Genomic DNA, 56830 nt, shown 5'->3' with positions numbered 1-56830 from the left:
TCGCCAAGCCCCAAAAGAGGATGCTCGGCTGCTCGGAAAGGTAGAGCCCGATAGCCGAAATCAGGCCGACGAGCAGGGGGACGGCGATAGCGCCGTGCAATACGGCATCGACGTGGAGGAGGAGCATTTCCCGGTCGAAGCCGGAAGGGGCGGAGGAGCCGGTCTGCAGGCGCTGGCGAGTCGCGCGCACCGCCTTCGAAACGGCCTTGTTTCGATGGTTTCGCGACTTGTCGACGATGATCTTATCAGTCGATGTGCTGACGGCGATGCTCATGCTTCGTGGGTCGGGGATTGCGTTTGGCTTTGAAGTCTAGGATGCAATCCTTAAGAAGTTGCTGCCCGCTGGAAGGATTCGACAACCATTGTGGCGCGATTGCGTTTTTGCCTGATGCCAGACAGAGAGGTCGCCGTTTGAAACCAGGGCACCGCAAATTCCGTATCGTCGGTGGCGGAAAGCCGGCGGCTCCCGGACGGCGCTTCGTTTTTGGGCGTCCGGGAAGCGTTGCGCAGCGGAGCAATCGCTCGGAGGGACGCGGCAGCCTGATCGGCGGCTGGGTGTTCCTGCTTCTGTTGAGTTTTGGCGCCTATGTTGCCTCTAGTCTGCCGCCGCCGGAAAAGGCCCTTACCGGGGAACTGCTCGGCGCCGCCGTCGCGAGCGACGGAGACAGCCTGCGGCTCGCCGGCCGTCGCGTCAGGATCGAGGGCATCGATGCTGCCGAGATCGACCAGACGTGCCGGCGTGGCACGACGAGCTGGGACTGCGGTGCGGAAGCAAGGCGGCGCCTGGCCGAACTCGTCGAAGGGAGGACGACGCGCTGTCGCCTGCATGGCCGCGACCGGTACGGCCGCGAGCTCGGCCTCTGCGAAGCCGGCGGGCGCGACATCGGCCGCGAGATGGTTCTCTCCGGTCTTGCGGTCAGCTATGGGCTCTATCGTGACGAGGAGGAACAGGCGCGAAATCGCCGTGCCGGCCTGTGGGCGGGGGCGTTCGCCCGGCCGCAGGAATGGCGCCGATCCCAAGGCGAGGCCGAGGAGGCGCCGCACCAGGCCGGCGACTGGCTCGAACTTATCCTGCAGTGGCTCGAAGACCAGGTTTGGAGGTTCGCGAGGGAGATCGTCGGTGCCTAATGCCGAGGAACGGCTGGTGGATCTGCGTGCCGCGATCGCGGCCTGCCGCCTCTGTCGCGACGATCCGGCGCGCGGCGAGGGCCATCGGCTGCCGCATGAGCCGCGGCCCGTGGCAGTCCTCTCCGCCAATGCCCGGATCCTGATCGCCGGCCAGGCACCGGGCTTGCGGGTGCATGAGAGCGGGCTTCCCTTCAACGATGCTTCGGGTGACCGGCTGCGGCAGTGGCTGGCGGTCGATCGGGAAACCTTTTACGACCCGTCCAACTTTGCAATTGTGCCGATGGGATTCTGCTTCCCCGGCTACGACAGACATGGCAGCGACCTGCCGCCGAGGGCCGAATGCGCGCCGCGTTGGCGGCACAGGGTGATGAATGCCATGCCGCAGATCGAGCTGGTTTTGGCGGTCGGCCACTATGCGCAGCGCTGGCATCTCGGCGCGGATTGTCCGAAATCCATGACCGAGACCGTGCGCGACTGGCGCCGCTATGCGGCGCGCAATTCCGGCACCGCTGTATTGCCCATGCCCCATCCCAGCTGGCGCAACACCGGCTGGTTGCGGAAGAACCCGTGGTTCGAGGCGGAACTGCTTCCGTTCCTGCGCGGCCGCGTCGAGGCTTTGATCCGCTGAAACAATTTTCTTTATCTTCATGAATTCCGCGCTATAGAGGGAAAAATATTCGAGAGGATTTGCTATGGACCGTCTGGACCGCAAGATCCTGCGCCTCTTGCAGGAAGACTCGACTTTGGCCGTTGCCGACCTCGCCAAGAAGGTCGGGCTTTCGACGACCCCTTGCTGGCGGCGCATCCAGAAGATGGAAGAGGACGGCGTCATCCGTCGCCGCGTCGCGCTTCTCGATCCCGTCAAGGTCAATACCAAGGTGACGGTGTTCGTCTCGGTTCGCACCAACGCCCACTCGATGGAATGGCTGCGCCGCTTCTCCGAAGTGGTCGCCGATTTTCCGGAGGTGGTCGAGTTCTACCGCATGAGCGGCGACGTGGATTATCTGCTGCGCGTCGTCGTGCCGGATATTGCCGCCTATGACGCCTTCTACAAACGGCTGATCGCCAAGATCGAAATCCGCGACGTTTCCTCGGCCTTCGCCATGGAGCAGATCAAATATACGACGCAATTGCCGCTCGATTACATGGTCATCGATCAGGCGAAATCGAACGACGACTAGGTCCGTTCGCAGTTGAGGCAAAAGTGAAACTTTTGCTTCTATCCGTCTGACTTTCCTACCGACAACCGTTCTCCGCTCGTGAGGCCGAGCCTGCCTCGCACGTTTGCGCCGGTCAATTCTCGAACGGCGTCCTTGCCCGTCCATCGCGCCGCGCGATTGCCGCTGGCGGCAAGCTTTTCCGCAAGCGCCAGGGAAGGTCCGTGGCAGGCGGCGTTGCGCTTGCCTATCTGTCTCAGGGCCCAGTTTACCGCCTTCTTCACAAAGTTGCGTTCGTCTTCGGCGTGGACCTCGATCAGAGGCAGCCAGGCGAGCAGCGCCGCATCAGGCTCCCGCTTCAGATGCACGGCGCAGGTGGCGATCATTGCGAAGGCGAGGCGGCGGACGAATTCGCGGTTGTCGCGGGCGAATTCCGGGATCAGCACCTGCTCGAAGCGCGCGGCGACGAACAGGTCGGCTACCGTGTCGACAATTTCCCAGGAGTTGCAGTCGGCCGCCCAAAGCCGTGCCTCGTCGAGCGTCAATACCTTGGGATCGGCGGTATAGGCCGCCAGGATGCGCGCCTCACGGATGCCGGAGCGCCACAGCGCCAGCGCGCGGAATTGATTGGTCTTCGCCAGCCGGGCGACACGGCGAAGCTCGACATTGGAAATGCCGAGCGCCGTTTCGGTTGCAATGCCGAAGCGCGCCATGCCTGCACGGTTCTCCGCCGAAGCATGGCCACGCAGATGATCGATGAGCTCTTCCGCCGATGAGGCCGGCGCAGGCGTCATTTCTCCAGCCGGGCGAGCAGGGAGGACGTGTCCCAGCGGCTACCGCCAAGGGCCTGGACCTCGGCATAGAACTGGTCGACCAACGCGGTGACGGGCAGCTTGGCGCCGTTCCGCCGTGCTTCGGCGAGGACGATGTCGAGGTCCTTGCGCATCCAGTCGACGGCAAAGCCGAAGTCGTATTTTCCGGCATTCATCGTCTTGTGGCGGTTTTCCATCTGCCAGGAGCCAGCCGCGCCCTTGGAGATGACCTCGATCACCTTCTCGATGTCGAGTCCCGCCTTCTTGCCGAAATGGATGCCTTCGGCGAGGCCCTGAACGAGGCCGGCAATGCAGATCTGGTTGATCATCTTGGTAAGCTGGCCGGCTCCCGCCGGCCCCATCAGCCCGACCATGCGCGCATAGGCGTCGATGACGGGCTTGGCCCGATCGAAGACCTCGGCATCGCCGCCGCACATCACCGTCAGGACACCGTTTTCGGCACCCGCCTGGCCGCCGGAGACCGGAGCGTCGATGAAATGCGCCCCCTTTTCGCGGGCGGCGGCATATAGCTCCCGGGCCACCGCGGCGGAGGCGGTCGTGTTGTCGATGAAGACTGCGCCGGAGCCGATGGCCTCGAAAGCTCCGTCCTCTCCGGTGGTGACGGAACGCAGGTCGTCGTCATTGCCGACGCAGGCAAAAACGAAATCCTGGCCCCTTGCCGCCTCTGCCGGCGTTGCCGCCGCGCGCCCGCCAAACTCGGCTGCCCAACGCTCCGCCTTGGCGGCGGTGCGGTTGTAGACGGTCACCTCATGCCCACCGCGAACCTTGAGGTGGCCGGCCATAGGATAACCCATGACGCCGAGACCGATGAATGCGACTTTGGCCATTGCGAATGCTCCCGTTTCGATTTGGCCGAAGATTTAGCGGAATTGAGCGGAAGGCGGAAGGCCGAGTGTCGTCTCTTGCCGACCGACCGGGTCAGAGAAAGCGGGCGATCACCAATTGCCCGGCAATGGGCTGACCTTCTTCCATGCGTACGGTGATGTCGGTCACCTCGACGATCTCGAATCCGGTCGCGGTGAGCCGGTCGCGCAGATAGGCTTCGGAATGGGCGAAGCGCTGATGCGGGCCGACCATGAAGGGACTGCCGGCGAATGTCTGATCGGGAAGGGTTTCGCTGGAGAAGATCAGCAGGCCGCCCGGTACGAGATTGTCGACGGCGCCGAAGAAGAGGGCCTCCAGTGCGCCCACATAGGGCAGCACATCCGTGGCGACGATCAGGTCGAACGGCGCCTCTTCGTTGTCGTCGAGGAAATCGACCGCTTCGGCGACATAGAGCGTCTCGTAGAGGTCCTTCTCATGGGCGATCTCGACCATGTTCTCGGCGAGATCGATGCCGGTGATGTCCTCCGCCAGGTCGCGCAACGCGCCGCCGGTCAGCCCCGTGCCGCAGCCGAGATCGAGCACCCGCTTGAACGGCCCGAGTTCCAGGGCCTGGACGCGCTGGCGGACGAGGAGCGGCACGCAATAGCCGAGTTGCTCGACAAGCACGTTGTCAAAGACGTCCGCATGCTGGTCGAATAGGGTCGCGACATAGGCATCCGGAGCCTTGAGCGGCGTCTCGCCCCGTCCCATGGACGCAAGCCTGACCGAAGCTCCGCCGTGATCTTCGGGATCGAGCTCCAGCACTTCGCGGTAGGCGGCCGCGGCGGCGTCGAAATTGCCGGACTTTTCAAGGGCAAGCGCGCGGTTATAGGCCTCCGCCAGCGCTTCCTCGTCGATCTTTTTGCTCTTCTGGGTCATGGCCGCTTCTTACGACTGCCGGAGAGCTTTGGCAATCGCCCGCCATCGCCCCTTGCTCGACATCCCGTTCATCCATGCGGGCCCCGTTTAGCATCTGCTCAAGAATTCGCCGGCGCGCCGCCTGGCGGGTTTATCCCGAAAGCGATTGGAGTCATGATCATGAAAAGCATGAGAAATCGGGAGGATGCTGATGTCCGCCGAACTGAGCCCGCTGACATTGGAAACGGAGATGCCGGAGAGGCAGGGTCCACCTCTGCCGCAGTCATCGCAGGAGACGATCAACACGATCGTGCATTATTATCGCGGGGAAATGGGGCGCATGGCCGGCTGGCGGGATCGCATCGACCGGACATCGAACTGGGCAATCACCGTCGTGGCGGCAATGCTTTCCGTGTCGCTGTCGACGCCGTCGTCGCATCATGGCGTGCTGCTCTTTGCGATGCTGCTGATTACCTTGCTGTTGCTGATCGAAGCGAGGCGCTACCGATTCTTCGATGTGTATCGCGCGCGTGTGCGGCAGCTCGAACGCGGCTATTTCGCGCAGATCCTTGCCCCGGAAGGCACGCAGAGTTTCAAATGGTCGGCGGCAATTGCCAAGAGCCTGCGCAGGCCGGCCTTCCTAATGACCTACAAGGAAGCGGTTTGCCGCCGGCTGCAACGCAATTACTGCTGGATGTACCTGATCCTGCTGCTTGCCTGGGCGCTGAAGATATCCTCGCCGAAGATCTCCTCGACCGGCGAACCCTTCGGCCATGTGCGGTCATGGACCGACTTTACGGAGAATGCTGCGCTCGGTCTCTTGCCGGGCTGGAGCGTCATGGTCGGCGTTTCGCTCTTCTACGCCGTGGTGGCCTACGGCTCGCTCCGCAAGGAGGAACACGAGGGCGAACTTGCCCATGGCGAGGTGCACGTCTGACCGCCGCGACGGCGGGCAAGATTATCAGTGCAGGATGAGCTCGCCCTTGAGTGCCCGCCATTCCGTCGCCGATATCAGCTTGCGATGAACATAGCGGACCGAATGCAGCGGCCCATCCAGCTTCTCCTGCCAGAACTTGAGAAAGCCGCGCATTTCCGGAAAGTCCGGGGCGATATCGTAATGCTGCCAGATATAGGCCTGCAACAGGGCGGGGTGGTCGGGCATCCGGTAGAGGATCTGGGCCGTCGTCAGGCCATAACCCTTCAGCTGCAGTTCCATGTCGTTTGTCATCAAGGACCTCGCTTCTGACAAAGGTTGGTCACTATGATGAAGCGCTTAGTTTGTTAATCAATACCTAATATCGGCGTAGTGGCGCAATTAACATCGAAAAAACAAAGGCTTGTCAGCAAAGATAAACGAGTGCTGCCAAGCCGGTTTGCTACGCACCGCTGGGACTCAACGCTTCAGATGGCGCGTCAAGCGAGCTTCGAGCCAGCCCCAGATATTGCGCAGAACCTCCACGATCAGGAGATACAGCGCTGCCGCCCACACATACATCTGGTAGTCGAATGTACGGGAAAAGGCGCGCCGGGTCTCTCCCATCAGGTCGAAGACCGTGACGATCGCGACGATCGCCGAACCCTTGATCATCAGGATGATCTCATTGCCGTAGGGGCGCAACGCCACGATCATCGCCTGCGGCAGGATGACCTTGAAGAAGGCGACGCGCTGCGGCAGGCCAAGGGCGGCGGCACCTTCATGCTGGCCGCGCGGGACGCTTTCGATGGCACCGCGAAGGATCTCGGCCTGGTAGGCGGCGGTATTCAGCGTGAAGGTGAAGAGTGCGCAATTCCAGGCGTCGCGGAAGAACCACCACAGGCCGATCGCGTCGAGTTGCGGGCGGAAGCTGCCGAGCCCGTAATAGACGAGGAAGAGCTGCGTGATCAGCGGCGTGCCGCGGAAGAAATAGACATAGGCATAGGCGAGCCAGGACCAGAGCCTGTGCTTCGACATCCGCCCGAGCGCCACCGGCAGCGACAGGAGGGCGCCCATCAGGATCGACGAGGTGACGAGCATCAGCGTCACCCCGAGGCCGGACAGGAAGCTAGATCCGTAGCGCGAGAATTTGTCCGGGTCCCAACCCTCGACGACGGAGAAGAAGATGCCGACAGCGAGGGCCAGCCAGATACCAAGCGTCACGCTGCCGACGAAGCGCGACAGGGTGTAGGCTTTCGGCGGAGCCGGGGGCGGGGCCTGAGGTGGAATCAGGGTTTCGGCAATGCTCATCGTTGCATCTCCGCGCGTTTGGTCCGCCGCTCGAGCGCCGCGAAGGCGATGGAAGAGACCATTGCCAAAATGAGGAACAGGATGCAGGCGATGCCGTAGAACTGGAATGCTTCCTTGGTGACGCGCGCGGCAATGCCAGTTTGGCGGAGAATATCGGGGAGGCCGACGACCGAAACGAGCGCAGTGTCCTTGAGCAGTACCATCCAGAGATTGCCGAGACCCGGAAGGGCGATACGCACGAGTTGCGGCAGAATGATCAACAGCATCGTCTTGCCACGGTGAAAACCGAGCGCATCGCCCGCTTCGTACTGACCCTGCGGAATGGCCTTGAAGGCGGAAAGCAACACCTCCGAGCAGTAGGCGGAGAAAACGACGCCAAGCGCGACCATGCCGGCGGCAAAGGCGTTGATTTGAACGGGCTCGTCATAACCCAGCGTCGCCAGGAATTGCTGGACGAGAATCTGGAGGCCGTAATAGATAATGAAGAGCGTCAGGAGTTCCGGAAGGCCCCGGAAGATCGTGGTGTAGATATTGGCCGAAAGCCGCAGGGTCCGTTCATTCGATTGCTTTGCGAGGGCGATGAAGAAGCCCATCACCAGCCCGAGGGGCAGGGTGGCCATTGCGAGGCTCACGGTCACGAGGAATCCATAGGCGATCTCGTCGCCCCAGCCGGTATCGCCGCACGCCAGGAGTGTGCCGGAACCGAACCAACGAAAGACCCCGGCCGGCCCGCAGAATGGGTCGATCATCGACACGACCCAGGCAAGGCCGGAGAACAAGGCGGCAAACAATCCGCTCATGCCTCTATATTCCCCTTATCCGTTCTTATTGGCGCTGAGGCGCATATTTTTCGATTTGTTGTCAAACAAAAACGGTGGAAGGGCAAGCCCATCCACCGGTGCATTTTTTCATCAACCGAGACTTAGCCGACATCACTGCCGGATCTTCTCAGAATGCGCGGCGATCAGCTGCCGTAAACGTCGAACGGGAAGTACTTTTCGTTGATTTCCTTGTACTTGCCGTTGGCCCGGATGGCTTCGATAGCCTTGTTGAACTTCTCGCGGAGCGCGTCGTCGCCCTTGCGGACCGCAATGCCGGCGCCTTCGCCGTTGATGGCCGGGTCGACCGGCAGCGTGCCGAGCAGCTTGCAGCAGGCGCCGTCTTCGGTCTTCAGCCATTCGGAGATCACGACGACATCATCGATGGCGGCATCGATGCGGCCGTTGATCAGGTCAAGCTTGTATTCGTCCGCAGTCGGGTAGAGCTTGATATCCGCACCCTTCATATGCGCTTCGGCATAGTTTGAATGGGTGGTCGAGCCCTGCGCTCCGAGCGCCTTGCCTTCGAGCGCTGCCCCGGTGGCCTCGGTAATCGGCGAATCCTTCGGCACGACGATGGCCGGCGGCGTGTTGTAGTATTTGTGGGTGAAGTCGACCTTTTGCTTGCGTTCCTCGGTAATCGACATGGAGGCGATGATCGCGTCGAACTTCTTGGCGATCAGCGCCGGGATGATCCCCTCCCAATCCTGGGTCACAAAGGTGCATTCGGCCTTCATTTCTTCGCAAAGGGCCTTGGCGATGTCGATATCGAAGCCCGTCAGCGAGCCGTCCGCCTCGAGATTGTTGAAGGGCGGGTAAGCGCCTTCGGTGCCGATCACGACCTTTTCGCCTTCCGCCATGGCGGAGCTCGCCATGAGCACGAAAACGGCAGCCGATGCGGCAGCTACCATCCGTCTGGAAATACGCATGATTATCCTCTCTGTTGGCCGGCATCCGGTCTGTTCTTGTGCGCGGATGCCAAATAGCGCCGGCAGGAGCTGCCCGCCGGTTGCGGCGATATTCGTACGCTTTTCCTGTAAAAATCAACAGGAAAGCGGCGTCGCCCACCGCGGAGATGTCCCCTTCTTGCGGTCGCTGAGGTTGAGGAGGCGGAAGATCGAACCGTTCATGAACGGTTAATGTCGGCTTCGATAGCCCTGGGGGCGGAACCGATCCGTGGCTGAGGAGTTCGACTACGGATTTTTTGACCGACACAAAAATGTCGGAACCGCGGGTCATGGCCCTATGCCGATGCGATGCGGCTTGAACTGTGGCGCGGCGGGCGAGGCCGCCGAGCCACAAGAGGAAGGAAGACAATGTCCATTCGATCCAAACTTTTCGCAACGGTCGCCTTGCCCGTATTTGCGGCTTCTCTTGCGGTCCAGCCCGCGCTTGCCGACAGCCTGATGGCACCGTTCGAAGTTGCGCAGGAAGGTGCCGAACAGCCGTCACCGGAGGATTTGCTGCTGCTGAAGAAGCGCAAGCAGCGCGCCGCTGAGGAGGAGTCCCAGGGGCAGGCGGAAGAACAGCAGCCGCAGGCGGAAGAACAGGAAACGCCAAGGCGCAAGAAGCGCCAGCAACAGGCCGAAGAGCAGCAGCCCGCCGCTGAGGAGGCCGCTCCGCAGCAGGCCGAGGAGCAGGAAACGCCAAGGCGCAAGAAGCGCCAGCAGCAGGCCGAAGAGCAGCAGCCCGCCGCTGAGGAGGCCGCTCCGCAGCAGGCCGAGGAGCAGGAAACGCCAAGGCGCAAGAAGCGCCAGCAACAGGCCGAAGAGCAGCAGCCCGCGGCCGGGGAGGCTGCCCCGCAGCAGGCCGAGGAGCAGGAAACGCCAAGGCGCAAGAAGCGCCAGCAGCAGGCCGAAGAGCAGCAGCCCGCGGCCGGGGAGGCCGCTCCGCAGCAGGCCGAGGAGCAGGAAACGCCGAGGCGCAAGAAGCGCCAGCAGCAGGCCGAAGAGCAGCAGCCCGCCGCTGAGGAGGCCGCTCCGCAGCAGGCCGAGGAGCAGGAAACGCCAAGTGGCAAGAAGCGCCAGCAGCAGGCTGAAGAGCAGCAGCCAGCCGCAGAGGAGGGTGCTCCGCAACAGGCCGAAGAACAGGCGCCCACCCGCAAGAAGCGCCAGCAGCAGGCTGAAGAGCAGCGTCAAACGGAGGAGCAAAAAGCCGCCGAGCAGCCGATTGTCGTGCCTGACGGTGGAACGACCGCCGAGCAGCCGGCGACCGAGGCTCCGGCCCAACAGACGGGCGAAGGCGAGCAGCAGCCCGTCCCCGGTACGGAACAACCCGCAACGGCAGAGCAGCTTCAGGGCGAGCAGCCCCAGGGTCAGCCTGCTCCCGAGGTGGTCGATGAGCGCACCGTGGAAGAGAAGCAGAAGATCGCCGAGGATCCGGCGGCTTCCGACGATACGGTCGTGCTTCCAGTGGAAAAGGGCGCTGCCGTTCTCGATAGCGATAAGGACGCTGACACTTCCGGCGGCAACCAGTCGCGCGAAGCCCGGCGCAAGCAGCGCGAGGAACTGCGCGCGAAGCAGGAAAGCATAGCTCCTCCAACCGACGATGCTTCCGCGCAGGCGCAGGCGGCGATCCCAGTGGAGTCTAAGGAGGAACTTTCGCAACGGATCGAGGCTGTGCTGAAGGAGGAAGGCGAGCGGGTCGAAGAAGCCCCGGCCTTTGCCGTTCCGGAGACGACAAACATCGTCAACAATACCGTCGTCAATAACACGGTCATCAACAATACCACCGTCAACAACACGACCGAAAACAACGTGACGGAAGTGCAGGTGGTCGAACAGGTGGACGACCGCGTGATCCTCGGCGTCGGAGATCGCATCTTCGTGCGCGGCGACGACCGGCCGCGTCTGCGGCAGAACTCGGAGGAGTCCTACTACGACAATCTGTCGGGTGGCCGTGTCCGAGAAACGATCGTTCGTCCCGGCGGCTACCAGATCGTCACCGTCTATAATCGCTACGGCGATATCCTGACGCGCACGCGCGTCGATCGAGACGGCAATGAATATGTGATGATGTATACGCCGGAGTATGAAGAGGATCGGCCGGCGATCGTCGATGTCGGCTACGAACTGCCGCCGATGCGGCTCAGTATTCCGGTCGACGAGTACATCGTCGATGTGGCCGAGGATCCGGACCGGGATTACTACGAGTTCCTGTCCGAGCCGCCGGTCGAGCAGGTCGAGCGCGTCTACACGATCGATGAGGTCCGCAACTCCGCCCGCCTGCGCGACAAGGTGCGTCGTATCGATCTCGACACGATCCATTTCGCAACTGGAAGTGCCGAAGTGTCGATGACGCAGGCAAAGACGCTGCGAGGTGTCGCGGATGCAATGAACAAGGTCCTCGAGAAGGATCCGGGTGAAACCTTCTTCATCGAGGGTCACACGGATGCCGTCGGATCCGACCGGTCGAACCTGGTGCTCTCCGACGAGCGTGCCGAGTCGGTCGCGGTGCTGTTGACCGAGGTCTACGGCGTCCCGGCGGAAAACCTGGTGACACAGGGCTATGGCGAGCGGTTCCTCAAGATCCGTACCCCGGAGGCCGAGCAGGAGAACCGCCGCGTCACGATCCGCCGCGTCACTCCGCTGGTGCGGCCGGTCGCGCAGCGTTAACAGCGCGGACGAATGCCATGTTTTTAATCGGGGCCGGTTTGCCGGCCCCGTTTTGTTGGTGGCGCATCAGAGAATCAATTTTCAACTCCCGGGGGATTGCCGCAAGACATCTGAGCCGCAGCAATTTGAGGTGCGCCGTGAAGTTTCAACGAGCCTCGGGGTGGCAGAACTCGGCTGTCGACCCGTTGCTGTCGTCGAGGGTGCGTACGTTTGAAGCCGCTGCGTACACGCCCCAGAGCGAACCTTGGTCAGCCGCTCGATGCGGCGGTGAAAACCGCCAACTGGGCGTCGAAAGCACGCTTGTATGCGGGCCACGCTTCGCCGCGGGCGACATAAACGGAGAGGTTCGTGCATTCCTCAAATAGTCCCGATCCCTTCAACCTCTGGCCGAGAGCCTTCTGGATAAAGCGGAACTGCTCGCGCAGGGCCGCTTCGGTGTCTTCGCCGCGTCGAACAGAGTGCTCGATCAGAATCGGGTGGAAGAACGGCGTGAACGCGGTGTTGACCGCACACGCCGTTTCAGCGGGATCTTCGACCTCGAACTCGTCCGCCTCTTTGCCTTCGCGGACGATCGCCTCCAGGATCGTCATCATCCGCTCCTCATGCGCCTTGATGACCGGCCAGTCTTCCCGCGCGGCCGTCGCAACAAGGGCATGCATGCGCTTTTCCTCGGTCAACTGCATCTTATTGTGGTGGTGAACCGCGCTCAGGATCTGCTCGAGCTTCTCCAAGGCCGGCACGTTCCTGCTCGCGATCGCAACGGCCACGTCGGCGGCCCGGCTCAAAATCCGGCCGCAGACGGACTCGCTGATCGCATCTTTGGAAGGGAAAAAGCGGTAGATATTGGCTCGACTCATGCCGAGTTCGGTGGCGATGTCGGCCATCGATGTCTACTGATGACCGATGCGGTGGAAGTGCTCTTCCGCCACGTCCAGGATGCGCGCCCGCAAACTGTCGGTATAAGTTCCCGGTCGGTCCGGATAATTCATGAATGTCTCCAGAGCGGATGAACGGATCTGCCGGACCCAGCCGGACGATCATCCTGTAAGCGCTATGATCGCGGGCCGGCCGTGTGTCGTGTTCAGTCAAGGCCGGCGCGCGGCGGCTGACCGGTCTCAGCGGCGGCCGGGCACTACTCGGCCGCCAGCGCTATGCGTACTTTCGGCTCCTCCGTCGACACCTCATGGATCTCATCTGCAGTCGGCTTGATCCGGAACCACGTCGCGTAGAGCGCCGGCAGGAACAGCAGGATCAGCACCGTGCCGACCGCCGTGCCGCCGATCAGGGTATAGGCCATGGATCCCCAGAACACCGAGTGGGTCAGCGGGATGAAGGCGAGGACTGCAGCGAGGGCTGTCAGGATGACGGGCCTCGTCCTCTGCACAGTCGCTTCGATAACCGCATGATAGTCATCGAGACCGGCCGCCTGGTTCTCCTTGATCTGCTCCGTCAATATCAGGGTGTTCCGCATCAGGATGCCGGCCAGTCCTATCAACCCGAGAATGGCATTGAAGCCAAACGGCTGATTGAAGAGGAGCAGCACCGGAACCACCCCGGCAAGACCGAGCGGCCCCGTCAGCATCACCATCGTCATCGTCGACAGGCTCCGAACCTGGAGGATGATGACGATCAGCATGGCGGCAATCATGGCAGGGAAAATCTGGACGAGTGCGACATTTGCCTTGAGGGACTCTTCGATATTTCCGCCCATTTCGATCCGATACCCGACAGGAAGCGTGGCGATCAATGGCTGAAGAGCTTTGAGAATTTCCTGCGATACTTCCGGTGGCTGGGTCGCCTCGTTGATGTCAGAGCGGATGGTGACGACCGGAGTGCGGTCACGGCGCTTCATGATCGGCTCCTCGAAGCGGACCTCGGAGTGGCCAATCTGGTCGAGCGGAATTGGTCGGCCATCCCTGCTCATCAGCGAGAAATCTGCCAATCTCGACGGATCAAGGCGGTTTTCGCCAGCACTCCGTGCGATGACAGGCACGTTGCGGATATTCTCGCGGACCTGCGTGATGGGTACCCCGCTCAGCAGCAATTGCATCTGCTGAGCAGCCTCTGCAGGAGAAAGGCCGATCAGGTTTAATCGCTCTTGATCAGGAATGAAGCGCAGAACGGGCGTGCGATTGCCCCAGTCGCGGTTCGCCTGGCGAACATCCGGCACACTCTTCATGATGGCGAGGGCCTGCTCGGAAATCCTGTACAACTGATCTGGATCCGGGCCCATGATTCGGAACTCAACCGGGAACGGTGTGTAGGGACCGAACACCAACTGTGTGACACGCACGGAGGCTTCGGGAGCGAGGCCACTGGAGACGGCTGCCCGCAGGCGATGCTTCAAAGCCTCGCGTGCATGGGCATCGGGCGTCAGCACCACGATCTTGGCGAATGCGGGATCCGGCAATTCCGGTGCCATGGCGAAGAAGAATCGCGGCGCACCCTGACCGATGTAGCTGGTCGCGATCTTCGCCTCGGGCTGGTCCTGCAGCCAGCGTTCGAGTTTCTTGACGGTGGCCGTGGTCGTCTCGATGCTCGTGCCTTCAGGCAGCCGAACTTCCACAAGAACCTCGGGACGGTCCGAGGTCGGGAAGAACTGCTGCTTTACGGACCCCATGCCGAGGACGGAGACGGCCATGACAACGCCGACGAGACCGCAGGTCAAGAATTTGTGACGGACTGCGAACTCGATGAGACTGCGAAGGCGCCGGTAATTGGGAGTGTTGTAGATGGCGTGATGGCCGCCTTCCACTGGCTTGATTGCGGGCAGCATCTTGACGCCGAGGTAGGGCGTGAAAATGACCGCGACGAACCATGAGACGATCAAAGCGAATCCGACGATCCAGAAGATGTTGCCTGCATATTCGCCGGCGGTGGATCGGGCGAATCCCACCGGCATCAGCCCAATGATCGTCACGAGTGTGCCGGATAGCATGGGCGCTGCCGTATGGCTCCAGGCATAGGCGGCCGCCTTGATGCGGTCCATGCCTTCTTCCATCTTTACCACCATGACCTCAATGGCGATGATGGCATCGTCAACGAGCAGACCGAGCGCCAGGATCAACGCGCCGAGTGTAATGCGGTCGAAAAAGCGCCCGGTTTCCAGCATGATGAGGAAGACGACACCGAGCGTCAGCGGAACTGCGAGAGCGACGACGATACCGACGCGCCAACCGAGGCTGACGAGGCTGACAAACAGCACGACGCCGAGTGCCATTGCGAATTTCAGCATGAACTCGCCGACGGCTTCATGGATGTTGACTGCCTGATCACTGACTTTCGCAAGCGTCATGCCGAGCGGCAGGGTTTGGGCGATCGCGGAAGATCGTTCTTCCAACGCTTTTCCGAGTTCGAGGCCGTTCCAGCCTTGCTGCATCACAACCCCAAGCATGATGGCGGGCTCGCCGTCATGCCGAATGAGATAGGTGGCCGGATCCTCATAGCCGCGGCGCACTTCTGCAAAATCTGAGAGCTTCAGCGTGCGTCCGGCTGCAACGATCGGCGTGTCGGCTATCGACTGGATGCTGTCATAGGCACCGTCGAACCGAATGAAAACCTGCGGCCCGCGCGTGTCGATCGATCCTGCCGGGGTCACGGTATTGCGTCGCTGCAAAGCGGCTGCGATGTCTTGTGCCGAGATCCCGAGAGTAGCCAGCTTGGCATAGGAGAACTCGACAAAAATCTGCTCCGGCCGTTCGCCCAGTATGTTGATCTTTTTGACGCCGGGTACATGAAGGAGATCCTGGCGAATGGTTTCGGCCTGCCGCACAAGGTCACGCATCGGCATACCCTTGGCCTTGAGCGCGTAAAGCGCGAAGCTGACGTCCGAATATTCGTCATTCACAAACGGGCCGAACACGCCTTGGGGAAGGTTGCGGGCTTCGTCTCCGAGCTTCTTTCGTGCCTGGTAGAACTCTTCCTCAACTGCACTGGGCGGCGTGCTGTCCTTCAACGTGACGGTCAAGAACGCGTATCCCGGCCGGGTTGTTGTCTCGACCCGGTCGTACCAGGTGAGTTCCTGAATGCGTTTCTCGAGCTTCTCAGCGACAAGATCCTGCATCTCACGCGCGGTCGCGCCCGGCCAGACGGACGTGACGGTAAGTGTCTTGATGGTGAACGAAGGATCTTCAGCTCGTCCCAGCTTGACGAAGGCATAGGCGCCGGCGGCAGCCAAAAGGACGATGAAGAACAGGGTGACGGCTCGCTCGCGGACGGCGAGTGCGGAAAGATTGAAGGTCATCAGTTTGCCGCCTCTGCCTTTTGCACGCCTGTACGCACACCCGCGCCGTCCTGCAGCAGATGCGCTCCCAGAGCGACGACGGGCTCGCCTGCCTTCAGACTGGAAACCACTGCGATCTCTTCGCCGATGTGTTCGATTTCCACCTGCCGGAAGTGGACGGTCGAAGATTTTTCATCGAAGATCCAGACGCCGGTTCGGCTGCCGTCATCCAAAACGGCGCCTACGGGCACCGCTGCATGCGTTTGCCCACTGCCATTGGAGATTTTGATCGTAACTGTCGCGCCAAGCGGGGCTGACGCTGCGGCGCCGTCCAACACCCAGCGCGCCTCATAGGTCCGGGTTCGAGGGTCAGCCGCATCAGAGATCTGACGAAGCCGTGCCTTGTCTTGCCGGCTTTCATTTCCGTAGATACTGGCCCCGGCTATTTCGCCGATCTGCGGGCGGAGAGATTCCGGGAGCCAAACAAGCGCCTCACGAGGTCCAGCTTGGGCAAGCCTGATCACGGTCTGTCCGGCTGCGACGACCTGCCCCGGCTCCCCGAGCGTCTCCACAACGGTTCCATCGCTGTCGGCAACCAGCAGAGAGTAGGTTGCCTCGTTTTCTGCGACTTTCGCTTCCGCTTCCGCCGCAGCAAGTTGGGCGGTAGCAGTGTCGAGTGCAGACTTTGCTTGCTCATAGCGCTGGGGCGTCGCGGCCAATCCGCCTTTCACCAGCGCGGCGTAACGCCTTTCGTCCGCTTCCGCCTGGACCACGACAGCCCGAGCTGCGACGACTGCATTGCGTTTTGCCGTAAGCGCAAGACGGAGATCGGTCTCATCGATGCGCATCAGGGGTTGACCGGCCCTGATCTGCTCGCCGACGTCCACATAGCGTTGGATGATCTTGCCGGGTACACGAAAGCCGAGGTTGCTCTCGACCCGGGCCGCGATCGTGCCTGTAAAACTGCGCTGGGCCGTCTCCGGCCTTTTCGCTTCCACCAGGCTCACGAGGGGCGGCGCGACGCGAGGATCTGCGGCTGCCGCCTCGACTCCCGATGGTTCGACGATGAACGCATATGCCGCGCCCCCGGCTGCAGCCACAAGGCCGATCGATGTGAGAAGAAATTTGCGCTTCATGTCAGATGACCCTTGTTAACGGGCGCCGCGTTCAATTAGATTGCGATCTAAATCTAAATGTGATATAGATGTCAAGTGAAATCTATTTGGAGGTCGATCAATGAGAGTTAGCCGAGCCCAGGCGGAGGCAAATCGCGAAGCGGTCATCAACGTGGCGAGCCGGCTTTTTCGAGAGCACGGCTTTGATGGCATCGGACTTAAGGATCTGATGAAGGGGGCCGGCCTCACGCAGGGCGGATTCTACAAGCAGTTCGAATCCAAGGACGATCTTGCGGCACAGGCCTCAAGGCGGGCGATGGAGCACGCGACCCGCAGATGGTCGTCTGTTGCTGCGGCAAGCCCTGATCCCCTTGAGGCCGTTATCGAGCTCTACCTGTCGACCGGCCATCGCGAAGAAAAGGGCGACGGCTGCCCCTTGGTGGCGCTTGGCGCCGATGCGGCGCGCCAAACCGAGGAGGTGAGAGCCCCGTTCCAGGATGGAATTCAAGCGCATCTGCAGATCCTCAACGAACTGATGGAGGAGACGAAAAGTCCCAAATCCTCTGAAAAAGCCATGGCAATGCTGTCGCTGATGGTGGGTGCCGTGACGATCTCTCGTATCTTGAACGAGGAAGAGATGTCGCAGCGCTTTCTTGCGGCAGCCGCGGACGAAGTTCGTCGGATCGCCGCCTCCGCAAGAAACACGTGAGATATCCACTTCCCGCCAACGGCGTTCGCACGATGAGTTCACGGATTCTTGCCCGCTCGGGCCTGAAGCACGTTCCGAGACCATCCGGAGAACACGGTTGCCGAAATGGATCCCGATCGAGCGTCTGCTCGGCATGCAGACGGATGAAACACAATGACAGTTGGAGATCACATGCGTCGTATCGTTATCACAGGGATGGGAGCCGTCAGCCCCCTCGGAGCCAACGTGACGACTTCCTGGTCTCGGCTCTTGTCTGGCCGTTCGGGCATCCGGCGGCTTGCGGATGATATCGTGAGAGACCTGCCGGCGAAGGTCGGTGGAACGGTGCCCTCCCTGGAAGAAGACCCCGATGCAGGCTTCGATCCGAATACCGTCTTTGCTCCAAAGGATCAGCGCAAGGTAGACCGGTTCATTCTCTTCGCATTGGCGGCGGCAGAAGAGGCGCTTAAGCAGGCGGGATGGAAGCCGGGTTCGGAAGATGACCGGACCCGGACCGCGACGATCATCGCGTCGGGCATCGGCGGGTTTCCGGCCATAACTGAGGCGGTGCGAACGGTCGATCAGCGCGGTGTCCGGCGTCTTTCACCGTTCACCGTGCCGTCATTCCTGGTGAACCTGGCAGCTGGACAGATTTCCATCCGTTACGGTTTCAAAGGGCCGATCGGCGCGCCGGTGACCGCGTGCGCGGCCGGCATTCAGGCGATCGGCGATGCGGCTCGTCTTATCCGCGCCAATGAGGCCGACATCGCCGTGTGCGGCGGAACGGAAGCGTGCATGAATATCGTCAGCCTCGGTGGTTTTGCCGCGGCACGCTCTCTTTCGACCGGCTTTAATGAAACGCCTGATCGGGCCTCACGCCCCTTCGACATGTTGCGTGACGGCTTCGTCATGGGCGAAGGCGCCGGCATCCTGGTCATCGAGGCGCTCAGTCACGCGCTTGCGCGCGGTGCGAAACCGCTCGCCGAGCTCGTCGGCTACGGCACGACAGCGGATGCCCACCACGTCACGTCCGGTCCCGAGGACGGCGACGGCGCGCGCCGCGCCATGGAGATCGCGATTGCCCAGGCCGGAATTTCACCGCGCGAGATTCGCCACCTCAATGCGCACGCGACCTCGACGCCAATTGGCGACCTGGGAGAAATCGCCGCGATCAAGAGGGTCTTTGGCACCGATTTCAGCGTCGCTGTCAGCGGAACGAAGTCGGCGACCGGGCACCTGCTCGGAGCTGCCGGCGGGCTTGAGGCCATCTTCACAATCCTGGCGCTTAAGGACCAGGTGGCCCCGCCGACTCTCAACCTGAACGCTCCCGATCCGGCCGGCGACGGGATCGACATCGTTGCGAACCAGGCTCGGCCAATGGAGATGGACTACGCGATCTCCAACGGCTTCGGCTTCGGCGGAGTTAACGCCAGCGCCTTGTTCCGACGCTGGACGGACACGCTGGCGGGCGTCGGATCGCGCCGCAATTGAAGTCTCGTCTCCTCAACGACAACGAAACGAAATTCAGCACAAAGAAGGAAATAGATCTCCATGAACAAAGCCAATCTTGGTGTCGCCCTGGTCACTGGGGCATCGACCGGCATCGGGCACGCTACCGCCAAAGCCCTTCAGCGGGCGGGTTTTCGAGTCTTCGGGACCAGCCGTCGTGCGGCCGCCGGAGGGACTGACGGCATCACCATGCTCACCTGTGACGTAACGGACGATGAGTCTGTGGCGAAGCTGATCGATGAGGTGCTCGCCGAGGCCGGACGCATAGACCTGCTTGTCAACAATGCCGGCATCGGCTTGCTCGGCGGCGCAGAGGAGTCCTCAATCGCGCAGGCACAAGCGCTGTTCGACGTGAACGTCTTCGGAGTTCTCCGGGTGACCAACGCGGTGTTGCCAATCATGCGGAGCCAAGGAAAGGGCAGGATCATCAACATAAGCTCCATTCTGGGGCTGATCCCGTCGCCCTACAATGCTCTCTATGCATCGACCAAGCATGCCGTCGAGGGCTATTCCGAATCGCTCGATCACGAACTGCGCACGTTCGGAATTCGAGTGGCGCTGGTCGAGCCAGGCTTTACCCGCACGGCGTTCGAGGAAAACCTGACTAAGCCTGATCGCTCGCTTGCTGTCTACGACGCGGTGCGCGCTGACATGGAAGTGCAGATGCGGAAGAGCGTGGAAAGGGGCGACGACCCCGAGGTCGTGGCAGAGACCGTTGTCAAAGCGGCAACGGCCAAGGCGCCTAGAAGACGTTACACCGCGGGAAAGCTGGCCGGCCAAGTTGGCTTGCTGCGCCGTTTGGTCCCCGAATCGGCGTTCGACAAGAGCTTGCGCAAACAGGCCGGGCTGCCGGTCTGATGTCGACAATAGACGCTACGCGCGAGGTAACTTGATTGGATTGCTAGAAACTACCGCGTGATAGCGAGTTTTGAAGGCCGCTGAAAAGTAAGCGAGCACCCAGGCGCTGAGGTTCGAGGGAGCGGAAGTCGAATGCGCAAGATGCCGGATGGCGGCTTCGCGCCCCTGTATCGCCTTGCTGAGGGCCAAAGTCGACCCTAAGCTGGCGTTCACCAATACCGATGGGAATGTGCAGTGCGGTTCCAAAAAGCGGACAATGAGGCGGCTGCTGGATGGACGCTTCCCGGAGAGTTCCCACGTCGGTGAAGCTGCGCTGCTCGCGTTGTTGATCAGGAGGTCAATTGGCCGAGATCACCTTCCATCTCGTTAAACGCGGTTCTGACTCGAAAGATGACACGACACCACTATAACCGTCGCCTGCTTTGCGATCAGATCGCGCAGTTTCAAGGCGGGCTGTTCGGGACTGCTGAAATCCGGCCAACGCCTGCCTAACTTTGCGCACTTTCCTGGACGCGGGAGCGCGCATTTAGTGCGGAGGACATGTGCAGCACACCGAGTTCAGGGCTCGTAAGTACTGGCACCGACGTCTCGCTCATCTCAGTTAGGGCATTTGCCATTGATGCTTGAGCAAGAACAACCACGTCGACACTACCCACGAGCGAACCGAGGCCTTCACGTATCATCGCATCATGCGCCGCCCTGTCACCGCTACGCAATTTGTCAAAGGCTCCTTCACAAAGACGACTGGTGACGGAAACGTTACGATCCATCCTATGAGCATGGCGTTCAATCAACTGGGTTGTGGGGATCATTGTTGTAGCCAGAGTTGCAAGGACGCCAATTCGATTGCCGCGCTGGATCGCCTCAATCGCCATCCCGTCATCTATACGGAAGAGGGGTACGGGGCAGAGCGGCATTGCCGCATCCACTGCAGGGCCGAGCGAGGAACAGGTGACGAGGACAGCCGAAGCCCCCGCATCCACCGCCGACCAAATGTGAGTCGCAAGCCTTCGCATGGTCTGAAGTGAAAGCGTGCCTTCGCGGATCGTGTTCCCCAGCAGGCTCTCATCCAACATGTTGAACGGCCGCCAACCGGGCAGATGGAGGCCAACGAGTTCATTAAACGCGGGGATGATCCCGGGGACAGTATGGATCATCGCGAGCGCAGGGGACTCATGAGTGTCTGCAGTCATGGCTTCATCTCTGTTTTTGATTGCGCACGCTCTTCAATTTGGGCCTGTAACAGCAGGGGCGACATGAAGCCGATCGCGGCAGCTGTCGTACTGGACCGGAAGTCGATTCAAAACCACTGTCGTCAGACGATGCTCTGTAACTTAGCCATTCGGCCGTCGAATACGTGACTGTCGCTCGGCCGAAAACGAAATTTTCTGCCGTGCCTGCATTTCTATTCGATGCATGCTGATCGCCTTCCTTCGGTAGCTTCGTCGTTGCCTCAGATGTTTCCTGCCGGAGGGGCAGGAAACAGTGCCGTATAGATCGGCCGTCAAAATCAGTTCAGGTCAGCCCCATGTCTCCAATTGTCAAACGCATACAGAACGATCAAGAGCTTCCCGCCAAGGCCGACGTTGTCGTCATCGGCGGCGGCATCATTGGTGCAACGGCAGCTTTCTTTCTGGCGGAGCGGGGGCTCTCCGTCGCTCTGGTCGAAAAGGGCCATGTCGGCTGCGAGCAGTCGAGCCGCAACTGGGGTTGGTGCCGCCAACAGAACCGGGATGAGCGCGAGCTGCCGCTTTCGGGTGTCGCGCTGCGGCTATGGGGTGAGTTTGAATCCAAAATCGGAGAGGACGTCGGCTTCCGTCGATGCGGCCTGCTTTACGCGACAGACAATCCCCGGCAGCTTGCGGAATGGGAAGCATGGCGCGATACGGCCCGCCAGTTCAACGTCAATACGAAGATGCTGAGCGCCAAGGAAGCGGCTGCCGCAATTCCGGCGAACGGCCGCCGATGGCTCGGCGGAGTGCATTCGATCGATGACGGCAAGGGCGAGCCTGCTATCGCCGCGCCGACGATCGCGAACGGCGCGCGCAGGTTCGGCGCGACGATCCACCAGGAATGCGCTGCCCGCGGCCTCGATCTGGTCAATGGAGCGGTCACGGGGGTGATCACCGAAAAGGGGATCATCCGGACACAAGCTGTTCTCTGCGCCGGCGGTGCCTGGACGTCCATGTTTTGTCGTCAGCACGGAGTTCTGTTTCCGCAGGCGAGCGTGCGCCAGACAGCGCTTCGTACGCGGCCGACAGCGGATCTGGGCGAAGCGATCTATACGCCGGAGTGTGCGTTGACCCGCCGGTTGGATGGCAGTTACACGCTTGCGATCAGCGGCAGGGCGATGCTCGATATCACGCCACAAGGCATTCGCTACGCCCGCTGGTTCATGCCGATGTTCATGAAGCGTCTGAAAGCGGTGCAGTTCGGCATCGGCAAATCCTTCCTCCAGGGTCCGGAGGCAATCGGAAGCTTGAACAAGAGCAAACCGACGGCCTTCGAGCGGATGCGCGTTCTCGACCCGCCGCCGAGCCGCCGCACCATCGCGGCTATTTTGAAACGGGTCACCGAGCAGTTTCCTGCATTGGCGGGAGTCGAAGTCGCCGACAGTTGGGGAGCCTACGTGGATTTCACGCCGGACGCGGTGCCGGTCATCTCGCCGGCCGACGGTGTGAGAGGTCTCTACCTGGCAGCGGGCGCCTCCGGCCATGGCTTCGGCCTGGGCCCCGGTATCGGCCGCCTGGCGGCCGACCTGGTTGCCAATGATACACCCTGTGTCGACCCCACCCCTTTCCGCCTGTCGCGCCTCCTTGATGGTTCGAAAGTCAAAGTCGGCGCGATCTGAGGGGCAGAACAGGAGAAAGCCGTTGGGGTGACGCGCCGAGGGAAGCAAGCGGAATGGACTACGACGTAATCGTCATCGGCGGCGGGCTGGTAGGGGTATCGATAGCCTGGGGTCTGTCGAGATGCGGACAAAGGATTGCAATCCTCGACGAGGGCGATGTGGCAAACCGGGCCGCCCGGGCGAATTTCGGTCTCGTATGGAGCTCTAGCAAGGGCCTCGGCAACGCCGCCTATTCGCGGTGGTCGCGAACCTCGACGGCGAACTGGCACCGGCTGGCAGCCGAACTCAAAGCCGAAACCGGTATCGATACCGGCTTTGTCCAGTCGGGCGGCTTCTCAATTCGGCTCACGCCAACGGAACTGGAACGCGGGATCGCATCGATGGCGAGGCTCGCCGACCAACAAGGAATGGACGCGGAAGGAACGCCGCCGCTCGAATATGAGATACTCGACCAGGCGGAGACGCGCCGCCGCTTGCCCCTCATCGGCGAGACAGTGGCAGGCGCGATTTTCAGCCCGCTCGATGGACACGCAAACCCGCTGCGGCTGTTCGCTGGCTTTCACAAGGCGCTGCAGCAGCGTGGCGTTCACTATTTTCCGCATCGCAAGACGACTGCGATCCGCCATCGCGCCGGCGGCTTCGAAGTGGCCGGGGAAGGCTGGAGGCTCGGTGCCGGCAAGATCGTGCTTGCGGCCGGCATCGGCAATACCGCGCTGGCCCCGATGGTTGGGCTGAGCGTTCCGCTCTCGCCCAGCCGCGGCCAGATCATCGTCACGGAGCGGCTGAAGCCCTTCCTCAGCCATGCCACCGGCTATCTGCGGCAGACAGACGAGGGCTCTGTGCTGATCGGTGAGAGCAAGGAGGCGACAATCGATCACCAGCGACCGCGAGGACCAATCACCGCAGTTCTGGCCGAACGCGCGCTACGCACCTTCCCACTGCTCAGGGACGCCAGGGCGGTGCGGATCTGGGCCGCATTCCGTGTGGTGACGCCCGACGGCTACCCCATTTACGAGCAATCGGAGCGGTTCCCAGGTGCGTTTGCAGTCGCCTGCCATTCCGGCGTGACGCTGGCGGCGAACCATGCGCTGGTCCTGCCGCGGCAAATTTCGGCCGGGGCGCTTTCTGAGGATCTTTCCGTATTTCATTCCCGGAGGTTCCATGTTCCGGCGGCTGTCTGACAGAAAAGAGAGCTCGGTCTCATTCACATTCAACGGCGTGCCGACCATGGCCAGCCAGGACGATAGCGTCGCCGCTGCCCTCTTGGCCGCAGGACATTGCAGCACTCGGCGCACCCCGGTGTCCGGCGCCGCCCGTGGTCCTTACTGCATGATGGGTGTGTGCTTCGAATGCCTGGTCAAGATCGATGGCCGGCCGAACCGGCAGGCCTGCCTGACCACCGTGGTGGAGGGCATGAGGGTTGAAACACAGAATGGCGCGGCCATGCCGGGGCAGGAAGAATGATTCAGAACATTCAGTCGGCCGCCGATCTCGCGCCTGCCTATGACCTCGTCGTCGTTGGCGCAGGGCCCGCCGGCCTCTCGGCAGCGATCGAAGCGTCGACCCATGGCCTCGCCGTATTGCTGGCCGACGAAAATGAATCGCCTGGCGGCCAGATCTATCGGTCGGTCGACCGGGCTTCGGACGGCGATCTCGCGCGCATGGGGCCGGACTACGCTGCCGGTCGGATGCTCATCGAGCGGTTCCGGGGCGCAGACTTGAACTATGCCCGCCGGGCGACGGTGTGGAGCGTCGGGCCGGCTGACGAGGAAACTGGCGACGGCGCGCATGCGCTCGAGGTCGGGATCTCGCTCGGCGGCATCGCTCGGCCGATCGCCGCCCATCGGGTGATTCTCGCAACCGGCGCGCTCGAGCGTCCGTTCCCTTTCCCGGGGTGGACCATGCCCGGCGTCATGGCGGCGGGAGCGGCGCAAATCTTGATGAAATCGTCAGGCCTGGTGCCCTCCGGGCGGACCATCCTCGCCGGGACCGGGCCGTTGCTGTACTTACTGGCAAGCCAACTTCTGCGGGCAGGCGTGTCCGTGATAGCGGTCGTCGATACCACGCCGGCCGGGAACTGGCGCTCGGCCCTGCCTCATCTGCTTGGTTTTGCCGCATCGCCCTATGCCCTCAAGGGCCTGAAGCTCCTCTTGGACGTTCACCGACGAACCCGCGTCATTCGCGGGGTGACCGCGCTCGAGGCGGTCGGTTCCGGACAATTCAGCGCCCTGCGGGTCCATCGCGGCGATAAGTCCCTGCACATTGAAGGCGACCTGCTCCTTCTGCACCAGGGGATCGCGCCGAACCTCAATCTCGCGCTCGCAGCCGGGTGCGACTACGTCTGGGACGAGCGCCTGGCAGCCTTCCGCCCAGCCGTCGACATTCGCGGCGCGAGTTCGGTTCCGGGGGTTTCGATCGCCGGTGATGCGGCGGGAATTGTCGGAGCGGTTGCCTCGGCTCACCAAGGAGAGCTCGCGGGCTTGACCGCAGCGCTCGACCTGGATCGCATTGGCCAGGGTGCCTACGAACAGCGCCGGAACGAACTCACGCGGAGGCTCGCGCGAGCCTTCAGGGGCAGGACTTTCATCGAGCATCGGTTCCGGCCCGGCAAAACGTTTCGCGTGCCCGAGGACGACGGCACCATCGTCTGCCGCTGCGAAGAAATCACAGCCGGCAAGCTGCGTAAAGTTGCGGCGCTCGGCGTGCCGGGCCCTAACCAAATGAAGGCGTTCACACGATGCGGAATGGGACCATGCCAGGGTCGGCTATGCGGACTGACCGCGGTTGAGCTGCTGGCGCAATGCCGTGGCGTTGCGCCCGGAGAGCTCGGTTACTATCGGCTACGCCCACCCATTAAGCCGGTAACATTGGGCGAGCTGGCCGCTTTGCCGCACACGGAGGCAGCCATCGTTGCTGTCGCCGGATTCGTGGAACGCGCCGCCGATGGCACGCAGGACGCCATACATGGGAGCCGCCAATGAAACATGCCCACAAGTTCTATATCGACGGTGAATGGGTCGAACCCACGGTGTCGAGGTCCCGCGAGGTCATCGACCCGTCCACCGAGCAGCCAATCGGAACGATCGCGATCGGCAGTGCCGCCGACGCCCAGAAAGCGGTCGCGGCCGCGCGGCGGGCCTTTGCCTCGTTCTCGCAGACGTCCAAGGAAGAGCGCGCCGAACTGCTGAAGCGCATTGTAACGATCCTGAAGCGCCGCAATGACGAGCTCGGCGACATCATCTCGCGGGAAATGGGCGCGCCGCTCGCCATGGCCCGGGCCGAGCAGGCCGCCATCGGCGCTGCCCATTTCGAGCAAACGATCAAGGCCTTCGAGACCTTCGCTTTCGAATACATGCAGGGCTCGACCCGCATCGTGCACGAGCCGGTCGGGGTCGTAGGCATGATCACGCCGTGGAACTGGCCGATCAACCAGATCGCCTGCAAGGTCGCTCCGGCACTCGCGACCGGCTGCACTATGGTGCTCAAACCCTCGGAGATCGCTCCGTTCAACGCCGTGATCTTTGCCGAGATCATGGATGAGGCCGGCGTGCCCAAGGGGGTCTTTAACCTCGTCCAGGGCGACGGTCCGACGGTTGGCGCGATGCTCGCCAGCCATCCGGACGTCGACATGGTGTCCTTCACCGGCTCGACCCGCGCCGGCATTGCCGTGGCGCAGGCCGCGGCACCGACGGTCAAGCGAGTGCATCAGGAGCTCGGCGGCAAGTCGCCGAACATCATCCTGCGCAGCGCCGACTTCGCAGCCGCGGTCGCCGCCGGCATTCGCCGGTGCTTCGGCAATTCCGGCCAGACCTGTACTGCGCCAACACGGATGCTGGTGCCGGCGGAGCGGATGGATGAAGCAAGCTCGATCGCCGCGAGGGAAGCGGCTGCGCTCGTTGTCGGTCCGCCTTCGGATCCGCGCACCGACCTTGGACCGGTGGCAAGCGCCGCCCAGTTCGACAAGATCCAGGCGCTGATCGAACGCGGCATCGCGGAAGGAGCGGAGCTCGTCGCGGGTGGCCCTGGCCGCCCTGCGCATCTCAATGCGGGTTATTACGTGCGCCCGACGGTGTTTGCCCGCGTCACCAATCAGATGACGATTGCACGGGAGGAAATCTTCGGCCCTGTGCTGTCGATCATCGGTTATGACACCGAAGAGGAAGCGATCGCGATCGCCAACGATACGCCCTACGGCCTCGCAGCCTATATTCAGGGGGATCCGAAGGAAGCGCGGGCGCTCGCAGGCAGGCTGCGGAGCGGCACCGTTCGCCTCAACAGCTCCGCGTGGGACAGCGCCGCGCCGTTTGGTGGCTACAAGCAATCCGGCAACGGTCGGGAATACGGCAAGTTCGGACTGCACGAGTTTACCGAAATCAAGGGCATCGTCGGCTTCCTGAACGAGTGAATGGTGTGCCCGGTCCGGATGCCTGGCGCACATCGCGCCTGATATTGGCCCCGCATAAGCAGGAGATGCTCGCGAGCCACGGCGGCTACACGGCCGGCATGACAGCACCGGGAACGCCGTCTTTCGAGCACTCACTGCGCGCCGAACCGCGTCGAGTTTTCTGAAGTCGCCTCATCTGGAAGTCTCAGGTGCGCCTACAGTCGGGCGCACCTGAGTTTTGCTGTCACTCGTAAACACAAACGTAGATCTTGCGTACAGTCTCGATCGTGCGCCAAACACCGACGAAACCAGGCTTCATGACGAAGCTGTCACCAGCGCGATAGGTCTTCGTCTCGCCGCCCTTCTCCTCGATTTCCACGAGACCCGATATGATATGGCAGAATTCATAGGTGGTCCCTTTGATCGAATGATGCTCGCCAGGCGTCGCCTCCCAGACGCCAGTCAGCACCTTCTCGCCTTTCGAGGCATCCTGTGCCCAGGTCTTGAAGAATGGATTCCCCGAAATGAGCCGTTCCGGTGCGGGGACCGCGTCCTTTGGTGTGAAGTCCGGATCGGTATCGATAGTAATCAACAGTGACATGTCATGTTCCTTATTTGGTTCGCGGGTGGCCGGATCGACGAGGGCGATTGCATTCTTTCCCGGCGCGGGGCGCCAGATGTTTTGAATGACGATGCTGCCCTCGCGGTTGAGCCAGCGATGTGCCTCTGAGCTGGCTCGGGCGTCACCCAGAATAGGTCGATGCAGGAGTTTGCTTTGCCAAATAGAGCGTCGGTCTAGCAGATAATCTCAAAAATTCGCCGCGAACCAGCGGACCTGCCCGCCCCTTGCGCCACCTGTCGCCGCGCCTGCGACACAGCGGCAGTTTCTTTTATTGTGAAACACTGAGCGCCTAATACCGCTCTCCACCCATTTAGGGCCGTTGGTAAGCTCACGCCAAATCCGTCCGGGCAAAATAGTGGCGGCAAAGCAAGTTAGCTGAACGCCCGGAAATCTGCAGCCAGACTTTTCAAGGCTCAGGAACGAGGGGCAAAATGGCGGTGGCTATCTAGACCAAGACGAGCGCCGCAGCCCGGTCGTCCTCTCGACGAAGTCGGCAATCGCTGCCGTGTCGTCAAGGTCGAAGACGGGAAGCTCGGTCTCGGCGACCGGGTGGTCGGCGGCGATCGCGACGATATGCGGGTCGGTTGGCGCGAGCGGCTCACGGTTCGCCGATTCCAGCCGGCGAGCCTCGATCTTCGGGATCGGTTCGCGCTTGTAACCCTCGATCAGCACCAGATCGCAGGGCGCCAGCCGCGCCAGGATTTCCTCGAAGCTGGGCTCCGGTGCGCCGCGCAATTCATGCATGATCGCAAAGCGGGTCGATGAGACGATCGTCACTTCGTGAGCACCGGCCTCGCGATGGCGATAGCTGTCGGCTCCGACCTTGTCGATGTCGAAGTCGTGGTGGGCATGCTTGACGGTCGACACCACATGGCCGCGCCGGGTCATTTCGCTGACAAGCCGGACCATGAGGCCGGTCTTGCCGGAGTTCTTCCAGCCGGCGATGCCGAAAATCTTGGATGCGGTCATGGTTCGGAATCCTCGAGGCGGTTCAGCCATTGTTCAGCTTCTTCAAGCTGCTGCGGGGTGTTGACGTTGAAGAACGGGTCGAGCGGCCCCGCTTTCGTCGCGGCGAGCGGGAAGTCTACCGCGACCGATGGATGACGGGCGATGAACGCTCGGACGCGGCGTTTCTCATCGGTGCGGATCCAGGCATCGAGATCGTCGGCGATCGCGATGGGCCAAAGGGCGAAGAGCGGATGCATCTCTCCGAGAGACCAGGCGACGGCAATTTCGTTTCCGGTGACCAGCGACCCCTGAAGCCGAGCAGCAAGCGTGGCCGGGAAGAAGGGTGCATCGATCGGCACCGTCAGAACATGGCTTGCCGCGGGCGCGATCTCGCCGGCGTGTCGTAGGGCGGTTAGCACGCCGGCGAGCGGGCCGGGCAAACCGGGCATCGTGTCCCCAAGGACGGGATAATCGCCGGGCAAGGCGATGCCCGGATCGGCATTGAGGTTGATTGCAATGCTGGCCGCTTGCGGCGACAGTCGCTCGACGACGCGGGCGAGCATGGATTGCCCGCCGAGCATGACCGCCGCCTTCTGTTTGCCCATGCGCGACGACCGTCCGCCGGCGAGAATGACTGCGGGCGGGCGGGGGCTCGTCATCGCGGTGTTTCCGGCCATCCTTCAGCGTCCTCTATTCGAGCGGCCCGCCGGGAGAGCGCTGCGCCACCGGTCGGCGCCCGCGCAGGCTCTCGCGATAGAAAGTGTAGAGGCCCGAGCCGACGATAACGGCAACGCCGGCCAGCATCCAGCGGTCCGGCGTCTCCGAGAAGAAGACGATGCCGATGGTGATCGCCCAGAGAAGGCTCGTATAGCGGAAAGGGGCAACCACCGAGATATCGCCGTCGCGCATGGCGAGCACGATGGTCTGATAGCCGAGCATGAGGAGCACGCTGGCGCCGGCGAGATGGGTCAGAGAACTTGCGGATACCGGCTGCCAGCCGCCGAAAGGGACGATCAGCGCGGCACCCATCAGCGTCGTCACGAGTGAAGTCGTGACGGAGATGAAGAGCGACGGCACGTCGGCGCCGATGCGGCGGGTGCAGAGATCGCGTGTCGCGGTGAAGAAGACGCAGGCTACGACCGTCAGTGCGGCCGGCGTAAAACCTTCAGGCCCGGGCCGGAGCACGATCAGCACGCCGACGAAGCCGATCACGATTGCGCTCCAGCGCCGCCATCCTACCGGCTCGCTGAGAAACAGCGCGGCGCCGAGCGTGACCGCCAGCGGCAGGGCCTGCATGATCGCCGAGGCATTGGCGAGCGGGATGTGACCGAGAGCGGAGATGTAGGTCAGCGAGGCCAATGCCTCCATGGCGATGCGGAGCATGATCACCGGCCTGAAGACTGTGCGAACCGGGCGTAGCGCGCCGAAGCGGTGGGCGATTAGCAGTATCATCAGCGTCGTCATCAAGCCGCGCACGAATATGATCTGACCCGTGTTCATGACGCCCGTGACGGATTTGACGAGGGCGTCGTTGCAGGAGAAACCGGCCATGGCAAGCGTCATGAAGGCGATGCCGCGGATATTGGCTGAGGAATGCATTCCCGATGACCTTGGCTGAGGGCGTTCTGGGCGGGACCGGGCGAATCCGTCGAGGCGCCCTGTGGTAGAGCTTTGACGTCCAAAGCGCGCAAACTCAAGGACGTGTTTGCGTCGGAAGCGTTTTGACGCGCGGCAAACTCGCTGCGCGGCTCTCAAGGACGCACGCGGTGCGGGCGCAGGTGCTGTCCATTCGCGGAATCTTAAGTTTCGCTGCCTATCGTCCCGATGATTCCGCAGTCCAATCGCATGATGCGATCGGTGGCGACGGCCCGGAAACGCAGCAGCCGTCGATCCCAGGACTGCCAGCCGAAGCCAGGGAGGTGCTTCCGCCGGCAGTCGTTGATGCCTGTGCTGCCGCCAGCGGCCGCCAAGCACTCCAACCGCGCGGACATGTTCCTCATAACAAAATCGGGGTTCGCAATGTCTGTCATCGATCGTCTTCTGCAGCGCCTGCGCATCGTCACGAAAGTCCTCCTTTTCGTCGTTCCGCTGGTGGCCTTGATCGCCGGTATCGGGCTTGTCGGCTTCTTTACGGCCCGTACGCTCAACGGCCACATGACAGTGACCCGCGAAACCATCAACAATCTGTCGGATTTCCAGGCCCTGCGCACTGCGCTGCAGGACTTCCTGGACGATCCGGGCGAGGAAAGCCGCGGCCGGCTCGCGATGATGATCGACGAGCAGGAGGAGGGGGTCAGGTCGCTCGAATCCTTGCTGACACGGGAAGAGGACCGGGCGCAGATCGCCTCTGTCGTCGCTCTCGGCGAAGCGATGCGCAGCCAGACCGACAAGCTCTGGGCCGTTCAGGTCGAACGCGAGACGGTGACGAAATCGCTGGAAGCGGCGCTCGCCGAAATGACCAAGAACGGCAACGGCGCCTATAAGCAGATCGACATCCTTCAGGAGGAATCAGGCGAGAAGGAAGCCTTCGCCAAGGCGCTGCTCTTCGATGCGGCCGCCTATCAGGGGCTCGCTGAGCGAATCAAGAAGTTCCGCCTGCCGGTGACGATGGCCGTCAATCCCGACGCGAAGATCGAACAGGCCACCAAGCTGCTGCCGCACCTGATGAAGCAGATTGGCGAATCCGAGCGGATCGCCTCCGACCAGGTCAAGAAGCCGATCGCCGAGATCAAGGAGCAGGCGCAGAAGATTCAGGCGATTCTGGCCGGAGTACAGGATAACGAAGCGAAGAAAAACGCCTTCGTGCCGATCCTCAGCAAGTTCTCCAAATATGAAGCCGACTTCGCCAAGGAGGCTGCGAAGAATTCCGATACGGCCGCCAAGCGCTTCGTCAGCATGGACGGGGAAATTTCCACGTTGAAGACGCTGATCGCGCTGATGGACGACACGTTCAAGGGCCTCGCCAGCACCCGGCTGCACATCAGCGAACTGCACCGCAAGCTCGACGCGGCGAGTCGCACGCCGATCGTCGCCGACATCAACGCCGTTCGCGAGACGGCCGGCAAGCTGTCAGACCTCGGTGGCAAGAACGCCGCATTGCGCGACCTGCCGGCCAAGCTCGGGCCGTCGCTGGACGATATCGACAAGGGCAGCGCCGCCTTGATCGATGTGGGCGCCCGGTGGCAGGCCGCCAAGGCGGAAGCTTCGAGCCTTGTTGCGAAGGCGAGCGCCACGCTCGAGAGTTTCGTCAGCAGCGCTCAGGAAGCGGGCAAACAGGATAGCCAGCGTTCGGCGACAGTCTCGATCGTCGCCATGGTTGCCGGCACGCTGCTTGCGATCATCGGTGGGCTGATGCTCGTCGAGACGCTGCGTGGTCCGCTGAAACGGGTCACCGAAACCATGACCCGGCTTGCCAAGGGCGACCTTGAAGTGGCGATCGAAGGCCGCAATCGCGGCGACGAGATCGGCGACATGGTGCGTTCCGTCGCCGTCTTCCGCGACAATGCCTTGGAAAATATCCGGCTTGAGCGCGAAGCCCAGGCGGCCCGTACCCTGTCGGCCGAGGAGGAGGCGCGGCGATCCGCCGAACGCGCCCGCATCGAGGCCGAGCAGATGCAAGCGCTCAATGCGCTGTCGGACGTCCTTGCGCAGCTCGCCGCCGGCAACCTGGAAGAGGGTATGGCGGAGGATCTGCCGGCCGACTACGTGATGATGGCGCGGACCTACAACAATGCCGTCGACGCGCTCCGCGCGACGCTGACCGATGTCCGCCTCGTCACCGAGGAGATCACCGGCGGCACCGGCAATCTCTCGGCCTCGGCCGACGATCTGGCGCGCCGCACCGAGCAGCAGGCGGCAGCACTCGAGGAAAGCTCACGCGCCCTGCGGCAGCTCACCGAAATCGTCCGCACCACCGCCGAGAGCGCTCGCAAGACCACCGTTTCGGTCGACGAGACGAACTCCTACGCCCAGCATTCCGGTCAGGTCGTCGCCAAGGCGATCGACGCCATGGCGGAAATCAACCGCTCGTCGGAAAAGATCGGCACGATCATCGGCGTCATCGACGAGATCGCCTTCCAGACCAACCTCCTGGCGCTCAATGCCGGCGTCGAGGCTGCGCGCGCCGGCGAGGCGGGCCGCGGCTTTGCCGTGGTGGCGCAGGAAGTCCGCGAACTGGCCCAGCGCTGCGCCGGCGCAGCACGGGAGATCAAGGGACTGATCTCGGCAAGCTCCGCCCAGGTGCGCAGCGGCGTGGCATTGGTCCAGGAGACTGGCGATGCCCTGTCGGTGATCAACGACCATATCGGAACCATCCACCAACTGGTCGCCAATATCGAAGCCGCCGCCGCCGAACAGTATACCGGCCTCAACGAGGTCAACGCGGCCGTTCACGAGGTCGAACTGATCACCCAGCAGAACGCCGCCATGGTCGAAGAGAATACCGCGGAGATTCACGGCCTGCGGCGGCAGGTGGAGGTGCTGAACGAAAAGATCGAGCGGTTCAAGACCGGAACGGGCGGCCAGGATGTGCAGGGCCAATATCGGTCGACCTACGCCGCGTAGTTGGGAATTTGCCCCTCACCCTAGCCCTCTCCCCGCAGGCGGGGAGAGGGGACAAGGCGGCGGCATACCCCTTCGCCCCGCTCGCTTGGAGAAGGTGCCGGCAGGCGGATGAGGGGCAATATTCTCGCGCCGACGTCGCTTTAATGTCAGCCGCCGGTTACGCTCATGTGGCGGGCGACCGCCGGGCGGTTGTGCTCGCGGTCGATGATGAAATCATGGCCCTTCGGCTTGCGGCCGATCGCTTCGTCGATCACCTGGTAGAGATAGGCGTCGTCGTCGGTGGCGCGCAGGGCGGCGCGCAGATCTGCGGCGTCGTTCTGGCCGAGGCACATATAGAGCGTACCGGTACAGGTGAGACGGACGCGGTTGCAGCTTTCGCAGAAATTATGGGTCATCGGCGTGATGAGGCCGAGGCGGCCGCCGGTTTCCGCCACCTCCACGTAACGGGCGGGGCCGCCGGTACGGTAGGGAATGTCCTTGAGCGTGAACTCCCTCTCGAGCCGCTCGCGCATCTCCGAGAGCGGCAGGTAGTGATCGGTGCGGTCCTCGTCGATCTCGCCCATCGGCATGGTCTCGATCAGCGTCAGGTCCATGCCGCGGCCATGCGTCCAGCGGATCAGCTCGGGGATCTCGGCATCGTTGAAGCCCTTGAGCGCCACCGCGTTGATCTTGACCTTCAGCCCGGCCGCCTGTGCTGCATCGACGCCTTCGAGGACCTTCGCAAGCTCGCCCCAGCGGGTGATCTCGCGGAACTTGTCCGGATCGCGCGTGTCGAGCGAGACGTTGATCCGCCGCACGCCGCAATCAGCCAGTTCGGCGGCGAATTTCGAGAGCTGTGAGCCATTGGTGGTCACCGTCAGTTCGTCGAGCCGACCTGCTTCGATTTCCTTGCCGAGTTCGCGCACGAGGAACATGATGTTCTTGCGCACCAGCGGCTCGCCGCCGGTGAGCCTCAGCTTGCGTACGCCCTTGGCGATGAAGGCGGAACAGAGCCGGTGCAGCTCTTCCAGCGTCAGAAGATCCTTCTTCGGCAGGAAGGTCATGTGCTCCGCCATGCAATAGGTGCAGCGGAAATCGCAGCGGTCGGTGACCGAGACGCGCAAATAGGTGACCATGCGGCCGAAGGGGTCGATCATCGGCGCGGTCATTCTGTCGAGCGGTCGTGCGTTGGTCTGGTCTATGGCGGCCGTGTTCAAGTCTGTTCTCCCTGCGCCCCCAATGTCGTGACCGAAAGAGGTCGCGTCAAGGCGCATAACGTCGCAAAGTGTTCTTGAAATATCGGGAAAGTCGCCTTCGGGAGATTTTCGCCGGTTCAATTCTGCTTTACTCAACGAGGGCCGAGAAACGGAGCATGACGATGAGTGAATTCTGGCCGACCGAACTGCGTGTATCGAAGGATCGCCACCGGCTGACGGTGAGCTTCGACGACGGCGCCACCTTCGATCTTTCGGCGGAACTGTTGCGCGTGCTTTCCCCATCGGCGGAAGTGCAGGGCCACGGACCGGGCCAGCGCGTGACAGTTCCGGGCAAGCGCAACGTCCAGATCATCTCGGTCCAGCCGACCGGCAACTATGCGGTAAGGATCGGTTTCGACGATTTCCACGACACGGGTATCTACACCTGGACCTATCTGCGCGAACTCGGCGAGACGGGCGAGGAGCTCTTCAGGGCCTATGAGCAGGAGCTTGCCGACAAAGGCATGTCGCGCGACAAATCCGAGAAGCCGCGCTGATCAGCCTTGTGCATGTCGCTCAAAAGTGTGCAGCGGTTTTGGGATGACGACATGCACAAATCAAAAGCTTAAAGCGCGCCGCGTGAATACGTTTGAACGCATGGCGCTTTAGCTTTCGCGATCTGGAAGTTCGCTATCTTCCTTGAGCAGGGTCGAGATGATCCGCTCCATTGATTCCGCGACCTTCATGCAATCCTCGATCGGAGAGCCGGCGTGAGAGCTTTCGATCAGCGCCGTCTGGATTTCCATCGCCTCTTCGGTGAGTGCCTGGCCAGCTGCGGTCAGTGACAGCCGCAGCACCCGTTTGTCCTTGGCATCGCCACGGCGCTCGATCAGGCCGCGCCTCTCGAGCTGCGGCAGCAGCATGCTCATGTTGGAACGGCCGACGAGCAGCTTGCGCGCGAGTTCCTGCTGCGAAATGCCATCGAAGCGGTAAAGATTGATCAGGATGTCGAGATGCGGCGGCTTGATTTCCAGATGGACCAGTCGGCGGGTCAATGTCTGCTGCATCAGCTGGCAGGCACGTCCGACTGCGATCCAGCTGCGAAAGCGGGGATGCTCCCAGGGAAAATGGTGATCTTCGGTCGTCACTTGATTTTTGTTCATCCTTGGACAAATATGTTCATGATTGAACATTAAGGGCTCGATTCACTATGGCATCCTTTGCGACCAAGGTCATCCGCCTCTCGCTCAAGGCCGTGTCGGCGGTCTCTCCCGCGGCCGCCGGCGAAATGGCATTTCGGATATTCTGCCTTACCCCAAACCGCAAGCCGAAGAATGGCAAGGAACGGGCGTTGCTGAGCGCTGCGGCGCCGTTGATGGAGCAATCGCGAAAAATCACGCTGTCTTTTGCCGGCGGCTGGGTGTTCGTCCGACACTTCCCGCGCCACGGAAGCGGCAGGGGACCACGCGTGCTGCTCACACATGGCTGGGGATCGCGCAGCGACTACCTGGCCGCGCTGATCGATGGCCTGCTGGCGGCGGGCGCCGAAGTTGTCGCGCTCGACTGGCCGGGGCACGGCGGTTCGCCGGGCCGCTCCCTGACAATGCCGCAGGCGGTGCGGGCGATCGATGCCGCATGGCGGCACTTCGAGGGTTTCGATGTCTGCATCGGCCATTCCTTCGGCGGCGCCAGCCTGGCCTGTGCGGCGGGGGGCGTGGTTTGCGATCTTCCTGCGCGTGTGCCGGGGAAGCTGGTGCTCATCGGCGCGCCCAGCGAGATGGCTTGGCTCTTCCAGGGCTTCGGCAAGATGATGGCGCTTGTACCGGCGGCGCAGGCGGCGTTCGAAGGCATGGTCGAGCGCCTGTCCGGCCGCCGCGTCGAGGATTTTGACGCCGCAGGCGTCACGGCTGCGCTCAACAAGCCGGTTCTTGTCGTCCACGCCGAAGACGACAAGGAGGTCTCCGCCGACCATGCCCGCCGATACGGCGCGAGCGGCCCGCATGTCGAACTGCATTGGGCGAACGGCCTTGGCCACCGCCGCATCGTTTCCGCATCGCCCGTCATCGAGAAGATCATCGCTTTCCTTGGCGAAGGTCAGCAAACGGGGCATCTCAGGAAGATCGCATGATGCCGTCATCGGGACGTCATGCTATTCCGGCAAGGGACGGCGCTTCTGCGCAGGAGTGCATCGCCGGATCGGAGGACGAAGAATGACGATCATCAGGACGGTTGAGGAACTGAAGGCGCTTTACGGCGAAGCGGGCGAGGCATCGATCGTCAAGGTTACGCAGACGCTCACTGCAGAATACCGTCAGATGATCGAGGTCTCGCCGTTTGCGGCAATGGCGACCGTTGGACCTGAGGGTCTCGATTGCTCGCCCCGAGGCGACAATCTGTCGGTCGTCCGGATTGCCGACGACCAAACCCTGTTGATGCCGGATTGGCGGGGCAATAATCGCATCGACTCGCTTGTGAATATCGTCCGCGACCCGCGCGTCGCGCTCCTCTTCCTCGTTCCCGGCTCGAACACCACTATGCGGATCAACGGGACGGCGGTCGTCAGTATCGATCCGGCCTTGATCAGTTCCTTCGAAGTCAACGGCAAACATCCGCGCACCGTCGTCGTCATCACGATCGCTGAAGTTTACTTCCAGTGCGCGAGGGCATTGCTGCGTTCGCAGCTCTGGAACCCGGAACGCTTCGTCGATCCGGCCTCGCTGCCGACGCCCGGCGCTTTGTTGAGGGCGGCAAAAGCCGATTTCGACAAGGATAGCTATGACCGGGAATGGCCCGGCCGCGCCGCAATGACGATGTGGTAGCCCCGGGTTAGCCCCGGAGCTTCGGGCTGTCAGCGACGATAGATCAGCCAGTTGCGACCGGAATCCTTGCGCATGCCTTCCTCGAAGAGAGCCGTCCTGTTGCGCCCTGAACTCTTGGCTGCGTAGAGCGCGATATCGGCCTTGTGGTAGAGGTCGAGCGGATCGTCCGCCGCCGTTGCCATGCACACGCCGACGGAGAGCGTGATCGGGCCGTAGTTGACGCCGGTCTTGGAGTTCTTGAGCGGCGTGCTTGCCAGAATGGCGCGGATGCGGTCGGCGGCCTGCAGGCATTCCTCCTGCGTGCTGTCGTTCAGGATGACGGCGAATTCCTCGCCCCCGGTCCTGGCAACGAAGGCGTCCCGGCGGAGATTGGCGCGAATGACGGTGCCGACGGTGGAGAGGATCTTGTCGCCGACCGGGTGGCCGAAACTGTCATTGACCTTTTTGAAATGGTCGATGTCGACGACGAGCAAGCCCGTATAGTTGCGCATTTGCTCGTTGTTGTAGACCGCCGCGAGAGTCTCGTCGAAGGCACGCCGGTTGCCGAGCCGCGTCAGCGAATCGGTGTTGGCGATGCGCTTGTACTCATCGAGTTCCTGGCGGATCGCTTCCATCTCGAAGGATTTCTGAACGACGGTCTGAACGCGCTCCTTGCCCTGATTCATAGTATCCGCGGTCGCTTCGCTCAGAATGTCGATCGCGTGGCGGAGGAGGTCGGCGCTCGCCGCACTCTTGCTGGTGATGTTCAGATAGGCCTCGTCGAGGACCTTGTTGTAGCTCTCGAGCGCGTATTGTTCGTCGCGCAGGAGCGTGACCAGTTCGCCAAGCTTTGCCGCCAGCGTGCTATGGGCGCGCTCGATCCCGCGCGAATGGTGGATGTTGCTGAAATAGCGCGCACCGATCGCATCGAGCTCTTCCTGCGTGGCGCGGCTGCCGAGCGCTGCAAGATCCTTCGACAATTGCGGGTTCGAGCCGAGATAGGCCTCGTAGTAGAGCTCATAATTGCGCGGAATCGGCGCAACGCCCATCATGCGCATTGCGTGGGTAATTTGCGCAGCGATATCCGGCGTCGGCGTCCTGTTCGAAGTTACCGTCTGCATCTGCCAACCTTTAAAATAAAATTCAAATAGTCAGCTATTTTCTAGGAGTAAAAGCTTTGTGAAATCTTAATGTTTGCTTGGGTGCGTCGATGCAGTTCGAATGATTTGCATGAGGAGGCCGCGGCGCCGGCGGGCGACCGCGGCCTTTGATCTGTCAAGCGGGGCTGATCATCGTCTCGGGGCGAACGATCGCGTCGAATTCCTCGTTCGTCACATAGCCGCCTCCGACAGCCTCTTCGCGCAGGGTCGTGCCGTTCTTGTGGGCCGTCTTGGCGATCTTGGCGGCATTGTCGTAGCCGATCTTCGGCGCCAGCGCCGTGACGAGCATCAGCGACCGGTCGAGCGCAGCCTTGATGTTGTCTTCGCGGGCCTCGATGCCGACGACGCAATTGTCGGTGAAGGAAACCGCCGCGTCGGCGAGAAGCTGGACCGACTGCAGGAAGTTGTAGGCCATCAGCGGGTTGAAGACGTTGAGCTCGAAGTGGCCCTGGCTGCCGGCGAAGGTGAGGGAGGCGTGGTTGCCGAACACCTGGGCGCAGACCTGCGTCAGCGCTTCGCACTGGGTCGGGTTGACCTTGCCGGGCATGATCGAGGAGCCCGGTTCGTTTTCCGGCAATGACAGTTCGCCGAGGCCGGAACGGGGGCCCGAGCCGAGGAAACGGATGTCGTTGGCGATCTTGAAGAGGGCGGCGGCCGTCGCGTTGATCGCGCCGTGGCTGAACACCATCGAATCATGCGCGGCGAGCGCCTCGAACTTGTTCGGCGCCGAGGTGAAGGCGATGCCGGTGATTGCGGCGATTTCCTCCGCCACCTTCTCGGCGAAGCCGATCGGGGCGTTGAGGCCGGTGCCGACGGCGGTGCCGCCCTGGGCGAGCTCGCAGAGTCCGGGGAGCGTCATCTCGATTCGCCTGATCGAAGAGGCGACCTGTGCCGCATAGCCGGAGAATTCCTGGCCGAGGGTCAGCGGCGTCGCATCCTGCGTATGGGTGCGGCCGATCTTGATGATGTGGTCGAAAGCCTTGACCTTTTCTTCTAGCGCCTTGTGCAGGTGCTTGAGCGCGGGCAGCAGATCATGGATCACCCGCTCGGCGCAGGCGATGTGCATCGCCGTCGGGTAGGTGTCGTTCGACGACTGGCTCATATTGACGTGGTCGTTCGGATGAACGGGCTTCTTCGATCCCATGATGCCGCCGAGCAGCTCGATCGCACGGTTGGAAATGACCTCGTTGGCATTCATGTTCGACTGCGTGCCGGAGCCGGTCTGCCAGACGACGAGCGGGAAATGATCGTTGAGCTTGCCGTCGATCACCTCCTGGGCGGCCTTTACGATGGCGTCGCCGATATTCGGATCGAGGCGGTCAAGCGCCATGTTGGCGCGTGCTGCCGCCTGCTTGACGATGCCGAGCGCCCGGACGATCGCCAGCGGCTGCTTTTCCCAGCCGATCTTGAAGTTGCCGAGCGAGCGTTGGGCCTGGGCACCCCAGTAGCGGTCGTTCGCCACTTCGATGGGGCCGAACGTATCTGTTTCCGTGCGCGTCGATGTCATCGTGATACCTGCCTTCGTGATGCGCTTCATCAAGCCGAGGCGAATATGCCGGTGTCGGCCGGTATCCTCCCCGGAGCCGGGCATCTCTCTGCCCCGGCGATGCCGGCTTGTAAAGGGCCGCAGGGACCGGCGGCGAGCTACAATCGGTTGAAAATTGTTGCAATGCGGTCGTTTTCTCAGGCGCGTGGGAGGCGTTGCACAATACGTGCGCGTCGCCTGCATTCCTTGTGGCCTTTCCGTCACAGAGGGGCGTCTTCATTTTCGACGCTGCCGGTGCCGCCGGGAACATCCAAGCGCAATCGCTTGGTGCAAAATAGATGCAAATCAGAGGCTTGCCGGCCTTCGCGCGCGAGACAAGCCAACAGCTTCAGGGCAGCTGATCGAAATCGAAGGCGGTCGTTTCCTTTTCATTCACCATCCTTTTCTATAAGTCTTCAGGCACGAGGGCGTGGCGAGAATCTGGCAGCGGCCGAATTCGGCGGCAACGCGATACGGGGACGTTTATTCTTATGAAAATGATCAAGTCGGTAGCGATTGTGGCGCTTATGGGCGGCTGTGCGATTGCAACCATGGATGTGCGGCCAGTCTCAGCTCTCACGCTGATGGATTTTATCCGCGGCGGCAGGAAACGCACGCCGGAGCAGGCCTACCCGGTTCAGCCCGGGTACGACATGATGGCGCCGCAGCGCCTTGAAGATAGAACCGCGGTAAAGCCACCCCGTGTTTCCAGCCCGCGCTATTACACCTACAAGCCTGAGCAGATGCGCAGGATTGCGACTGATCGCCTGGTCGATCCGGTTGTGACCGGTTCGGTGCAGAGCTATGGCTTTCCCCCCATGCTGCGGATTCCGCTTGCCGATGCCCGCAAGTTTCTGCCGCAGGTCGAGGTGCGCGCCCCGGCCGAGGTGGCAAAGGCGGTCGAAGCCTTTTATGCGGGCCGTACCGATTTCGTCTGGATCGGAGGCGACGGCATCAACGGGCGGGCCCGTGCTGCCCTCGCTGTTCTTGGCGATGCCTCCAAGGTTGGACTCGACCCCAAGGACTACGCCGTCACGGTTCCGGCCGATGACTTCGACCGCGCCGATATGGTCGTGCGGGAAAAGGACCTGGTGCAATTCGAGATTGCCATGTCGGCGGCGGTGCTCACCTATGTCCAGGATACGGTTCGGGGCCGCATCGACCCGAACAAGATTTCCGGCTACCACGATTTCAAGCGCAAGAGCGTCGATCTCGTCGCCTTCCTCGACAAGGCCGCCACGAGCGCCGACGTTGCAGCCCTGATCGAAGAACGCAACCCGAAGAACCCGCAGTTCCTGGCGTTGAAACAGGAGCTCGAAAGGTTGCGAGCCGAAACGGATGCTGCTCCGCGCGTCGAGATCGCGCCGGGGACGCTGCTGAAGCCGGGCGACAACAGTCCGGAGCTGGCCAATATCGTGGCCGGGATCAAGCTGAAAGCTTCCGAGGGGCTGAAGGCCGAGCATGCCGTTGTGCTCGCCGGCTATCAGGGTACGCCCGAATACACCCCCGAACTGGTTTCGCTGGTCCAAGCCTTTCAGAAGGAGCAGGGGCTGAAGGCGGACGGCGTCGTCGGCCAGGCCTCGATCCGGGTATTGACTGGTGGCGACACGATCGCCAGCAAGATCAACAAGCTCGAGATCGCGATGGAGCAGGCACGCTGGCTGCCGAACGATCTCGGTAATCGTTACGTCTTCATCAACCAGCCGGCTTTCATGGCTTACTATACCGACCACCGCGCGGAACAATTTTCGATGCGCGTCGTGGTCGGCTCGAAGGCGAACCAGACCTATTTCTTCCATGACGAGATCCAGACCGTCGAGGTCAATCCCTATTGGGGCGTGCCCCAGTCGATCATCGTCAACGAGATGCTGCCGAAGCTGCGCAGCGATCCGAGCTATCTCGACCGCATGGGCTATCAGGTCGAGGTCGGCGGCCGGGTCGTTCCGTCCTATGCGGTCGACTGGTACGGATCGACGAACTCGATTGCCGTGCGCCAACCGCCGAGCAGCGACAACGCGCTTGGCGAATTGAAGATCCTCTTCCCGAACTCTCATGCGATCTACATGCACGACACGCCGTCGAAGAGCTTCTTCAAGCGCGACCAGCGGGCGTTGAGCCACGGTTGCGTCCGCCTCGCCGAGCCGCGCCGCATGGCAGCGGCCGTCCTCGGAATCAGCATGGAAGACGTCGGCAAGGAAATCGCCGCGGGGCACAACCGGGCGCTGCCGGTGCCGCAGAAGGTGCCGGTCTATGTTTCCTACTTCACTGCCTGGCCGAACAGGGACGGCAAGGTGGAGTATTTCAACGACGTCTATGAGCGCGACATGTACATGAACCGTGCCTTCGACGCGACCCGGAAGGCGCGGCAGCAAGGCGAGGGCTGACTAAGCGGTCGAGGGGTAGTCTTATTGACATGGAAGGCCCCGCTACTGGCGGGGCTTTTGCGTTTTGCGTCGCACGGAGAGCACGCGCGGGCCGAGAACCTCCCCGGAGAGCCAGCCACTATGACGCCGTCCGCCTTAAAGCCGGTCGGCACCTCGAGCGCAGAGGTGGTGCTTTACTTCTTCTTTTCCCGCCTGAGAACCGTCCTGACGAGCTCCGGCGTCAGTTCGTCGAAATGCTCGATGATCCGGTCGGGCGCGAGGCTCGCGATCGGCACATCGGAGTAACCGAACGGTACGGCGATCGATGGAACGGAGGCATTGCGGGCGACGAGAATGTCGTTGAGGCTGTCGCCGACCATGACCGTGTGTTCCGCGGCAGAGCCGGCATGGGCGACCGTCGAGAGGAGGTGCTCGGCATGCGGCTTGCGGACGGAGAACGTGTCGCCGCCGGAAATGGCGGCAAAGCGGTCAAGGAGGCCGAGACCTTCGAGCAGGCGCCTCGCCAGCATTTCCGGCTTGTTGGTGCAGACGGCCAGTCGCAGGCCGGCGTCCTGCAGGCGATCGAGCGCCGAGACCAGCCCGGGATAGGGCAGCGATCCGCCCGGCATCGAGCCATGATAGAAGTCCACGAACTCCTTCATCTGCCAGGTCAGTTCCTCCTCGCTCAGCGCTTTGCCGCGCAGCGCGAAGGTCCGCTCGATCATCGCACGGGCGCCGTGGCCGACAAGATGCGTTAGATCTGCGTAAGTAACCGGTTCGATACCTGCTTTGGTCACCGCGTGGTTGAGGCTGGCGACGAGGTCGGGGGCGGTGTCGACGAGAGTACCGTCGAGATCGAAGACGACAAGGGGCTGAGACAAGGGGAACCTCGCAAGGAAAACGTCCTGTTCGCCTAGGCGAAGTGCGCGCAGAATGCAACGGCAGCCGGGGCCGTGGGCGTTGCCGGAATCCGCCGCGTCGCTCGCATTTTGGCTTTTGTTTGCTGCGATCGCCGTGTAAGTGTCTCAGCGGAAATTGGGCGGGAGCCGGTGATTGGCCGCTCGCCGGCCGGATAGTGACAAGGGAGCGAGTGGCGCATGGACGCCCGCCAGATGAAGATCAAGGCCGCCCAGGCGGCGCTTGACTATGTCGAAAGTGGAATGCGGCTTGGCATCGGCACCGGGTCGACGGCCGAGGAATTCGTCCGGCTGCTGGCCGAGAAGGTGGCGTCCGGCTTTCAAATCCTAGGGGTGCCGACCTCCGAGCGGACGGCGCGGCTTTGCCTCGAACTCGGCGTTCCGCTGAAGTCGCTCGATGAGTTGCCTGAGCTTGACCTGACCATCGACGGTGCCGACGAGGTCGACGGGAACCTTCGGCTGATCAAAGGTGGAGGCGGAGCGCTGCTGCGTGAAAAGATCGTTGCGAGCGCCTCGGAACGGATGATCGTCATTGCCGACGAATCGAAAGTCGTCGAGGTTCTCGGTGCCTTCAAACTGCCGATCGAAGTGAACCCGTTCGGCCAGGTGACGACCCGGCTGGCGATCGACAAGGTTGCCGCACGGCTCGGTTTGACCGGCGAGATCGCCCGGCGGGCCTCCGGCGACGGACCCTTCATGACCGATGGCGGCCACCTCATACTGGATGCATCTTTTGGCCGTATTCCTGATGCAGAGGCGCTTGCGGCCGAATTGAACGCGATTCCGGGAGTCGTCGAACACGGGCTCTTTATCGGGATGGCGTCGCTGGCGATTATCGCCGGTCCGGAGGGGGCGCGCACGCTCCCGGCAGGCTGAGGGCCCAGCCGGGTCCGATTTCGCGCCGCGGCCGTGGCGCAAACAGAATTCCGCACATGAATGCCTGGCGGCGGCAATTGGCCGGGCGATATGTGCCAACACAGGAGCATTGATAAAAATGAACAAAATCACGAGTTTCGCCCGGGCATTCGCAACCGCGGCCGTTCTCCTTTCGGTGTCGGTTCCCGCCGTCAAGGCGCAGGAAGTGACGGAGGACCAGATCAAGGCGGCCCGCGCGACCATCGCAGCGCTCGGCGTCACCAACAGCTTCGACAACATTCTGCCGAACCTTGCCGAACGGCTGAAGAACTCGCTGATCCAGGCGTCGCCGAACCATCAGGAACTGATTTCGGCAACCGTCGACGAGAAGGCGCTTGGTCTCGCCGCGCGCCGCTCGGACCTGGAACGCGAGGCGGCAACGATCTATGCCAAGACCTTCTCGGTCGAGGAACTCAATGCGATCACCGCCTTCTATAGCTCGGCGGCCGGCAAGAAGCTCCTGAACGACGGCCCGATCGCCTCCCGCGAACTCTTGAAGGCGGCCGATATCTGGGCAGCCGGCGTTTCGCGCGACCTTGCCCAGGACGCAACCAAATCGCTCGATGAAAAGATCGGCAGCGCTCCGGCAGCGGATGCCGGCACGCAGGCACCGGCGCAGCAGTAATCCTATGGAGCCTTTGGGCTCATCTGCGGAGCCCGGAGCGATCCGGGCTTTTCTTTTTTGGGGTCGTAACTCTATATCAGGCGCAAGCGATTAGGGTCCGTCGTTTAAACGCGGAGCTGAAGCTGCGACCGACCGCGTCAATTCCATCATGTTTCTTTTCAGGAGTTCTCCATGAGCGCTTTCGACTATGACCTTTTCGTGATCGGCGGCGGCTCGGGAGGCGTGAGAAGCGGAAGGCTGGCGGCGGCGCTCGGCAAGAAGGTGGCGATCGCCGAGGAGTTTCGCTACGGCGGCACCTGCGTGATCCGCGGCTGCGTGCCGAAGAAGCTTTATGTCTATGCCTCGCAATATTCGGAGCATTTCGAGGATGCAGCGGGCTTCGGCTGGAATGTCGGCGAAAGCCGCTTCGACTGGAAGAGGCTCGTGGCGGCCAAGGAACAGGAGATCACCCGGCTCGAGGGGCTTTATCAAAAGGGGCTCGCAAATGCCGGTGCGGAGATCTTGAACACGCGGGCCGAACTTGCCGGACCCAATGAGGTGCGGCTGCTCGCGAGCGGCAAGACGGTGACCGCGGAACGCATCCTGATCGCGGTCGGCGGCCATCCGAGCCCGCATGACGCGCTGCCGGGACATGAGCTCTGCATCACGTCAAACGAGGCCTTCGACCTTACTGAGCTTCCGAAATCGATCCTGATCGCCGGTGGCGGGTATATCGCCGTCGAGTTCGCCAATATCTTCCATGGCCTCGGCGTCGAAACGACGCTGATCTATCGCGGCAAGGAGATTCTCTCGCGCTTCGACCAGGACCTGAGGCGCGGCCTGCATGCGGCGATGGAGGAAAAAGGCATTCGTATCCTCTGCGAGGATATCATCCAGTCGGTCTCGGCCGGCGCCGATTGCCAGCGGGTCGCCAAGACCATGAAGCATGGCGAAATCGCCGTCGATCAGGTGATGCTCGCCCTCGGCCGCGTGCCGAACACCAAGGGGCTCGGCCTCGAGAATGCCGGCGTCAAGGTCAATGAGCGCGGCGCCATCATTGTCGACGCCTTCTCGCGCACGAGCGCGCCCGGGGTCTACGCCCTCGGCGACGTCACGGACCGCGTGCAGCTGACGCCGGTGGCGATCCACGAGGCGATGTGCTTCATCGAGACGGAGTACAAGAACAATCCCACCTCGCCGGATCACGACCTGATCGCGACGGCCGTCTTCTCGCAGCCGGAAATCGGCACGGTAGGCTTGAGCGAGGAGGAGGCGGCGCGGAAATATGACGAGCTCGAAATCTACCGTGCGGAATTCCGGCCGATGAAGGCGACGCTGTCGGGACGCAAGGACAAGATGATCATGAAGCTCATCGTCAATGCCGCGGATCGCAGGGTCCTGGGCGCCCATATCCTCGGGCACGACGCCGGTGAAATGGCGCAACTGCTCGGTATTTCGCTGAAGGCTGGATGCACCAAGGACGATTTCGACCGTACCATGGCGGTCCACCCGACGGCGGCCGAGGAACTGGTGACGATGTATTCGCCAAGCTATCGGGTGCGGGAAGGCGAAAGGGTCGCTTGAGCCGCGGTTCCGCCGGGCGCGAAAGCCAAGCGCGGTAGCCGATGTTTTCTGGTAGAGTGGCTTTCCAAGCCTCCTGTTAACGTTTATAAGCCCGCATCCGCGGCGTGACCGGCCCGTGCGGATGTGGCGGCTCGGGCCGGCCAGCTTGCCGGTTCGAACGAACTCTCCGAATGCCGGGCGGCCTGGTGGCCGCAGGGGGCGCGACGCGGTCCGGCCGCGTCAGACAACAGGTGATGGAAATGGCACAGACTTGGACTCCGAACAGCTGGCGGCAGAAACCCATTCAGCAGGTGCCGGATTATCCGGACCTTGCAGCGCTTGACGCGGTCGAAGGGCGTCTCGCGAAGTTTCCGCCACTCGTCTTTGCCGGCGAGGCTCGGCGTCTGAAGAGTGCACTCGCAAACGTGGCCGAGGGCCGCGGCTTCCTGCTGCAGGGCGGCGACTGCGCCGAGAGCTTTGCCGAGCATGGCGCCGACACGATCCGCGACTTCTTCCGCGCTTTCCTGCAGATGGCGGTTGTGCTGACCTTCGGCGCCCAGCAGCCGGTCGTCAAGGTCGGCCGCATCGCCGGTCAGTTCGCCAAGCCGCGCTCCTCGGGCGTCGAAAAGCAGGGTGATGTCACGCTGCCGAGCTACCGCGGCGATATCATCAACGGCATCGAATTCACGGACCAGGCGCGCATCCCCAATCCGGAGCGGCAGATCATGGCCTACCGCCAGTCGGCCGCAACGCTCAACCTGTTGCGCGCCTTCGCCATGGGCGGCTACGCCAATCTCGAGAACGTGCATCAGTGGATGCTCGGCTTCGTCAAGGACAGCCCGCAGGCCGAGCGCTACCGCAAGCTCGCCGACCGGATTTCCGAGACCATGGATTTCATGAAGGCGATTGGCATCACCTCGGAAAACCATCCGAGCCTGCGCGAGACCGACTTCTTCACTAGCCACGAGGCGCTGCTGCTCGGCTACGAGCAGGCGCTGACGCGCGTCGATTCGACCTCCGGCGACTGGTACGCCACCTCCGGCCACATGATCTGGATCGGCGACCGCACCCGCCAGCCGGACCATGCGCATGTCGAATATTGCCGCGGCATCAAGAACCCGCTCGGGCTCAAATGCGGTCCGTCGCTGACCGCGGATGGTCTCCTGGAGCTGATTGACCTGTTGAACCCGGCCAACGAGGCCGGCCGCCTGACGCTGATCTGCCGCTTCGGCCATGACAAGGTCGCCGAGCACCTGCCGCGTCTGATCCGCGCCGTCGAGCGTGAAGGCAAGAAGGTCGTCTGGTCCTGCGATCCGATGCATGGGAACACGATCACGCTCAACAATTACAAGACCCGGCCCTTCGAGCGGATCCTCTCGGAAGTCGAGAGCTTCTTCCAGATCCACCGCGCCGAGGGCAGCCATCCGGGCGGCATCCACATCGAGATGACCGGGAACGACGTGACCGAATGCACCGGCGGCGCACGCGCCCTTTCCGGTGACGATCTCGCGGACCGCTATCATACCCATTGCGATCCGCGTCTCAACGCCGATCAGGCGCTGGAGCTTGCCTTCCTTCTTGCCGAACGCATGAAGGGCGGCCGTGACGAAAAGAAGATGGTGGTCAACGGCTGAGTGATCGCAGACGCGCCGAAGGTTCAATTCTACTGAACAATCGCCGCAACTTCTGAATTTGACAGCGCCGGGCCAGCTTGTGAAGCTGGCCCGGCTTTTTTGTTGCAGTGGAGAGGGGAATGACGGAAATCCATGAAGGCGGATGCCTCTGCGGCGCCGTGCGGTTCAAGACGAAGGGGAAACTGAGGGAGCTGATTTTCTGCCATTGTTCGCAATGCCGGAAGCAGACAGGGCTCTACTACGCCGCTACGAATGTCCTCGACAGCCACATGGAGGTCCAAGGCGCAGACCAGATCACCTGGTACCGCTCCAGCACGAGCGCGAAGCGCGGCTTTTGCCGTCACTGCGGCTCGGCGCTGTTCTGGAAGGCGGACGGGCTCGACTATACCTCTATCCTCGCAGGGACGTTCGACGGGCCGACCGGTCTCGAGCCCGGCTATCATATTTTTTGCGCCGACAAGGGTGATTTCTACGACATCCACGACGACCTGCCGCGCTTTGCGGAAGCGTCACAGTAACGCGCTCGCCCTCAGGGATATGCGACCACGGACTGATCGAAGGCATCCGCCAGCGCTTCGAACTTGACTGCTTCCCAGGAGGCGTATTCCTCGATGAGCCGGCTGCTCAACCAGAACCGGCCGCGTGCGCCATCGTCTCCCTTGCCGATGAAATCGGCCGCTTCTGCGCGCGCGAACAGCCGGCGAATATGGGTGTTCGAGATCAGATAACGTTCGGCAAGTCTCGCAAGGCTGACGTCTACCCAGACCTTGCCGTGGACGGCGAGAGTGGGCGGGCGCGCCATCAGGTCGTCGAGGATCACCCCGCCGGATTCCGACCATACGAAGATCGCCACGCTTTCCGGGGGCTGCGTCCATCTCGGGTCCGAGAGCAGCCGCCTGGCGACACGGGGCTGCGCGCGCTCGAAGATGCCGGGATCCGTCTCGAGGCGTCTGACGCGCGATCCGCCGTCCAATAAATCGAGTGTGCTCATCTGCGTCTTGAACCAGAGCCGCATGGCGTTTTCGCTGATTTCCGTCGGCTCGAGGGGACGCGTTCTTTTCGTGCGACCGCCATTTGCCGGGCGGAGCAGTTTGTAGGCTACGAGTTCGGCGAGGAAGGCCGTCGCCGTGTTCCGGCTGGCAGCGCCCGTTTCGCGCATGACTTTCAGCAATCGCGCTGCGGTGATGCCGGAATCGGCGTCGTTCGGGTCGCGCTCCAGGTGTAAGGCATAGGCGGCTTGCGTCAGCATCCATCTCTGGTGGGCTGCCACGAGGCGCGCGATGCGCGGAAACAGGTCGTTCATGGAAATCAGGGTACGCGCGCCCGCTTGCAAGACCTCAAGAAATTGAGGGTTTTGCACGAGAGCGTCCACCGTAAAGGTGGGCGGAGTCTTCCGTCCGGCTTCTTCCGTCCCAGCAAGCCGCTGCATCTGTTGCGTGTGCTCCAGATTTCTCCACGCACCGAATGCTCGCTTACCCCGTGCCCCGGCGCAATCAACATAAAATCTCACCTTGGCCTAAACGCGCAAGTACGCCGTTTGGGTTCACGTAAATTTTAGGGGAATTTGCGGCGCCGATGCCACCGGCGGGTGAAGAGCCGTGGCTGCTATAGTTTGGTATGACTAACGGCTTGGCCGGTAAGCTCAGGATTCGTGCGGACATAGCAGCGTCTCCGCAGAATCTTGAAGTTAATTTCTGGCATCCGTACAGCTGTACGATGCGCGAAAATGGTTAAAGCATCGTATCTGTTGTCATTTTAGCGGAGTCTGACTTGCGCAAAAGTTGATTCTGTCTTGTTTCGGATCGGCCTGCATCCAATCGGAACCCGGCGAGAATTGGGGCGCGGATAGTCAAATACGCAATTGGCCCGGCGGGGACACCGGGCCAATGAGTGCGTTCGCAGACGATCCGCTTATAAGCCGGCGCTAAAAAGTTCGGCGTGCGACTTAAAGAAGCGCTCGGTGCTATAGCGCTTGCCGAACATCATGTCGTGCTGGAGGAAGCGGTAGTCGCGCAGCGTCACCGGAATCTTCGGCTGGCGCAGCCAGTTCTCCAAGCCCTTGCCGTTCTTGCGGATCAGCAAATAGCGGTCGAGAACGCGGAAGTGGTCGTGAACCTTACCGAGGAAACCCGTGTAGTAGGGGTGCTCATAGCCCGCCTGCTTCAGGATCTGGTAAGAAAGAAAAGCCGGGCTGATGCTGCCGATATCCTTTTGCGCACCGGTCTTGTTCGACCAGACGACAAGCGGCGTTTCGTGCTGCGCCTTCATCTGGTCCTTCGAGCCCTTGCGTTCCGCCGTCACGTCTTTCATGTAGCCGGTGCTGGTGTAGACGGTGTTGAGCGGCGGCAGGTGGTCGCCGAAGAGAACGATGATCGTCTCGCGATCCCGCTGCTTCGCCCACTCCATGAGCATTTTCAGGCTGTCGTCGGCCTCCTTGATCCCTTGAGCGTAGGTGGCAAGCACCTGCCGGTCGCTTTCCGGGAGGTCGCCCTCGACCTTGATGGTGTTCTTCGCGTAGCGGTTCGGCTCGTAGGGCCCATGGCCCTGCAGCGTCACGGCAAAGAAGAAGAAGGGATCGTCCATCGCGTCGGCCTGGCGGATGATCTCCTTTGTCAGCGATTCATCCGAAGCGAAAATTCCGCGCTTCTGCATCGCCGGCAGGTTCTCTTCGGAGCGGAAGGTATCGAAGCCGAAGGCCTTGTAGACGGCGGTGCGGTTCCAGAACCAGCCCTGGAACGGGTGGATGGCGCGCGACACATAGCCTTCGCCGCGGAAGAAGGTTGCGAGCGACGGGATCGGATTGCGGATATATTGCTGGTATGGAATGCTGCCATAGGGCAAGAAGGCATTCGAAAAGCCGGTCAGCGCTTCGAACTCGACATTGGCCGTCATGCCGCCGAATTCGGGCGAGAAGACGTTGCCGCCCTGGAGTTCGCGGATCGTCGGCATCGGATCGGGCGTCAGCTTGACCTTGGGCAGACGCGTCGGATCCCAGAAGGATTCGCTCATCAGCACGATGACGTCCGGCTTGCCGCGATGCGTCGTTCCGGCGGGCAGCGGCTTTACGGGAATTCGGCCGATCGCATCGGCCATGTAGCCGGGCGGAGCGCTCACATTGGCCATCGGCAGGTTGATCGCGAAGGCGAGCACGAAGCCGTTGTGGCGGTAGTTCTCGGTCTGGTCCCACATGATCGGAATGACGCGCAACCGGTCACGGACCCAGGAGAACTGGTTGTAGTCCATGATGTTCCAGAAGGCGACGAGCAGCGGCAGGGCGAAGACGACCCGTGCGAGACGCTCCCGGCTGGTCAGCTTCGGAAAGTTCCGCCAGGCGTAGCGCAGCAGCAGGGCGATGGCGATGACGGTTGCCAGTATTCCGAGAACGACACCGACTGCGGTCCATGGCCGATCCTTCACCAGCACCGGCATCAGCTCCATGATCTGACGGCCGAACAGAAAATCGGTGGGATAGAGCGGGTCGGACAGGAAGACTTGCTTCTGCTGGCAGATAAATGCCGGGATGATGGCGAGCGGCGCCACCACGAGCGCGCCCTTGTGCTCACGGCCAAACAGCGCGTCGAGCGCCAGCATGACGAGGAAGAAGACTGCGACCGTCGTCCAGGCCGGCCGCATTGGATCGATGAAATAGGCGATCGTTTCGGAGCCTGACTGGCGCACGATGAACTCGACCGCAAAGACGATCGTCGCGGCAAGCGAAAGCGAAAACAGCGCGCTGCGGGTGCCCGCCAGGGTCTTTGCGTGTCTGACGGAAAAGCCCGGCCTTTCGACATAGACCTGAGGACCTCTCGCGGCGGAATCGATACTGGCCACAACTTCTCCAATTTCACAAAACTTTCGTTCAACTGTCATACGACCGTCATCTTGAACGGGGGATGAATGGCGAAACGGCTTTGATGATCCTCAGGTTCCCGCTGTGGCGACGGGTCCCTGTCGCGTCACTAACGGCCGGGAACAACAGGATTTTTCAGATTTTTTCTAAGCATTGCGATTGGGAGGGGTTTTTTTGCCCCCTGATGCGTTAAGTACAAGCCTTAAGCTGGATGCATTCGCCGAGGAAACACCGACAGGCCTGCCATGACCCCACAGAAAGCCGCACCTTCGACGCTACGGATCGCCGTAGCCCAGCTCAATCCGACCGTCGGCGATATCGCCGGCAACCTGGCCAAGGCGCGCGAAGCGCGGGCCGACGCCGCGCGCCAGGGCGCCGACCTGGTGCTGTTCACCGAGCTTTTCATTTCCGGCTATCCGCCTGAAGACCTGGTGCTGAAACCGGCCTTCCTGAAGGCGTGCCTGCGCGCCGTCGAGAACCTCGCCGCAGAGACGGCGGATGGAGGGCCGGGAGTGATCATCGGCTTCCCCCGTCAAGCCTCCGCGCAGCGGCACAATTCGGTGGCCGTCCTGGACGGGGGCAAGATCATCGCCGTCCGTGACAAGGTGGATCTGCCGAATTACGGCGAGTTCGACGAAAAGCGGGTGTTCGATCAAGGCGAGATGCCCGGTCCGGTGAATTTCCGCGGCATTCGCATCGGGGTTCCGATCTGCGAAGACATTTGGGGAGAGCTCGGCGTCTGCGAGACGCTCGAGGAAAGCGGCGCCGAAATCCTGCTTTCTCCGAACGGTTCGCCCTACTACCGCGGTAAAGTTGATGTCCGTCACCAGATCGTGCTGAAGCAGGTGATAGAGACCGGCTTGCCGATGATCTATGCCAATCAGCTCGGCGGGCAGGACGAACTGGTCTTCGACGGCGCGAGCTTCGGCTTCAATGCCGATCGCTCGCTCGCCTTCCAGATGAGCCAGTTCGAGGAGGCGCTCGCGATCTCCGAATGGACGAGGGGTGACGACGGCTGGGTCTCACACAACGGACTCCGGTCTCGCCTGCCGGAATGCGAGGAGGCGGACTATCGCGCCTGCATGTTGGGGCTGCGCGACTACGTCAACAAGAACGGCTTCAAGAACGTCGTCCTCGGCCTGTCGGGCGGCATCGACTCGGCGATCTGCGCGGCGCTCGCCGTGGACGCGCTCGGCGAGGAGCGGGTTCGCACGATCATGCTGCCCTATCGCTATACGTCGCGGGAATCGCTGAAGGACGCCGAGGCCTGTGCCAAGGCGCTCGGCTGCCATTATGACGTCGTTGCGATCGAGGAGCCCGTCGAAGGCTTTCTCAATGCTCTCGCCGACACGTTCGAGGGGACCGAATCCGGGATCACCGAGGAGAACCTGCAGAGCCGCACGCGCGGCACGATCCTGATGGCGATCTCCAACAAGTTCGGCTCGATGGTGGTGACCACCGGCAACAAATCGGAAATGTCGGTCGGCTACGCGACGCTCTACGGCGACATGAACGGCGGCTTTAACCCGATCAAGGACCTTTACAAGATGCAGGTCTATGCACTGTCGCGCTGGCGCAATGGCGCTGTGCCGCCCGGAGCACTCGGCCCCTCCGGCGAGGTCATCCCGCTGAACATCATCGACAAGGCGCCCTCGGCCGAACTGCGGCCCAACCAGACCGACCAGGACTCGCTGCCGCCCTATCCGGTCCTCGACGACATTCTCGAGTGCCTGGTGGAGAAGGAACTGAGTACCGAGGAAATCGTCGCCCGCGGGCATGACGAGGCCACGGTGCATCGGATCGAACACCTGCTCTACATCGCCGAATACAAGCGGCGGCAGTCGGCTCCCGGGGTCAAGATCACCAAGAAGAATTTCGGCCGGGACCGGCGCTATCCGATCACCAACCGTTTCCGCGACCGAGGGTAGATCATGCGCAGTTCGGTGGAGATTTTCGATATTGCCACCGGCGAGACGCAAGTCGTCTGGCAGACGGAGCGGCTGGTCGAGGCGCCGAACTGGTCGCCGGACGGCAAATCACTGATCATCAACGGCGACGGCAGGCTCTATCGGCTTGCCTTTGACGGTTCCGAGCCCGTGGAAATCGACACGGGCTTTGCCGGGCAATGCAACAACGATCACGGCATTTCGCCGGACGGGAAAACGCTGGCGATCAGCGACAAGACCGAATTCGGCAAGTCGGCGATCTATCTGCTGCCGGCCGAGGGCGGCACGCCGCGACTGGTGACACGCAACCTGCCGTCCTATTGGCACGGCTGGTCCCCGGATGGGAAAACGTTGACCTATTGCGGGATCCGCGACCAGATCTTCGACATCTACACGATTTCGGTCGATGGCGGAGAGGAGCGGCGCCTGACGCATGGCGAGGGCCGCAACGACGGCCCGGACTGGTCGCCGGACGGTGCGTGGATCTATTTCAATTCGAGCCGCACCGGCCGCATGCAGATCTGGCGGGTGAGGCCGGACGGCAGCGATGTCCAGCGCATCACCGACAGCCCTTATGGTGACTGGTTCCCGCACCCGTCGCCGGACGGCGGGCATCTGCTGGTGCTGTCCTATGACGGCGAGGTCTTCGACCATCCGCGCGATCTCGATGTGCGGCTTCGGCTGATGGATCCGGAAGGCAGCAATGCGCGTGTCCTCTTCGAACTCTTCGGCGGGCAGGGGACGATGAACGTTCCGAACTGGTCGCCCAACGGCGATGCCTTCGCCTTCGTGCGTTATCGGCCGGCTTGAGCAGGGCGCGGCGCCCCCGCCTTGCGTTTCGCCGGCGGCTGTGCCCATATGCGGCCGTCAGGTGCCCGCTTGCTGCGGGAGAATCGGGAAGCCGGTAGAATTCCGGCACGTGCCCAACGCTGTGACGGTGACGTCTGCGCCAAAAGAGTTCTGAGTATTTTCAGAGCTTTGCCACTGGTTCCTGATGCGATCTGGGAAGGTGGCGCAGCCGAGTGATCCGAAGTCAGAAGACCGGCCTGGCGAGATAGACCGGCCCCGCGCGGACGGCGGGAGGTTGCGCATTGTTGGGGATCGAACGATGCTGCCTGACCCGAACGGCTGCCTTGCGGCGGCCGGTGCCTTTTCGCCGGACGAGCGCGCCGCCGTCTATCGTGCCATCGAGACGCGCCGCGACGTGCGCGACGAGTTCCTGCCCGAACCGCTGCCCGAACCGCTGATCGCCCGCCTGCTCGAAGCGGCGCATCGTGCCCCGTCCGTCGGCTTCATGCAGCCGTGGAACTTCGTGCTCGTACGGCGAATCGAGACGCGGGAGAGGGTCTGGCAGGCTTTCCAGCGCGCCAATGAGGAGGCAGCCGGAATGTTTTCGGGCGAGGCGCAGGCGAAATACCGGTCACTCAAGCTCGAGGGCATACGCAAGGCGCCGCTCGGCATTTGCGTGACCTGCGACCGGACCCGCGGCGGCGCCGTCGTGCTCGGCCGCACGCACAATTCGCAAATGGACGTGTATTCGACGGTTTGCGCGGTGCAGAATCTTTGGCTCGCGGCGCGGTCCGAAGGCGTCGGCGTCGGTTGGGTCAGCATTTTCCACGAGAACGAGGTCAAAGATATCCTCGGAATTCCGGAGCACATCGAAATCGTCGCCTGGCTGTGCCTTGGCTATGTCGATCGCCTCTACCAGCAGCCGGAATTGGCGGTGAAGGGCTGGCGGCAACGCTTGCCGCTCGAGGACCTCGTTTTCGACGAAGGATGGGGCGTCCGCGACAGCCTCGTAACGACCGCCCAAAGGGAAGGTGTCACTCGTTTTGCAGCGGCTGGTAACGCGATCCCCGAGGGTTCTTGAGATCGATCGCGCTCTCTTCCTGTGGCAGGAAGGCAGGACCGACAACCCGGACCTTGCTGCTCTTCGGATCATAGGGGCGCTCTTCCACGGGCTTTGCCCCCGCTGGTCCGAAGGCTGGTGCAGACGGCCCCTCGATCGTCACGACGGAAGGGCTGACCACCGAAAGCTTGGTTCCCGAGGTGGTGCTTTTGTTCTGATCCGTCGTGATCTTCGGAATCTGGCAGCCGCAGATGCCGGGAGAACCGACGTCGCGCACACGATAGGCGAAGGCGTTGGCGAGTTCCCTGTACGGCCTTCCCGTGGACGCCGAAACCATCTGCTCGCTCTCCTCGGTGGCGAGGACGTGATAATAGAGTTCCGTATCGGCGCCGGGGCATCGTGCCCGGCAAAGCTCGGCGTCGCGTCCGAAGTCGGCCGGCGTGGCGTTCGACGAAATCGGGAAAAATGCTCCGTCGCAGGTCCGCACGCACATGGTCCTGAAGCCGCCTGCCGCGCCGTTCTCCATGAATGTGAAATCGTCGGTCGGACCATCGAACAGCAACGGATAGTCCTCGCCGTCCGGCGGGAAGCTTTCGAGGATGTTGCGATGAGCGCGCGCCTCTTCGGTGCCGAATTCATCCGGAACCGTCTCGTCCCAGTTCGGAGCGGCGTCCCCCGAGCAGTCGTTCAATTCCATGGCGGCGAGGATCCGCCGGCGCATGTCCTCATTGCCCTTCGAAATCAGGTGCCGGCGTTGGGCCTTGAGCGTGTGGAGATTGTCCTCCATGCGCGCAATCGCATCGTCAAGCTCGGCACAGGCAGCCGCATTTTCGCTTTCGATGTAGACGACGGACTCGTCGCTGCATTCCATGCGCCGCCTTTCGTTCCTGGCGCGGCGAAGTTCGATGTTCTGTCGCGAAACCGCGCCGGTGAAATCGCGCAGATTGGCGTTTGTCGTGAACGCCGCCGGCAGCTCTGCGAGGCGGGCGCTGAGGCGCGCGCAGACGTCGGTGGCCGATGCCTGCCCAGGCATAGCCAAGGCGAGGGGCAGCAGAGCGGCCGCAAGGCGCATCATCCTCAAGGACGCAGTGGATCGGGACACTGACACTCGTCTTTCCTGCATTTCGCTCCGCTGATCGCGGGACAGGGGCGCCTGTAGTCACATCATACGACGTTAGGGTGAGGGCGCAACGACAAGACGGCGTTTGCGTTAATACGTGTTCCGAGACAGGAAGGGCCGGGCCGCCTGAACGGCCCGGCCATGATTAGGCCGCC

At 62.2% G+C, this 56830-nt stretch carries 51 protein-coding genes and 1 riboswitch (2 of these 52 only partly in view); of the genes, 26 read left to right on the top strand and 25 right to left on the bottom strand.

The window, feature by feature from the left end; genetic code table 11:
• Positions 1-274: the 5' portion of a sensor histidine kinase gene (locus NXT3_RS10685; protein WP_097524914.1), read on the bottom strand. The gene continues 1262 nt to the left of window position 1, outside the view; the window shows 274 of its 1536 coding nt (coding positions 1-274); the start codon lies at positions 272-274; its stop codon lies off the left edge, out of view.
• 137 nt (positions 275-411) lie between these two features.
• On the opposite strand from NXT3_RS10685, the gene NXT3_RS10680 reads away from it, so the two are divergent.
• From NXT3_RS10680 to NXT3_RS10670, 3 genes are all read left to right on the top strand, one after another.
• On the top strand, positions 412-1128 hold the full coding sequence (locus NXT3_RS10680; protein WP_037424177.1) for a thermonuclease family protein: 717 nt from the start codon (positions 412-414) through the stop codon (positions 1126-1128).
• Positions 1121-1756 (top strand): uracil-DNA glycosylase family protein, encoded by a 636-nt coding sequence (locus NXT3_RS10675; RefSeq protein WP_097524913.1) that lies wholly within the window; start codon positions 1121-1123, stop codon positions 1754-1756. The genes NXT3_RS10680 and NXT3_RS10675 overlap by 8 nt, the downstream gene beginning before the upstream one ends.
• 64 nt (positions 1757-1820) lie before the next feature.
• Positions 1821-2309, top strand: coding sequence for an Lrp/AsnC family transcriptional regulator (locus tag NXT3_RS10670; protein WP_037424182.1), 489 nt, complete (start codon positions 1821-1823; stop codon positions 2307-2309).
• Between the two features lie 38 nt (positions 2310-2347).
• On the opposite strand, the gene NXT3_RS10665 is transcribed toward NXT3_RS10670, so the two are convergent.
• From NXT3_RS10665 to NXT3_RS10655, 3 genes are all read right to left on the bottom strand, one after another.
• On the bottom strand, positions 2348-3079 hold the full coding sequence (locus NXT3_RS10665) for a DNA alkylation repair protein (RefSeq protein ID WP_097524912.1): 732 nt from the start codon (positions 3077-3079) through the stop codon (positions 2348-2350).
• Entirely contained in the window at positions 3076-3945 is an 870-nt protein-coding gene (locus NXT3_RS10660; RefSeq protein ID WP_097524911.1) for an NAD(P)-dependent oxidoreductase, read from the bottom strand. The genes NXT3_RS10665 and NXT3_RS10660 overlap by 4 nt, the downstream gene beginning before the upstream one ends.
• A gap of 91 nt (positions 3946-4036) precedes the next feature.
• Entirely contained in the window at positions 4037-4861 is an 825-nt protein-coding gene (locus NXT3_RS10655) for a class I SAM-dependent methyltransferase (RefSeq protein ID WP_097524910.1), read from the bottom strand.
• 190 nt (positions 4862-5051) lie between these two features.
• Here NXT3_RS10655 and NXT3_RS10650 point away from each other — a divergent pair, with 190 nt between their 5' ends.
• Complete coding sequence (locus NXT3_RS10650) at positions 5052-5777, top strand: DUF2270 domain-containing protein (RefSeq protein WP_097525060.1); 726 nt, start codon at positions 5052-5054, stop codon at positions 5775-5777.
• Between the two features lie 24 nt (positions 5778-5801).
• Here NXT3_RS10650 and NXT3_RS10645 read toward each other — a convergent pair whose 3' ends face one another.
• From NXT3_RS10645 to NXT3_RS10630, 4 genes are all read right to left on the bottom strand, one after another.
• A complete protein-coding gene (locus NXT3_RS10645) occupies positions 5802-6068 on the bottom strand; it encodes an usg protein (RefSeq protein ID WP_037424194.1) in 267 nt (88 codons plus the stop codon).
• 165 nt (positions 6069-6233) lie between these two features.
• The gene (locus tag NXT3_RS10640) at positions 6234-7064 is read right to left on the bottom strand and encodes an ABC transporter permease (RefSeq protein WP_097524909.1); all 831 of its coding nucleotides are present in this window, start codon (positions 7062-7064) and stop codon (positions 6234-6236) included.
• Complete coding sequence (locus tag NXT3_RS10635; protein WP_037424199.1) at positions 7061-7864, bottom strand: ABC transporter permease; 804 nt, start codon at positions 7862-7864, stop codon at positions 7061-7063. The genes NXT3_RS10640 and NXT3_RS10635 overlap by 4 nt, the downstream gene beginning before the upstream one ends.
• Before the next feature lie 164 nt (positions 7865-8028).
• The gene (locus NXT3_RS10630) at positions 8029-8811 is read right to left on the bottom strand and encodes an ABC transporter substrate-binding protein (protein ID WP_095677955.1); all 783 of its coding nucleotides are present in this window, start codon (positions 8809-8811) and stop codon (positions 8029-8031) included.
• A 387-nt stretch (positions 8812-9198) separates the two neighbouring features.
• Here NXT3_RS10630 and NXT3_RS10625 point away from each other — a divergent pair, with 387 nt between their 5' ends.
• Positions 9199-11496: an OmpA family protein gene (locus NXT3_RS10625; protein WP_104839312.1), complete on the top strand. Its 2298-nt coding sequence runs from the start codon at positions 9199-9201 to the stop codon at positions 11494-11496.
• A gap of 248 nt (positions 11497-11744) precedes the next feature.
• Here the strand turns inward: NXT3_RS10625 and NXT3_RS10620 are convergent, their stop codons facing one another.
• From NXT3_RS10620 to NXT3_RS10610, 3 genes are all read right to left on the bottom strand, one after another.
• The gene (locus tag NXT3_RS10620; RefSeq protein WP_104839311.1) at positions 11745-12380 is read right to left on the bottom strand and encodes a TetR family transcriptional regulator; all 636 of its coding nucleotides are present in this window, start codon (positions 12378-12380) and stop codon (positions 11745-11747) included.
• Between the two features lie 248 nt (positions 12381-12628).
• Positions 12629-15739 (bottom strand): efflux RND transporter permease subunit, encoded by a 3111-nt coding sequence (locus tag NXT3_RS10615; RefSeq protein ID WP_104839310.1) that lies wholly within the window; start codon positions 15737-15739, stop codon positions 12629-12631.
• Entirely contained in the window at positions 15739-16854 is a 1116-nt protein-coding gene (locus tag NXT3_RS10610; RefSeq protein WP_097524905.1) for an efflux RND transporter periplasmic adaptor subunit, read from the bottom strand. Before NXT3_RS10610 ends, NXT3_RS10615 begins: the two co-directional genes overlap by 1 nt.
• A 100-nt stretch (positions 16855-16954) precedes the next feature.
• Here NXT3_RS10610 and NXT3_RS10605 point away from each other — a divergent pair, with 100 nt between their 5' ends.
• From NXT3_RS10605 to NXT3_RS10595, 3 genes are all read left to right on the top strand, one after another.
• Positions 16955-17542, top strand: a complete 588-nt coding sequence (locus NXT3_RS10605) for a TetR/AcrR family transcriptional regulator (protein WP_104839309.1) — start codon at positions 16955-16957, stop codon at positions 17540-17542.
• 171 nt (positions 17543-17713) lie between these two features.
• Positions 17714-19012, top strand: coding sequence for a beta-ketoacyl-ACP synthase II (fabF, locus tag NXT3_RS10600; RefSeq protein ID WP_104839308.1), 1299 nt, complete (start codon positions 17714-17716; stop codon positions 19010-19012).
• 60 nt (positions 19013-19072) lie between these two features.
• The gene (locus tag NXT3_RS10595; protein WP_097524902.1) at positions 19073-19888 is read left to right on the top strand and encodes an oxidoreductase; all 816 of its coding nucleotides are present in this window, start codon (positions 19073-19075) and stop codon (positions 19886-19888) included.
• A gap of 488 nt (positions 19889-20376) precedes the next feature.
• Here the strand turns inward: NXT3_RS10595 and NXT3_RS10590 are convergent, their stop codons facing one another.
• Positions 20377-21081, bottom strand: a complete 705-nt coding sequence (locus tag NXT3_RS10590) for an aspartate/glutamate racemase family protein (RefSeq protein WP_037424228.1) — start codon at positions 21079-21081, stop codon at positions 20377-20379.
• A gap of 335 nt (positions 21082-21416) precedes the next feature.
• On the opposite strand from NXT3_RS10590, the gene NXT3_RS10585 reads away from it, so the two are divergent.
• Genes NXT3_RS10585 through NXT3_RS10565 form a run of 5 tightly spaced genes read left to right on the top strand, consistent with a single transcriptional unit; the run spans position 21417 to position 27144 of the window.
• Complete coding sequence (locus tag NXT3_RS10585; RefSeq protein ID WP_104839307.1) at positions 21417-22739, top strand: NAD(P)/FAD-dependent oxidoreductase; 1323 nt, start codon at positions 21417-21419, stop codon at positions 22737-22739.
• Positions 22740-22792: 53 nt separating this feature from the next.
• Positions 22793-23920 (top strand): NAD(P)/FAD-dependent oxidoreductase, encoded by a 1128-nt coding sequence (locus NXT3_RS10580; protein ID WP_104839306.1) that lies wholly within the window; start codon positions 22793-22795, stop codon positions 23918-23920.
• Positions 23901-24203: a (2Fe-2S)-binding protein gene (locus tag NXT3_RS10575; protein ID WP_104839305.1), complete on the top strand. Its 303-nt coding sequence runs from the start codon at positions 23901-23903 to the stop codon at positions 24201-24203. The genes NXT3_RS10580 and NXT3_RS10575 overlap by 20 nt, the downstream gene beginning before the upstream one ends.
• Positions 24200-25720 (top strand): NAD(P)/FAD-dependent oxidoreductase, encoded by a 1521-nt coding sequence (locus NXT3_RS10570; protein ID WP_097524898.1) that lies wholly within the window; start codon positions 24200-24202, stop codon positions 25718-25720. The genes NXT3_RS10575 and NXT3_RS10570 overlap by 4 nt, the downstream gene beginning before the upstream one ends.
• The gene (locus NXT3_RS10565) at positions 25717-27144 is read left to right on the top strand and encodes an aldehyde dehydrogenase family protein (RefSeq protein WP_097538257.1); all 1428 of its coding nucleotides are present in this window, start codon (positions 25717-25719) and stop codon (positions 27142-27144) included. Before NXT3_RS10570 ends, NXT3_RS10565 begins: the two co-directional genes overlap by 4 nt.
• A gap of 223 nt (positions 27145-27367) precedes the next feature.
• On the opposite strand, the gene NXT3_RS10560 is transcribed toward NXT3_RS10565, so the two are convergent.
• The 4 genes from NXT3_RS10560 to NXT3_RS10545 form a co-directional block, all read right to left on the bottom strand.
• Positions 27368-27724 (bottom strand): cupin domain-containing protein, encoded by a 357-nt coding sequence (locus NXT3_RS10560; RefSeq protein ID WP_037424240.1) that lies wholly within the window; start codon positions 27722-27724, stop codon positions 27368-27370.
• A 462-nt stretch (positions 27725-28186) separates the two neighbouring features.
• Positions 28187-28714, bottom strand: a complete 528-nt coding sequence (mobB, locus tag NXT3_RS10555; RefSeq protein WP_097524896.1) for a molybdopterin-guanine dinucleotide biosynthesis protein B — start codon at positions 28712-28714, stop codon at positions 28187-28189.
• A complete protein-coding gene (gene mobA / locus NXT3_RS10550) occupies positions 28711-29352 on the bottom strand; it encodes a molybdenum cofactor guanylyltransferase MobA (protein ID WP_104839982.1) in 642 nt (213 codons plus the stop codon). Before mobA ends, mobB begins: the two co-directional genes overlap by 4 nt.
• A 31-nt stretch (positions 29353-29383) precedes the next feature.
• On the bottom strand, positions 29384-30292 hold the full coding sequence (locus tag NXT3_RS10545) for a DMT family transporter (protein ID WP_037424247.1): 909 nt from the start codon (positions 30290-30292) through the stop codon (positions 29384-29386).
• A gap of 420 nt (positions 30293-30712) precedes the next feature.
• Here NXT3_RS10545 and NXT3_RS10535 point away from each other — a divergent pair, with 420 nt between their 5' ends.
• Positions 30713-33256, top strand: coding sequence for a methyl-accepting chemotaxis protein (locus NXT3_RS10535; RefSeq protein ID WP_104839304.1), 2544 nt, complete (start codon positions 30713-30715; stop codon positions 33254-33256).
• A 146-nt stretch (positions 33257-33402) separates the two neighbouring features.
• On the opposite strand, the gene moaA is transcribed toward NXT3_RS10535, so the two are convergent.
• Positions 33403-34452: a GTP 3',8-cyclase MoaA gene (moaA, locus tag NXT3_RS10530; protein ID WP_097538259.1), complete on the bottom strand. Its 1050-nt coding sequence runs from the start codon at positions 34450-34452 to the stop codon at positions 33403-33405.
• Between the two features lie 161 nt (positions 34453-34613).
• Between moaA and NXT3_RS10525 the strand changes: the two genes are divergently transcribed.
• On the top strand, positions 34614-34988 hold the full coding sequence (locus NXT3_RS10525; protein ID WP_097525058.1) for a gamma-butyrobetaine hydroxylase family protein: 375 nt from the start codon (positions 34614-34616) through the stop codon (positions 34986-34988).
• Positions 34989-35096: 108 nt separating this feature from the next.
• On the opposite strand, the gene NXT3_RS10520 is transcribed toward NXT3_RS10525, so the two are convergent.
• Positions 35097-35624 carry a MarR family winged helix-turn-helix transcriptional regulator gene (locus NXT3_RS10520; protein ID WP_097524891.1) on the bottom strand — a complete coding sequence of 176 codons (528 nt, stop codon included), beginning with the start codon at positions 35622-35624 and terminating at the stop codon, positions 35097-35099.
• Positions 35625-35641: 17 nt separating this feature from the next.
• Here NXT3_RS10520 and NXT3_RS10515 point away from each other — a divergent pair, with 17 nt between their 5' ends.
• The gene (locus NXT3_RS10515; protein ID WP_097524890.1) at positions 35642-36559 is read left to right on the top strand and encodes an alpha/beta fold hydrolase; all 918 of its coding nucleotides are present in this window, start codon (positions 35642-35644) and stop codon (positions 36557-36559) included.
• Positions 36560-36641: 82 nt separating this feature from the next.
• Positions 36642-37250, top strand: coding sequence for a pyridoxamine 5'-phosphate oxidase family protein (locus tag NXT3_RS10510; RefSeq protein WP_104839303.1), 609 nt, complete (start codon positions 36642-36644; stop codon positions 37248-37250).
• 29 nt (positions 37251-37279) lie between these two features.
• Here the strand turns inward: NXT3_RS10510 and NXT3_RS10505 are convergent, their stop codons facing one another.
• A complete protein-coding gene (locus NXT3_RS10505) occupies positions 37280-38350 on the bottom strand; it encodes a GGDEF domain-containing protein (protein WP_097524888.1) in 1071 nt (356 codons plus the stop codon).
• Between the two features lie 154 nt (positions 38351-38504).
• Positions 38505-39896, bottom strand: coding sequence for a class II fumarate hydratase (gene fumC / locus NXT3_RS10500; RefSeq protein WP_234819684.1), 1392 nt, complete (start codon positions 39894-39896; stop codon positions 38505-38507).
• A gap of 509 nt (positions 39897-40405) precedes the next feature.
• Here fumC and NXT3_RS10495 point away from each other — a divergent pair.
• Positions 40406-42298, top strand: a complete 1893-nt coding sequence (locus tag NXT3_RS10495; RefSeq protein ID WP_104839302.1) for a L,D-transpeptidase family protein — start codon at positions 40406-40408, stop codon at positions 42296-42298.
• A gap of 173 nt (positions 42299-42471) precedes the next feature.
• Here the strand turns inward: NXT3_RS10495 and NXT3_RS10490 are convergent, their stop codons facing one another.
• The gene (locus NXT3_RS10490) at positions 42472-43158 is read right to left on the bottom strand and encodes an HAD family hydrolase (protein ID WP_037424267.1); all 687 of its coding nucleotides are present in this window, start codon (positions 43156-43158) and stop codon (positions 42472-42474) included.
• Between the two features lie 216 nt (positions 43159-43374).
• Between NXT3_RS10490 and rpiA the strand changes: the two genes are divergently transcribed.
• The 5 genes from rpiA to NXT3_RS10465 all read left to right on the top strand — a co-directional run bounded on the left by rpiA (position 43375) and on the right by NXT3_RS10465 (position 48428).
• Positions 43375-44070: a ribose-5-phosphate isomerase RpiA gene (gene rpiA / locus NXT3_RS10485; RefSeq protein ID WP_097524886.1), complete on the top strand. Its 696-nt coding sequence runs from the start codon at positions 43375-43377 to the stop codon at positions 44068-44070.
• A 118-nt stretch (positions 44071-44188) separates the two neighbouring features.
• Positions 44189-44734, top strand: a complete 546-nt coding sequence (locus NXT3_RS10480) for a DUF2059 domain-containing protein (RefSeq protein ID WP_037424273.1) — start codon at positions 44189-44191, stop codon at positions 44732-44734.
• Between the two features lie 171 nt (positions 44735-44905).
• Positions 44906-46297 carry a glutathione-disulfide reductase gene (gene gor / locus NXT3_RS10475; protein WP_104839301.1) on the top strand — a complete coding sequence of 464 codons (1392 nt, stop codon included), beginning with the start codon at positions 44906-44908 and terminating at the stop codon, positions 46295-46297.
• 239 nt (positions 46298-46536) lie between these two features.
• Entirely contained in the window at positions 46537-47910 is a 1374-nt protein-coding gene (locus NXT3_RS10470) for a class II 3-deoxy-7-phosphoheptulonate synthase (RefSeq protein ID WP_037424313.1), read from the top strand.
• Between the two features lie 119 nt (positions 47911-48029).
• Positions 48030-48428 (top strand): GFA family protein, encoded by a 399-nt coding sequence (locus NXT3_RS10465; protein ID WP_097524884.1) that lies wholly within the window; start codon positions 48030-48032, stop codon positions 48426-48428.
• An 11-nt stretch (positions 48429-48439) separates the two neighbouring features.
• Here NXT3_RS10465 and NXT3_RS10460 read toward each other — a convergent pair whose 3' ends face one another.
• Both NXT3_RS10460 and NXT3_RS10455 read right to left on the bottom strand, forming a co-directional pair.
• Entirely contained in the window at positions 48440-49339 is a 900-nt protein-coding gene (locus NXT3_RS10460) for a hypothetical protein (protein ID WP_097524883.1), read from the bottom strand.
• Between the two features lie 482 nt (positions 49340-49821).
• Positions 49822-51741 (bottom strand): LTA synthase family protein, encoded by a 1920-nt coding sequence (locus NXT3_RS10455; protein WP_176536510.1) that lies wholly within the window; start codon positions 51739-51741, stop codon positions 49822-49824.
• A gap of 264 nt (positions 51742-52005) precedes the next feature.
• On the opposite strand from NXT3_RS10455, the gene NXT3_RS10450 reads away from it, so the two are divergent.
• The 3 genes from NXT3_RS10450 to bluB all read left to right on the top strand — a co-directional run bounded on the left by NXT3_RS10450 (position 52006) and on the right by bluB (position 55576).
• Positions 52006-53688, top strand: a complete 1683-nt coding sequence (locus NXT3_RS10450; RefSeq protein WP_037424283.1) for an NAD+ synthase — start codon at positions 52006-52008, stop codon at positions 53686-53688.
• A 3-nt stretch (positions 53689-53691) separates the two neighbouring features.
• Positions 53692-54516 carry a TolB family protein gene (locus tag NXT3_RS10445; RefSeq protein ID WP_104839300.1) on the top strand — a complete coding sequence of 275 codons (825 nt, stop codon included), beginning with the start codon at positions 53692-53694 and terminating at the stop codon, positions 54514-54516.
• Between the two features lie 42 nt (positions 54517-54558).
• A riboswitch (cobalamin riboswitch) is annotated at positions 54559-54770 on the top strand.
• 44 nt (positions 54771-54814) lie between these two features.
• Positions 54815-55576 carry a 5,6-dimethylbenzimidazole synthase gene (bluB, locus tag NXT3_RS10440; RefSeq protein WP_234828035.1) on the top strand — a complete coding sequence of 254 codons (762 nt, stop codon included), beginning with the start codon at positions 54815-54817 and terminating at the stop codon, positions 55574-55576.
• Here the strand turns inward: bluB and NXT3_RS10435 are convergent.
• Together NXT3_RS10435 and NXT3_RS10430 are read right to left on the bottom strand one after the other, a co-directional pair.
• The gene (locus NXT3_RS10435; protein ID WP_104839299.1) at positions 55530-56663 is read right to left on the bottom strand and encodes a DUF2865 domain-containing protein; all 1134 of its coding nucleotides are present in this window, start codon (positions 56661-56663) and stop codon (positions 55530-55532) included. The genes bluB and NXT3_RS10435 overlap by 47 nt on opposite strands.
• A 157-nt stretch (positions 56664-56820) precedes the next feature.
• Positions 56821-56830, bottom strand: the 3' portion of a protein-coding gene (locus NXT3_RS10430) for an acyl-homoserine-lactone synthase (RefSeq protein WP_104839981.1). It continues 635 nt past the right edge of the window; the window shows 10 of its 645 coding nt (coding positions 636-645); its start codon lies off the right edge, out of view; the stop codon is at positions 56821-56823.

The organism is Sinorhizobium fredii, assembly GCF_002944405.1.
Classification (GTDB): domain Bacteria; phylum Pseudomonadota; class Alphaproteobacteria; order Rhizobiales; family Rhizobiaceae; genus Sinorhizobium; species Sinorhizobium fredii_C.
The sequence above is the reverse complement of the archived record's forward strand: the minus strand, read 5'-3'. Positions and strand labels throughout refer to the sequence as shown.

Excerpts from the sequence above, each read along its gene's own strand:
- NXT3_RS10525 (WP_097525058.1), top strand. The coding sequence starts at position 34,614 with ATGAGTGAATTCTGGCCGACCGAACTGCGTGTATCGAAGGATCGCCAC.
- NXT3_RS10650 (WP_097525060.1), top strand. The coding sequence starts at position 5,052 with ATGTCCGCCGAACTGAGCCCGCTGACATTGGAAACGGAGATGCCGGAG.
- NXT3_RS10645 (WP_037424194.1), bottom strand. The coding sequence starts at position 6,068 with ATGACAAACGACATGGAACTGCAGCTGAAGGGTTATGGCCTGACGACG.
- NXT3_RS10545 (WP_037424247.1), bottom strand. The coding sequence starts at position 30,292 with ATGCATTCCTCAGCCAATATCCGCGGCATCGCCTTCATGACGCTTGCC.
- NXT3_RS10585 (WP_104839307.1), top strand. The coding sequence starts at position 21,417 with ATGTCTCCAATTGTCAAACGCATACAGAACGATCAAGAGCTTCCCGCC.
- NXT3_RS10450 (WP_037424283.1), top strand. The coding sequence starts at position 52,006 with ATGACCCCACAGAAAGCCGCACCTTCGACGCTACGGATCGCCGTAGCC.
- NXT3_RS10515 (WP_097524890.1), top strand. The coding sequence starts at position 35,642 with ATGGCATCCTTTGCGACCAAGGTCATCCGCCTCTCGCTCAAGGCCGTG.
- NXT3_RS10495 (WP_104839302.1), top strand. The coding sequence starts at position 40,406 with ATGAAAATGATCAAGTCGGTAGCGATTGTGGCGCTTATGGGCGGCTGT.
- mobB (WP_097524896.1), bottom strand. The coding sequence starts at position 28,714 with ATGACCGCATCCAAGATTTTCGGCATCGCCGGCTGGAAGAACTCCGGC.
- NXT3_RS10635 (WP_037424199.1), bottom strand. The coding sequence starts at position 7,864 with ATGAGCGGATTGTTTGCCGCCTTGTTCTCCGGCCTTGCCTGGGTCGTG.
- NXT3_RS10610 (WP_097524905.1), bottom strand. The coding sequence starts at position 16,854 with ATGAAGCGCAAATTTCTTCTCACATCGATCGGCCTTGTGGCTGCAGCC.
- fabF (WP_104839308.1), top strand. The coding sequence starts at position 17,714 with ATGCGTCGTATCGTTATCACAGGGATGGGAGCCGTCAGCCCCCTCGGA.
- NXT3_RS10465 (WP_097524884.1), top strand. The coding sequence starts at position 48,030 with ATGACGGAAATCCATGAAGGCGGATGCCTCTGCGGCGCCGTGCGGTTC.
- NXT3_RS10640 (WP_097524909.1), bottom strand. The coding sequence starts at position 7,064 with ATGAGCATTGCCGAAACCCTGATTCCACCTCAGGCCCCGCCCCCGGCT.
- NXT3_RS10615 (WP_104839310.1), bottom strand. The coding sequence starts at position 15,739 with ATGACCTTCAATCTTTCCGCACTCGCCGTCCGCGAGCGAGCCGTCACC.
- NXT3_RS10480 (WP_037424273.1), top strand. The coding sequence starts at position 44,189 with ATGAACAAAATCACGAGTTTCGCCCGGGCATTCGCAACCGCGGCCGTT.
- NXT3_RS10505 (WP_097524888.1), bottom strand. The coding sequence starts at position 38,350 with ATGCAGACGGTAACTTCGAACAGGACGCCGACGCCGGATATCGCTGCG.
- rpiA (WP_097524886.1), top strand. The coding sequence starts at position 43,375 with ATGGACGCCCGCCAGATGAAGATCAAGGCCGCCCAGGCGGCGCTTGAC.
- bluB (WP_234828035.1), top strand. The coding sequence starts at position 54,815 with ATGCTGCCTGACCCGAACGGCTGCCTTGCGGCGGCCGGTGCCTTTTCG.
- NXT3_RS10560 (WP_037424240.1), bottom strand. The coding sequence starts at position 27,724 with ATGTCACTGTTGATTACTATCGATACCGATCCGGACTTCACACCAAAG.
- NXT3_RS10605 (WP_104839309.1), top strand. The coding sequence starts at position 16,955 with ATGAGAGTTAGCCGAGCCCAGGCGGAGGCAAATCGCGAAGCGGTCATC.
- NXT3_RS10570 (WP_097524898.1), top strand. The coding sequence starts at position 24,200 with ATGATTCAGAACATTCAGTCGGCCGCCGATCTCGCGCCTGCCTATGAC.
- NXT3_RS10625 (WP_104839312.1), top strand. The coding sequence starts at position 9,199 with ATGTCCATTCGATCCAAACTTTTCGCAACGGTCGCCTTGCCCGTATTT.
- NXT3_RS10595 (WP_097524902.1), top strand. The coding sequence starts at position 19,073 with ATGAACAAAGCCAATCTTGGTGTCGCCCTGGTCACTGGGGCATCGACC.
- NXT3_RS10510 (WP_104839303.1), top strand. The coding sequence starts at position 36,642 with ATGACGATCATCAGGACGGTTGAGGAACTGAAGGCGCTTTACGGCGAA.
- NXT3_RS10565 (WP_097538257.1), top strand. The coding sequence starts at position 25,717 with ATGAAACATGCCCACAAGTTCTATATCGACGGTGAATGGGTCGAACCC.
- NXT3_RS10445 (WP_104839300.1), top strand. The coding sequence starts at position 53,692 with ATGCGCAGTTCGGTGGAGATTTTCGATATTGCCACCGGCGAGACGCAA.
- NXT3_RS10575 (WP_104839305.1), top strand. The coding sequence starts at position 23,901 with ATGTTCCGGCGGCTGTCTGACAGAAAAGAGAGCTCGGTCTCATTCACA.
- NXT3_RS10590 (WP_037424228.1), bottom strand. The coding sequence starts at position 21,081 with ATGACTGCAGACACTCATGAGTCCCCTGCGCTCGCGATGATCCATACT.
- NXT3_RS10535 (WP_104839304.1), top strand. The coding sequence starts at position 30,713 with ATGTCTGTCATCGATCGTCTTCTGCAGCGCCTGCGCATCGTCACGAAA.
- NXT3_RS10670 (WP_037424182.1), top strand. The coding sequence starts at position 1,821 with ATGGACCGTCTGGACCGCAAGATCCTGCGCCTCTTGCAGGAAGACTCG.
- NXT3_RS10660 (WP_097524911.1), bottom strand. The coding sequence starts at position 3,945 with ATGGCCAAAGTCGCATTCATCGGTCTCGGCGTCATGGGTTATCCTATG.
- NXT3_RS10470 (WP_037424313.1), top strand. The coding sequence starts at position 46,537 with ATGGCACAGACTTGGACTCCGAACAGCTGGCGGCAGAAACCCATTCAG.
- mobA (WP_104839982.1), bottom strand. The coding sequence starts at position 29,352 with ATGACGAGCCCCCGCCCGCCCGCAGTCATTCTCGCCGGCGGACGGTCG.
- NXT3_RS10460 (WP_097524883.1), bottom strand. The coding sequence starts at position 49,339 with ATGCAGCGGCTTGCTGGGACGGAAGAAGCCGGACGGAAGACTCCGCCC.
- NXT3_RS10580 (WP_104839306.1), top strand. The coding sequence starts at position 22,793 with ATGGACTACGACGTAATCGTCATCGGCGGCGGGCTGGTAGGGGTATCG.
- NXT3_RS10655 (WP_097524910.1), bottom strand. The coding sequence starts at position 4,861 with ATGACCCAGAAGAGCAAAAAGATCGACGAGGAAGCGCTGGCGGAGGCC.
- fumC (WP_234819684.1), bottom strand. The coding sequence starts at position 39,896 with ATGACATCGACGCGCACGGAAACAGATACGTTCGGCCCCATCGAAGTG.
- NXT3_RS10630 (WP_095677955.1), bottom strand. The coding sequence starts at position 8,811 with ATGCGTATTTCCAGACGGATGGTAGCTGCCGCATCGGCTGCCGTTTTC.
- NXT3_RS10520 (WP_097524891.1), bottom strand. The coding sequence starts at position 35,624 with ATGTTCAATCATGAACATATTTGTCCAAGGATGAACAAAAATCAAGTG.
- NXT3_RS10665 (WP_097524912.1), bottom strand. The coding sequence starts at position 3,079 with ATGACGCCTGCGCCGGCCTCATCGGCGGAAGAGCTCATCGATCATCTG.
- gor (WP_104839301.1), top strand. The coding sequence starts at position 44,906 with ATGAGCGCTTTCGACTATGACCTTTTCGTGATCGGCGGCGGCTCGGGA.
- NXT3_RS10620 (WP_104839311.1), bottom strand. The coding sequence starts at position 12,380 with ATGGCCGACATCGCCACCGAACTCGGCATGAGTCGAGCCAATATCTAC.